At 50.2% G+C, this 57,671-nt stretch carries 52 protein-coding genes and 1 tRNA gene; 31 read left to right on the top strand and 22 right to left on the bottom strand.

Translation table 11 applies throughout. The features are described from left to right. Window positions 1–182 precede the first annotated feature (182 nt). The 3 genes from mutL (at window position 183) to BW972_RS15225 (ending at window position 3,871) form a co-directional block, all read left to right on the top strand. On the top strand, window positions 183–2,009 hold the full coding sequence (mutL, locus tag BW972_RS15235) for a DNA mismatch repair endonuclease MutL (protein WP_076422756.1): 1,827 nt from the start codon (window positions 183–185) through the stop codon (window positions 2,007–2,009). Between the two features lie 113 nt (window positions 2,010–2,122). Then, on the top strand, window positions 2,123–2,884 hold the full coding sequence (locus BW972_RS15230; protein ID WP_007653204.1) for a rhomboid family intramembrane serine protease: 762 nt from the start codon (window positions 2,123–2,125) through the stop codon (window positions 2,882–2,884). Window positions 2,885–2,953: 69 nt separating this feature from the next. After that, window positions 2,954–3,871 (top strand): rhomboid family intramembrane serine protease, encoded by a 918-nt coding sequence (locus BW972_RS15225; protein ID WP_007653206.1) that lies wholly within the window; start codon window positions 2,954–2,956, stop codon window positions 3,869–3,871. An 82-nt stretch (window positions 3,872–3,953) separates the two neighbouring features. Here BW972_RS15225 and mdh read toward each other — a convergent pair whose 3' ends face one another. Together mdh and tilS are read right to left on the bottom strand one after the other, a co-directional pair. Beyond that, window positions 3,954–4,895, bottom strand: a complete 942-nt coding sequence (mdh, locus tag BW972_RS15220; RefSeq protein ID WP_007653210.1) for a malate dehydrogenase — start codon at window positions 4,893–4,895, stop codon at window positions 3,954–3,956. Window positions 4,896–5,122: 227 nt separating this feature from the next. Then, complete coding sequence (gene tilS, locus BW972_RS15215) at window positions 5,123–6,454, bottom strand: tRNA lysidine(34) synthetase TilS (protein WP_076422755.1); 1,332 nt, start codon at window positions 6,452–6,454, stop codon at window positions 5,123–5,125. Between the two features lie 121 nt (window positions 6,455–6,575). Between tilS and BW972_RS15210 the strand changes: the two genes are divergently transcribed. From BW972_RS15210 to BW972_RS15170, 9 genes are all read left to right on the top strand, one after another. Continuing rightward, window positions 6,576–8,432 (top strand): OstA-like protein, encoded by a 1,857-nt coding sequence (locus BW972_RS15210; protein WP_076422754.1) that lies wholly within the window; start codon window positions 6,576–6,578, stop codon window positions 8,430–8,432. Between the two features lie 55 nt (window positions 8,433–8,487). Further along, on the top strand, window positions 8,488–9,312 hold the full coding sequence (locus BW972_RS15205; protein WP_234986405.1) for an outer membrane protein assembly factor BamD: 825 nt from the start codon (window positions 8,488–8,490) through the stop codon (window positions 9,310–9,312). Window positions 9,313–9,323: 11 nt separating this feature from the next. Continuing rightward, entirely contained in the window at window positions 9,324–9,650 is a 327-nt protein-coding gene (locus tag BW972_RS15200; protein ID WP_007653213.1) for a DNA-directed RNA polymerase subunit omega, read from the top strand. A gap of 68 nt (window positions 9,651–9,718) precedes the next feature. Beyond that, a complete protein-coding gene (locus BW972_RS20190) occupies window positions 9,719–10,216 on the top strand; it encodes a flavoprotein (protein ID WP_007653215.1) in 498 nt (165 codons plus the stop codon). After that, the gene (gene coaBC / locus BW972_RS20185) at window positions 10,200–10,859 is read left to right on the top strand and encodes a bifunctional phosphopantothenoylcysteine decarboxylase/phosphopantothenate--cysteine ligase CoaBC (RefSeq protein WP_076422753.1); all 660 of its coding nucleotides are present in this window, start codon (window positions 10,200–10,202) and stop codon (window positions 10,857–10,859) included. Before BW972_RS20190 ends, coaBC begins: the two co-directional genes overlap by 17 nt. Next, a complete protein-coding gene (porD, locus tag BW972_RS15185) occupies window positions 10,852–11,757 on the top strand; it encodes a type IX secretion system protein PorD (protein ID WP_076422752.1) in 906 nt (301 codons plus the stop codon). The genes coaBC and porD overlap by 8 nt, the downstream gene beginning before the upstream one ends. Before the next feature lie 68 nt (window positions 11,758–11,825). Continuing rightward, window positions 11,826–12,056 carry a hypothetical protein gene (locus BW972_RS15180; RefSeq protein WP_076422751.1) on the top strand — a complete coding sequence of 77 codons (231 nt, stop codon included), beginning with the start codon at window positions 11,826–11,828 and terminating at the stop codon, window positions 12,054–12,056. Window positions 12,057–12,131: 75 nt separating this feature from the next. After that, window positions 12,132–13,811: a DNA repair protein RecN gene (gene recN, locus BW972_RS15175; RefSeq protein WP_076422750.1), complete on the top strand. Its 1,680-nt coding sequence runs from the start codon at window positions 12,132–12,134 to the stop codon at window positions 13,809–13,811. A 201-nt stretch (window positions 13,812–14,012) separates the two neighbouring features. Further along, on the top strand, window positions 14,013–14,831 hold the full coding sequence (locus BW972_RS15170) for an enoyl-ACP reductase FabI (RefSeq protein ID WP_007653229.1): 819 nt from the start codon (window positions 14,013–14,015) through the stop codon (window positions 14,829–14,831). Between the two features lie 201 nt (window positions 14,832–15,032). On the opposite strand, the gene BW972_RS15165 is transcribed toward BW972_RS15170, so the two are convergent. Both BW972_RS15165 and BW972_RS15160 read right to left on the bottom strand, forming a co-directional pair. Further along, window positions 15,033–15,404, bottom strand: coding sequence for a cupin domain-containing protein (locus BW972_RS15165; protein WP_076422749.1), 372 nt, complete (start codon window positions 15,402–15,404; stop codon window positions 15,033–15,035). Between the two features lie 17 nt (window positions 15,405–15,421). Then, window positions 15,422–15,652, bottom strand: coding sequence for a Kazal-type serine protease inhibitor family protein (locus tag BW972_RS15160; protein WP_007653234.1), 231 nt, complete (start codon window positions 15,650–15,652; stop codon window positions 15,422–15,424). Between the two features lie 213 nt (window positions 15,653–15,865). Here BW972_RS15160 and BW972_RS15155 point away from each other — a divergent pair, with 213 nt between their 5' ends. The 3 genes from BW972_RS15155 to BW972_RS19655 all read left to right on the top strand — a co-directional run bounded on the left by BW972_RS15155 (window position 15,866) and on the right by BW972_RS19655 (window position 17,509). Beyond that, complete coding sequence (locus BW972_RS15155) at window positions 15,866–16,255, top strand: CsbD family protein (RefSeq protein ID WP_230392159.1); 390 nt, start codon at window positions 15,866–15,868, stop codon at window positions 16,253–16,255. A 180-nt stretch (window positions 16,256–16,435) separates the two neighbouring features. Beyond that, on the top strand, window positions 16,436–16,783 hold the full coding sequence (locus BW972_RS15150) for a YtxH domain-containing protein (RefSeq protein WP_007653241.1): 348 nt from the start codon (window positions 16,436–16,438) through the stop codon (window positions 16,781–16,783). Window positions 16,784–17,029: 246 nt separating this feature from the next. Continuing rightward, the gene (locus BW972_RS19655) at window positions 17,030–17,509 is read left to right on the top strand and encodes a YtxH domain-containing protein (protein ID WP_083674206.1); all 480 of its coding nucleotides are present in this window, start codon (window positions 17,030–17,032) and stop codon (window positions 17,507–17,509) included. A 75-nt stretch (window positions 17,510–17,584) separates the two neighbouring features. Here the strand turns inward: BW972_RS19655 and lysS are convergent, their stop codons facing one another. Further along, window positions 17,585–19,111: a lysine--tRNA ligase gene (gene lysS / locus BW972_RS15140; RefSeq protein ID WP_007653245.1), complete on the bottom strand. Its 1,527-nt coding sequence runs from the start codon at window positions 19,109–19,111 to the stop codon at window positions 17,585–17,587. Between the two features lie 214 nt (window positions 19,112–19,325). Next, window positions 19,326–20,354, bottom strand: coding sequence for a hypothetical protein (locus BW972_RS15135; RefSeq protein WP_076422747.1), 1,029 nt, complete (start codon window positions 20,352–20,354; stop codon window positions 19,326–19,328). A gap of 266 nt (window positions 20,355–20,620) precedes the next feature. Between BW972_RS15135 and BW972_RS15130 the strand changes: the two genes are divergently transcribed. From BW972_RS15130 to BW972_RS15120, 3 genes are all read left to right on the top strand, one after another. Then, entirely contained in the window at window positions 20,621–21,781 is a 1,161-nt protein-coding gene (locus BW972_RS15130; protein ID WP_076422746.1) for a trans-sulfuration enzyme family protein, read from the top strand. Between the two features lie 181 nt (window positions 21,782–21,962). Further along, window positions 21,963–25,367 carry a T9SS-dependent choice-of-anchor J family protein gene (locus tag BW972_RS15125; protein WP_076422745.1) on the top strand — a complete coding sequence of 1,135 codons (3,405 nt, stop codon included), beginning with the start codon at window positions 21,963–21,965 and terminating at the stop codon, window positions 25,365–25,367. Window positions 25,368–25,520: 153 nt separating this feature from the next. Further along, complete coding sequence (locus BW972_RS15120) at window positions 25,521–25,907, top strand: hypothetical protein (RefSeq protein ID WP_007653251.1); 387 nt, start codon at window positions 25,521–25,523, stop codon at window positions 25,905–25,907. A 74-nt stretch (window positions 25,908–25,981) separates the two neighbouring features. On the opposite strand, the gene ggt is transcribed toward BW972_RS15120, so the two are convergent. Continuing rightward, complete coding sequence (gene ggt, locus BW972_RS15115; RefSeq protein ID WP_083674205.1) at window positions 25,982–27,721, bottom strand: gamma-glutamyltransferase; 1,740 nt, start codon at window positions 27,719–27,721, stop codon at window positions 25,982–25,984. Window positions 27,722–27,812: 91 nt separating this feature from the next. Then, on the bottom strand, window positions 27,813–29,924 hold the full coding sequence (locus BW972_RS15110) for a carboxy terminal-processing peptidase (protein ID WP_076422744.1): 2,112 nt from the start codon (window positions 29,922–29,924) through the stop codon (window positions 27,813–27,815). A gap of 331 nt (window positions 29,925–30,255) precedes the next feature. Here BW972_RS15110 and BW972_RS15105 point away from each other — a divergent pair, with 331 nt between their 5' ends. Further along, window positions 30,256–30,819 carry an arylesterase gene (locus BW972_RS15105; protein ID WP_007653256.1) on the top strand — a complete coding sequence of 188 codons (564 nt, stop codon included), beginning with the start codon at window positions 30,256–30,258 and terminating at the stop codon, window positions 30,817–30,819. Between the two features lie 44 nt (window positions 30,820–30,863). On the opposite strand, the gene BW972_RS15100 is transcribed toward BW972_RS15105, so the two are convergent. The 5 genes from BW972_RS15100 to BW972_RS15080 form a co-directional block, all read right to left on the bottom strand. Then, window positions 30,864–31,448, bottom strand: coding sequence for a DUF4142 domain-containing protein (locus BW972_RS15100; protein WP_007653258.1), 585 nt, complete (start codon window positions 31,446–31,448; stop codon window positions 30,864–30,866). Window positions 31,449–31,655: 207 nt separating this feature from the next. After that, on the bottom strand, window positions 31,656–32,192 hold the full coding sequence (locus BW972_RS15095) for a hypothetical protein (protein WP_007653261.1): 537 nt from the start codon (window positions 32,190–32,192) through the stop codon (window positions 31,656–31,658). A gap of 207 nt (window positions 32,193–32,399) precedes the next feature. Then, the gene (locus BW972_RS15090) at window positions 32,400–32,996 is read right to left on the bottom strand and encodes a fasciclin domain-containing protein (RefSeq protein WP_040573545.1); all 597 of its coding nucleotides are present in this window, start codon (window positions 32,994–32,996) and stop codon (window positions 32,400–32,402) included. Between the two features lie 249 nt (window positions 32,997–33,245). Then, the gene (locus BW972_RS15085) at window positions 33,246–34,343 is read right to left on the bottom strand and encodes a S1 family peptidase (protein ID WP_076422743.1); all 1,098 of its coding nucleotides are present in this window, start codon (window positions 34,341–34,343) and stop codon (window positions 33,246–33,248) included. A gap of 52 nt (window positions 34,344–34,395) precedes the next feature. After that, window positions 34,396–34,968, bottom strand: coding sequence for an RNA polymerase sigma factor (locus BW972_RS15080; RefSeq protein ID WP_040573537.1), 573 nt, complete (start codon window positions 34,966–34,968; stop codon window positions 34,396–34,398). A gap of 99 nt (window positions 34,969–35,067) precedes the next feature. On the opposite strand from BW972_RS15080, the gene BW972_RS15075 reads away from it, so the two are divergent. After that, the gene (locus BW972_RS15075) at window positions 35,068–35,307 is read left to right on the top strand and encodes a hypothetical protein (RefSeq protein WP_051017693.1); all 240 of its coding nucleotides are present in this window, start codon (window positions 35,068–35,070) and stop codon (window positions 35,305–35,307) included. A gap of 168 nt (window positions 35,308–35,475) precedes the next feature. Here the strand turns inward: BW972_RS15075 and BW972_RS15070 are convergent, their stop codons facing one another. Next, entirely contained in the window at window positions 35,476–36,666 is a 1,191-nt protein-coding gene (locus tag BW972_RS15070) for a proline dehydrogenase family protein (RefSeq protein ID WP_076422742.1), read from the bottom strand. Window positions 36,667–36,839: 173 nt separating this feature from the next. Here BW972_RS15070 and BW972_RS15065 point away from each other — a divergent pair, with 173 nt between their 5' ends. The 4 genes from BW972_RS15065 (at window position 36,840) to BW972_RS15050 (ending at window position 40,844) form a co-directional block, all read left to right on the top strand. Beyond that, complete coding sequence (locus BW972_RS15065) at window positions 36,840–37,970, top strand: bifunctional 3-deoxy-7-phosphoheptulonate synthase/chorismate mutase type II (protein ID WP_076422741.1); 1,131 nt, start codon at window positions 36,840–36,842, stop codon at window positions 37,968–37,970. 71 nt (window positions 37,971–38,041) lie between these two features. Next, window positions 38,042–39,079 (top strand): 3-dehydroquinate synthase, encoded by a 1,038-nt coding sequence (aroB, locus tag BW972_RS15060; protein WP_076422740.1) that lies wholly within the window; start codon window positions 38,042–38,044, stop codon window positions 39,077–39,079. Further along, window positions 39,076–40,305 (top strand): 3-phosphoshikimate 1-carboxyvinyltransferase, encoded by a 1,230-nt coding sequence (locus BW972_RS15055; RefSeq protein WP_076422739.1) that lies wholly within the window; start codon window positions 39,076–39,078, stop codon window positions 40,303–40,305. The genes aroB and BW972_RS15055 overlap by 4 nt, the downstream gene beginning before the upstream one ends. Window positions 40,306–40,325: 20 nt before the next feature. Beyond that, window positions 40,326–40,844: a hypothetical protein gene (locus BW972_RS15050; RefSeq protein WP_076422738.1), complete on the top strand. Its 519-nt coding sequence runs from the start codon at window positions 40,326–40,328 to the stop codon at window positions 40,842–40,844. Between the two features lie 8 nt (window positions 40,845–40,852). Here BW972_RS15050 and rhuM read toward each other — a convergent pair whose 3' ends face one another. The 6 genes from rhuM to BW972_RS15020 all read right to left on the bottom strand — a co-directional run bounded on the left by rhuM (window position 40,853) and on the right by BW972_RS15020 (window position 48,973). Then, window positions 40,853–41,848 (bottom strand): virulence RhuM family protein/type II toxin-antitoxin system death-on-curing family toxin, encoded by a 996-nt coding sequence (gene rhuM / locus BW972_RS15045; protein ID WP_007655380.1) that lies wholly within the window; start codon window positions 41,846–41,848, stop codon window positions 40,853–40,855. 8 nt (window positions 41,849–41,856) lie between these two features. Beyond that, window positions 41,857–42,663 carry an ABC transporter substrate-binding protein gene (locus tag BW972_RS15040; protein ID WP_234986427.1) on the bottom strand — a complete coding sequence of 269 codons (807 nt, stop codon included), beginning with the start codon at window positions 42,661–42,663 and terminating at the stop codon, window positions 41,857–41,859. A gap of 92 nt (window positions 42,664–42,755) precedes the next feature. Further along, window positions 42,756–43,826 carry a M42 family metallopeptidase gene (locus BW972_RS15035; RefSeq protein ID WP_076422737.1) on the bottom strand — a complete coding sequence of 357 codons (1,071 nt, stop codon included), beginning with the start codon at window positions 43,824–43,826 and terminating at the stop codon, window positions 42,756–42,758. Window positions 43,827–43,925: 99 nt separating this feature from the next. Further along, the gene (locus BW972_RS15030) at window positions 43,926–45,485 is read right to left on the bottom strand and encodes an acyl-CoA carboxylase subunit beta (protein ID WP_007655386.1); all 1,560 of its coding nucleotides are present in this window, start codon (window positions 45,483–45,485) and stop codon (window positions 43,926–43,928) included. Between the two features lie 183 nt (window positions 45,486–45,668). Continuing rightward, entirely contained in the window at window positions 45,669–48,272 is a 2,604-nt protein-coding gene (locus BW972_RS15025; protein WP_076422736.1) for an ATP-dependent Clp protease ATP-binding subunit, read from the bottom strand. 116 nt (window positions 48,273–48,388) lie between these two features. Continuing rightward, entirely contained in the window at window positions 48,389–48,973 is a 585-nt protein-coding gene (locus BW972_RS15020) for a WbqC family protein (protein WP_076422735.1), read from the bottom strand. Between the two features lie 241 nt (window positions 48,974–49,214). Between BW972_RS15020 and BW972_RS15015 the strand changes: the two genes are divergently transcribed. Beyond that, window positions 49,215–50,105 carry a lysophospholipid acyltransferase family protein gene (locus BW972_RS15015; protein ID WP_234986403.1) on the top strand — a complete coding sequence of 297 codons (891 nt, stop codon included), beginning with the start codon at window positions 49,215–49,217 and terminating at the stop codon, window positions 50,103–50,105. 144 nt (window positions 50,106–50,249) lie between these two features. Here the strand turns inward: BW972_RS15015 and BW972_RS15010 are convergent, their stop codons facing one another. Further along, window positions 50,250–50,876 carry an L-threonylcarbamoyladenylate synthase gene (locus tag BW972_RS15010; RefSeq protein WP_076422733.1) on the bottom strand — a complete coding sequence of 209 codons (627 nt, stop codon included), beginning with the start codon at window positions 50,874–50,876 and terminating at the stop codon, window positions 50,250–50,252. A 209-nt stretch (window positions 50,877–51,085) separates the two neighbouring features. On the opposite strand from BW972_RS15010, the gene mltG reads away from it, so the two are divergent. The 5 genes from mltG to BW972_RS14985 all read left to right on the top strand — a co-directional run bounded on the left by mltG (window position 51,086) and on the right by BW972_RS14985 (window position 55,409). Continuing rightward, window positions 51,086–52,156 (top strand): endolytic transglycosylase MltG, encoded by a 1,071-nt coding sequence (gene mltG / locus BW972_RS15005; RefSeq protein WP_234986402.1) that lies wholly within the window; start codon window positions 51,086–51,088, stop codon window positions 52,154–52,156. Window positions 52,157–52,299: 143 nt separating this feature from the next. After that, complete coding sequence (locus BW972_RS15000; protein WP_007653357.1) at window positions 52,300–52,713, top strand: acyl-CoA thioesterase; 414 nt, start codon at window positions 52,300–52,302, stop codon at window positions 52,711–52,713. Continuing rightward, window positions 52,710–53,684 (top strand): YihY/virulence factor BrkB family protein, encoded by a 975-nt coding sequence (locus BW972_RS14995; RefSeq protein WP_076422731.1) that lies wholly within the window; start codon window positions 52,710–52,712, stop codon window positions 53,682–53,684. The genes BW972_RS15000 and BW972_RS14995 overlap by 4 nt, the downstream gene beginning before the upstream one ends. A 175-nt stretch (window positions 53,685–53,859) precedes the next feature. Further along, window positions 53,860–53,944, top strand: a tRNA-Ser gene (locus BW972_RS14990). Between the two features lie 250 nt (window positions 53,945–54,194). Beyond that, window positions 54,195–55,409 (top strand): site-specific integrase, encoded by a 1,215-nt coding sequence (locus BW972_RS14985; protein ID WP_076422730.1) that lies wholly within the window; start codon window positions 54,195–54,197, stop codon window positions 55,407–55,409. A gap of 1 nt (window position 55,410) precedes the next feature. Here BW972_RS14985 and BW972_RS14980 read toward each other — a convergent pair whose 3' ends face one another. Then, a complete protein-coding gene (locus tag BW972_RS14980) occupies window positions 55,411–55,806 on the bottom strand; it encodes a hypothetical protein (protein ID WP_076422729.1) in 396 nt (131 codons plus the stop codon). Window positions 55,807–55,921: 115 nt separating this feature from the next. Between BW972_RS14980 and BW972_RS14975 the strand changes: the two genes are divergently transcribed. After that, window positions 55,922–57,376: a tyrosine-type recombinase/integrase gene (locus BW972_RS14975; RefSeq protein ID WP_076422728.1), complete on the top strand. Its 1,455-nt coding sequence runs from the start codon at window positions 55,922–55,924 to the stop codon at window positions 57,374–57,376. The last annotated feature ends 295 nt before the right edge of the window (window positions 57,377–57,671 follow it).

Below are 57,671 nucleotides of genomic sequence, written 5' to 3'. Positions count from 1 at the left end.
ATCAGAATCCAGACTCTCTTCTAATTTTCGACCCATTTCGCAACTGGTCTGTAAATTAGTAATAAAATTTGTTCTGAATAAGTTCTGTTTTGACAAAATAGTATATTCAAAAATCCGACCGTTTTTATTAAAAACGCAAGATTTTGCCTGGAAGATACCCTAAATTGAATTAGAAATAGCGGATGTCCGATATTATACACTTATTGCCCGATTACCTGGCTAACCAGATAGCCGCTGGTGAAGTGGTGCAGCGGCCTTCATCGGTGGTAAAAGAACTGCTGGAGAACGCCATTGACGCCCGTGCCACAAGCGTGCAACTGATCGTGAAGGAAGCTGGCAAGCAGCTGGTGCAGGTAGTGGACAACGGTATCGGCATGTCGGAAACCGACGCCCGCATGTGCTTTGAGCGACATGCCACTTCTAAAATCAAGTCCACAGAAGACCTGTTCCGGATCCGGACGATGGGCTTCCGGGGAGAGGCCATGGCTTCGATCGGGGCGGTGGCGCAGGTAGAGCTCAAAACCAAGCCGCACGGTGCCGAAACGGGTACCCGCTTGCTGGTGGAAGGCTCCACGGTGGCCGCGCAGGAACCAGCCGCAATAGCTGCTGGTACTTCCATTGCTGTCAAAAACCTTTTCTATAACGTACCTGCCCGCCGCAATTTTCTGAAAACGAACGCGGTGGAAATGCGACACATACTCGACGAGTTTCAGCGGGTGGCCCTGGCTTACCCGGAAGTGGCCTTTACACTGCACCACAACGATGTGGAGATATTCAGTCTGCCGGCCGGAAAGCTGAGCCAGCGCATTGTGGGCGTGTTTGGCAACAACTACAAAGAGCAAATGGCCGGCTGCGAAGAAGAAACGCCCTTTATGAGCGTGCGCGGCTACATTGGCAAGCCAGAGTTTGCTAAGAAGACCCGTGGCGAGCAATTCTTCTTCGTAAACAACCGTTTTATCAAGAGCGGCTACCTCAATCATGCCGTGATGACGGCCTATGAGGGGCTCCTGCCGAAAGACAGCCATCCGTTTTATGTGCTCTTTATTGACATTGAGCCGGAGCGGATCGACATTAACGTGCACCCGACCAAGACCGAGATCAAGTTCGAAGACGAGAAGACAGTGTACGCCATCGTGCATGCCGCTGTCAAGAAGTCGCTGGGCACGCACAACATTGCCCCTTCGCTCGATTTCCAGAGTGACGTGAACTTTGCTCCGCTGCAGCCGATCCGGATGCCGCATGGGGGAGAGGGTTTTGAGAAGGAAGGCACCTTCCCGGGCTTTAAAGTGCCGTCCTCGCCTAAAAAGGCTAGCGTTAATGGCTGGGAGCAATTGTACGAACCGCTTCGGAACGGTCAGGCGATAGAGCAAGAAGAAGAGCGGATTACCTCGCCATCCGGTATGGGCTTGCTCGACGATACTTTTGCCGCGCCTATGACCACGTCCAGCAAAACTTTGCAGGTGCATCACAAGTACTTGTTGGTGCAGGTAAAGTCTGGTGTGATGATCATTGACCAACAGGCGGCGCAGGAGCGGATTCTATACGAAAAGTACATGGCTTCGCTGCAGAAGAAGATGGTGACCTCGCAGGCGCTTCTTTTTCCGCAGACCATCGAGCTCTCACCCACCGATTCAGCTTTGGTAAAGGAGCTCCGGGCAGAGTTTCAGGAGTTGGGCTTCCAGTTCGAGGACTTTGGCGGCAACACCATCATCCTGAACGCTATACCTGCCGATGTGCAGGCGGCCAACGAAAAAGAGCTGCTCGAGGAGCTGATTGAGCAGTACAAAAACAATTTGGCCACGCTCAAGTTGGATAAGCGGGAGAACCTGGCCCGGGCCATGGCCAAACGACTGGCTTCCAAACTGCAGCCGCGCATGTCAGACCTTGAGATGAACTCACTCGTAGACAAGCTGTTCGGCTGCGAAGTGCCCAACTATACCCCCGGCGGGCAGAAGACGCTGGTCATCATGGAGCTCGGTCAGCTGCATGAGCTTTTCCTGAAGGGGTGATTTGAATTGTTAAATTGTTGATTGTTAAACTATTGATTTTGGTTTTCGGGGCGTAGTCTCAGGTATAGCGATCAACTCGAGAAAAAGAAGATAAGATGTTCAATATAACCCCCATGGTCAGGAATCTCCTGATCATCAACGTGGTCGTATTTATACTGCAGGCAAATGGTGTGTTCGACTACCGACAGTTTGCGCTGCACCATTTTGCCTCTGATTATTTTCAGCCGGTTCAGATTTTCACTCACATGTTCCTGCATGGCGGCTGGGCACACCTGTTCAGCAACATGTTCAGCTTGTTCATATTCGGGCCCTTGCTGGAGCGTTTCTGGGGCTCACAGCGCTTCCTGGCCTTTTACCTGATCACAGGTTTGGGAGCCAGTATGCTCTATTCCGGTGTTCGGGCATACGAATTGAATACGATTGAAACCGAGGCGGTACAATACATCGAAAACCCGACCCCAACAGGCTTTTATAACTTTATGGAGTCACACTACGCAGGTGGTTACGAGAAGCGCTTTGCTATTGAGTACCAGCGCAATCCAGACAACGAGGGATATATCTCAGAAAGTAAGAAAGCTGTACGTGCCGTCTTCAATCAAACTTTCAACATGCCCATGCTAGGAGCATCTGGTGCAGTGTTTGGAATACTGATGGCATTTGGGATGCTATTCCCAAATCTGGAGCTTTTCCTGCTCTTTCTGCCCATACCTATAAAAGCCAAATATTTTGTACTCCTGTATGGGGGCTACGAGCTATATGCGGGCTTTAACCGTATACCCGGCGACAATGTGGCCCACTTTGCGCACCTCGGTGGTATGTTATTTGCGTATATTCTTATAAAAATGTGGCAACGCAACGATTATCAGGATACGTAATAGTAAAAACAATAAGTATAAGGTAGTAAGGCGCAAAAGCCTTCCCGCTCTTTTCAGCTAACAGGTATAATGAGTATTATCCAAGACATAAAAGACTCTTTCCGGCAGCCGAACAACACCCTGAAGCAGCTTATCCTCATCAACGTCATTGTTTTTGTGGTGCTGATCACGCTCCGGACGGTGTTGTTCCTGACCAGTAGCAGCTGGGCTTACAGTGGCTTGATGCGGTTTATCGCACTGCCCTCTGACCCGCTCGTTTTCATCACCCGTCCCTGGACGATCATTTCATATTTCTTCACGCACGAGGGTTTCCTGCACATCATCTTCAACATGCTCAACCTTTACTGGTTCGGGCAGTTGATCAGGGAGTATCTGGGTGAAAAAAAATTACTGAGCCTCTACATACTGGGAGGTATAGCCGGTGGTTTGCTCTACATCCTGAGTTACAACCTGATTCCATACTTTGCCGATCGTGCCGCGTATGCCGTGATGATCGGTGCCTCAGCGAGTGTACTGGCGGTGGTTGTAGCAGCTGCCACGCTGATACCGAACTATACCTTTAACCTGCTTATCATCGGTCCGGTGCGCATCAAGTACATCGCAGCCTTTCTGGTGATACTTTCTATTTCCGGAGCGATTGGCGACAATGCCGGTGGTAACATCGCCCACTTAGGCGGCGCCCTCTTTGGGTGGCTATTCATTAAGCAGTTGCAGCGCGGCCGCGACATGGGCCGTCCGTTGCATGGCACCATGGACTTTTTTACCGGTCTGTTTAAACGCCGACCGAAACTGAAAGTAACGCACCGGCAGAAAGCGACTGTGGGGAATAATGGCGCCCGTAACAACTCCGGTTACCACACTGGCTATGCCGGTAAACCCAGCCAGATGGAAATCGACCTGATCCTGGACAAAATCTCGGTTTCGGGATACGAGAGCCTTTCAAAAGAAGAGAAGCAGAAGCTGTTTCAGGCTAGTCAAAAAGATTGATTATCGCACAAAAGATACAAACAAAAAAGCGCCGCTCCTTTGCAGAAGCGGCGCTTTTTGTATGGATAAGCAGGTATAGCGATTAAGCTTTGGCTGCGTTGATGTTATCCAGCGCATCCATTACTTCTTTCACGTGACCGCGTGACGTCTCCAGCAGTTGCTTCTCGTCTTCGTTCAGTTGCAGTTCGATGATCTTCTCGATACCGTTTTTGCCCAGGATTACCGGAACACCCAGGTATACGCCGTCGATGCCGTACTCACCTTCCAACTTCACGCAAACAGGGAATACACGACGCTGGTCGCGTACGATTGCCTCCACCATCTGAGCAGCTGCTGAACCCGGTGCGTACCAGGCAGAAGTACCCATCAGTTTCACCAGTTCGCCACCACCGTTCTTGGTGCGGTCAACAATAGCGTTCAGTGTTTCTTCGTCGATCAGCTCCGTTACAGGTATACCGCCAACCGTCGTGTAGCGTGGAAGTGGAACCATGGTGTCGCCGTGGCCACCCATCAATACTGCCTGTATGTCTTTTGGAGATACGTTCAGGGCCTCAGCCAGGAATGCACGGTAACGGGCAGTGTCCAGGATACCAGCCATACCCATTACGCGGGTGCGTGGCAGCTTGGAAGTGATGTGTGCCGCATAGGTCATCACGTCAAGTGGGTTAGAAACCACGATGATGATGGCGTCAGGAGAGTGCTTTACGATGTTCTCAGTTACCGACTGCACGATGCCGGCATTGGTAGAGATCAGGTCATCGCGCGTCATGCCCGGCTTGCGCGGCAGACCAGAAGTGATCACTACCACGTCAGAACCAGCAGTCTTGCTGTAATCGTTGGTTACGCCAACAGTGCGCGTGTCGTACAGGTTGATGGGGGCTTTCTGCCAGATATCAAGCGCTTTGCCCTCAGCAAAACCTTCTTTAATATCCACTAAAACTACTTCGTTCGCGATTTCGCGGTAAGCCAATACATCGGCGCACGTTGCACCCACGTTACCAGCTCCAACTACGGTTACTTTCATTGTAGGATATACTTTAATTATGGTTTGAGATTCGGTTTACTTCCGTAAAATTAGAAAAATCTATTATTAAAAGCGTGTTTAGTAGCAAGTATCACGCAACACATTGCACGATTTTTCATATTCAAGGCTTCAGACAAAAAGAAAGTGACTGTCTTCCTGAAACAGTGACCTGCTAGGAGGCGCCTCACTCTAAACGTCTACACCAAAATTCTGCTACTTGATACGTGCTACGATGTACGTTTCAAAGAAATCTCCAGCACCTGCTCTGTCTTCTCCGTCACTTTAAAGCGGTTGTCAAGTCGGTGGCCGGCTATCCAGACGATAGACTGGTCAGATACCAATACCAGCGTTTTTGCTTTAAGGTTGGCTGGAATCTTCTTGTCGATCAGAAAATCACTGATTTTTTTCTTGCCGTTCATACCCAGCGGCACAAACCAGTCGCCTTCCTGCCATGAGCGCAGTTTCAGCGGGAATTTAAGCAAGCCGGCATCCAGGGCAGCTACATGCGGTTTGGTGTTGAGCTTATACGCACTGGCAGGTACGTAGCGCAATGTCATTTGCACGTGTTCCTCATCCACTTCCGTCTGGCCTTCTGCAATCGTCACACTCCCAAAGCGGCTCAGGTTACGCGGGGTGATCACAAGCTGTTCGCGGTCCTTTATCAAGGTATGGCTAGGCGAGTCGAACTGTTTACCGGATAGGCCTTCCAATGCCTTTACCAGCTCCAGCACCACAGTATAGCTGAAGTTGAAGGGGCGAAGCAACTCATGTAGCACTACTGGCAGACCGGTTGCGTTCTGTAGGGGGACCAGCGACAGGTATACGGCGTCTTCGGCCTCCTTTATACTTTGCTGGCGCAGGTTGTCAATGTAAGTGTGTACGATGGCTTCGGCCTGGCTCACCCGCTCGGCTGTGTGCTGCATGGTTTCCTCGAGGTTTGGGTTGATTTCCTTGAGCACCGGAATTACCTCATGCCTGATTTTGTTGCGCTGGTACTTGGTCGTCTCGTTTGAGGTGTCTTCGCGCCAGATCAGCCGTTGCTCCGTCACGAAATCGAAGATATCGTCTTTGGTAACGGTAAGCATTGGCCGGATGATATGCCCGTTTTTGGCAGGTATGCCATGCAGGCCGGCTATACCTGTGCCCTTGGTCAGGTGGAGCAATATGGTCTCTGTCAGGTCGTTGCTATGGTGGGCCGTGGCGATGTAGTCGTAACCTTCCTGCTGGCGAACCTGTTCAAACCAGGTATAGCGCAGGGTGCGGGCCGCCATCTGGATCGAGAGTTTCTCCTGCGTGGCGAAGGCGCGGGTGTCGAAATTTTCGGTAAAGAAAGGCACATCGTACTTTTTGGCCAGCTTTTTGGCGAAAAGCTGGTCAGCCTCAGCATCTTCGTCGCGAAGGCCAAAGTTGCAGTGCGCAATGGCAAAGGTATATTTGAGCTGGTGCAGTACTTCGCAAAGCACAATTGAATCGATGCCGCTGCTGACAGCCGCCAGTATTTTGCTGTCGGGCTCGCAAAGGTTGTGTGATTGTATGAAACCGGAAACTTTCTGTAGCATAAGGCAGCGGCTGGTATATTTTTTATAATTTTGAAGTTAAGAACAGGCAAAGGCCGCAGGTATATGAAACGTTGAAACGAAACGTCATACTTAGCAGGCCATCGTCTTTTGTCCATAAAGCATGAACATCACAAAATTAGTTTATTCTATTCTGTTTACGCTATTGTCGCTGACAGTTTTGGCGCAGGAGCAACAGCAGCAGAAACCACCGGTGACTGTGCGGCAGGCTACGCAGCAGGTAAAGCCGCCACAGCCGCCCAAAATTGTGCCGCAGCAACAGCCACCGCAGCCGCGCATGAATCAGCCACAGCAGGCCCCTTCACAGCCCCGCATGAACCAGCAGCCGGAGTCCGCACGTCCGGGGCAGACGCCGGCCCAGCAGGGTCCTCAACAGCAGGGCCAGCAGGATCGTGTGCAACTGGAGAGTGCTGATGACCTGATTGGTACTACGATCAATGGGAGACGCGTGAATAAGCTGATTGGGAATGTGATCTTTAAGCAAAAGGAGACGTTTCTTTATGCCGACTCTGTGTACCAATACCGTGACAGTGAGATACTGGAGGCATTCGGCAACGTGCGTATCAACCAGGCAGATACTGTTACCATGACCGGTACGAAAGCCATCTACGATGGTGCAAAACGCACTGCCAGAATGAGTGGGGGTGTGACCATGCAGGATCCGCGTATGACACTGACCACGCCTACGCTTGATTATAACCTGGAAAACCGCACGGCAGTCTATACCGAGGGCGGAACCATTGTAGACCCCGAGAACCGCTTGCAGAGCCAGCGCGGTACTTACGATACCAATACCAAAGTCTTTACCTTTCAGCAGAACGTGAAAGTGTTTTCAGCTGACTACGAGATCACAGCGCAGAACATGCGCTACAACACAGAGAGTAAAGTGGTGTACTTCCAGGGACCAACCTTCATCAAAGGTCAGAATGGCGACCTGTACGCAGAGCAGGGTACTTATAATACTATTACCAAAGTATCCCGTTTCGGACGTAATGCCTATATCGTAACGCCGGAATACCGCTTGGGGGGAGATGATCTGTATTATGACGAAGCCCGCGGCTATGGAGAGGCGAAGGTGAACATGACCATGCGCTCGCTCAAAGACGACGTGACCATACGTGGGCAAGTCGGCCGCTACTGGCGAGATCAGGGGGTAGCCAAGGTATGGGGCAGTCCGGTGATGGAGTCAATCATGGATGGTGACACGCTATACATGGCCGCCGATTCACTTATCTCCCGCGAGGCTAAGGCAGATGGACAGCCAAGTATGCTGTTTGCTTTCAATAACGTCAAGATCTTCAAATCAGACCTGCAGGGCACCTGCGACTCTCTCAGCTACAACCGTACCGACTCGCTGATGTACATGCACCGCAACCCGACCCTGTGGAGTGAGCAGAGCCAGATCGTGGGCGATACCATCCGCATCCACATGCGAAACAAGACCATCGACAAGATGTACATTTTCAGTAACTCCTTTATCACTTCTGAAGACTCACTCCGGAATTACAACCAGGTGAAGGGCCGTAACATGGTGGCGCACTTCCAGGACGGGCGTATGCGACGTGTAAATGTGAACGGCAATGGAGAGAGTATTTACTTTGCCTTGGAAGGTGATTCGGTGCTAACAGGTATGAACCGGGCTGTGTGTAGCGACATGGTTTTGAACTTTGCGGAAAATAAACTGAAATCTATTTCGTTTCTTGTAAATCCGGACGCAAAGTTCATACCGCCGCACGAACTGCAGGCTAGTGACCGAAGGCTTGAAGGATTTGCCTGGCTCGAAGAACTCAGGCCTGATAAAAAAGAGGTACTGGCTCCGCGCGAACCGGTGAAAGCGCCGGATGTGCCTACTAAAGCCGCTGCTCCTGCCAAAGGCAAAGCAGCTGGCAACAAGTCAGGCCAGACGCCAGCTAAAAAGCCTGCTGCAGGAGCTGCCAAGCAGTCGCCGGCCCGCAAGTAAACACGCTATATTCACGCTTGTAAATCACAGGGATATTGTATAATTTTGCCCGTTCATGAACAGAGGAATCCTGCATACCGTCGTATTGTTGTGCCTGTTGGTTTTTACAACCAGCTGCAGCAACTTCCAAAAGCTGTTAAAAAGCAACGACGTTGATCTGAAATACAAAGCCGCACTCGAGTACTACGAGAAAGGGGACTACTACCGTGCAAACCAACTGCTTGAGCAGGTGATGCCTTTGATGACAGGTAGAGAAGAGGCTGAGAGAGCCCGTTTCTACTACGCCAACACGCACTACCAGCAGCGGGAGTACATGCTGAGTGCCTTCCAGTTCCGTACCTTCTACGAAACCTACCCGCGTAGTGAGATGGCTGAGGAGGCTATGTTCCTGCAGGCTAAGTCACTTTACAACGACTCACCGGACTTCGAGCAGGATCAGACTAGCACCATCACGGCTATGGAGTCGATCCAGGAATTCCTGGTACGCTACCCAAGCAGCCAGTTCTCAGCAGAGGCCAATAAGATGTTCGATGATCTGAGCGCTAAGCTGGATCTGAAAGCTTTTGAAAGTGCCCGCTTATACTACAAGCTGCGCTATTACAAGTCTGCCGTAGTGGCATTTACGAACTTTTTGCGCGAAAACCCGTCTTCGCCCTACAGTGAGCAGGCAGCTTACCTGAGAGTGGATGCACAATACCGCTTTGCGCTGGAAAGCGTGCCGGACAAGCAGCAGGAGCGTTTCATGGAAGCTATTGATTTTTACCAGGCCTTCATCGACCAGTATCCCGACAGCAGTTACCTGCGTAGTGCTGAGCAGGTATACGCCAACGCGCAATCTGAGCTCGAGAAAATAAAGAAAAACAACCCAAGCAATTCATAAAGCAAGTATATATGGCAATCGTTCCATCATCAATCGTTACCCGTAACATGGCCGACTTTGCAGAGCAGACCGGCAATGTGTATAAGTCTGTTTCGGTTATCTCTAAAAGAGCCAACCAGATCTCTGTGAAGCTGAAAGAAGAGTTGAACTCTAAGCTGGCCGAGTTTGCCACCACAGTGGACAACCTGGAGGAGGTGTTTGAGAACCGTGAGCAGATCGAAATTTCTAAATACTACGAGCGCCTGCCAAAGCCTACCAGCCTTGCTATTGAGGAATTCCTGGAAGGTAAAGTATACGTGCGCACACCAGACGAAGAGACTGACGAAATATCGCTGTAAGGCGCATGCTCCGGAATCGGAAAATAGTATTGGGGGTCTGCGGAAGTATAGCTGCGTATAAGGCAGCCATGCTAGTTCGCTTACTCGTAAAAGCAGAAGCAGAAGTGCAGGTCATCCTGACCACTTCTGCTTCTGCCTTTATAACCCCGCTCACTTTAGCTACCCTCTCCAAGCGGCCTGTGCTCACTGAATTCGTGCTCAATGAGCAGGGTGTCTGGAACAACCATGTGGAGCTGGGCCTCTGGGCCGATGCCATGGTGGTAGCACCTGCCAGTGCCAACACAGTGGCCAAGTTTGCCAACGGTTTTTGCGATAATCTCTTGTCGGCTACCTACCTGTCAGCACGCTGCCCGGTGTTTGTGGCACCGGCTATGGACCTGGATATGTACCAGCACCCTGCGGTGCAGGCTAACTTTACCAGGCTGCGCGGCTATGGCAACTTCATCATTGAGGCCGGATATGGCGAACTTGCCAGTGGACTGGTGGGGCAGGGGCGTATGGCAGAGCCAGAGGAAATTATTCGCGTACTAGAAAATCACTTCACAGGCATTGGAAAAACTGTTTAAGGGCAAAACCGTCGTCCTGACTGCCGGCCCGACATACGAACCAATTGATCCGGTGCGTTTTATTGGCAACCACTCAACAGGTAAAATGGGCTATGCGCTGGCCGAGTGCTTTGCCAGCCGCGGTGCTCAGGTGCAGCTGGTAGCAGGGCCAACAAACCTGCAGGCGCAGCATGATGCCATCAAGGTTATACCCGTTACTACTGCCGATGAAATGTATGCGGCTGTAAAGCAGCAGGCTCCTGCGGCTGATATCTGGGTATTTGCCGCTGCCGTTGCCGATTACAAACCCAAAGTAGTAGCAGACCGAAAAATAAAAAAAGCCGGTGCCGAACTGACAATCGAACTCGTTAAGAACGTTGATATAGCAGCGGCACTCGGCAAAGAAAAGCGGCAAGATCAGTTTGCCGTGGGATTTGCCCTGGAGACGGATAATGAAGACAGCAATGCCCGCGAGAAGCTGCAAAAGAAGAACCTGAACATGATTGTGCTGAACTCCCTCAATGATCCGGGCGCTGGTTTTAAGCACGATACAAATAAAATCACTATTATTGAGAAAGATACGACCACGGCTTTTGAACTGAAGCATAAAAGCGAAGTGGCACAGGATATCGTGAACCTGATTTGGGAGAGACTCTATGCTTAAGCGACTGTTTGTTTTGCTGTGTGTGATGGGAGTAGCCTTGGGAGCCCGTGCCCAGGAGTTGCAGTGCGATGTGGTGGTCAACAGCGAACAGGTAGCTTTTGCCAACCGGCAACTGTTCACCGAAATGCAAAACCGCATTTTTGAGTTTATGAACAACCGCCGCTGGACTAATCAGTCTTACCGGGTGGATGAACGCATCAAATGCCGTATGCTCATCAACCTGACTGAAATGCCCGAGGTAGGTACTTTCCGCGCCAATGTACAGATCGTATCCGTACGGCCAGCTTATGGCACCGGCTACGAGTCCACGCTTTTCTCTTTTATCGACCGTGACTGGCTTTTCCAGTTTAACGAGGCCCAACCGCTCGACTTTGCCGAAAACAATTTTACCGGCAACCTGTCAGCCATGCTGGCATACTATGCCTATATGATCATCGGGATGGATAACGACAGCTTTGCCAGATTAGGCGGCTCACCTTCCTTTGATCGGGCACGTGGCATCCTGAACCTGGCAGCTTCGCAGAACTCTATTTTCCCGGGCTGGCGTCCGTTTGAAGGCAATCGCAACCGCTACTGGATGATCGACAACATACAGGATCCGGTGTTTATACCTTTTCGTGAGGGCATCTATACCATGCACCGCCAGGGGATGGACCTGATGGCACAGGACCCTGAGAAAGCCCGCAAGGCGACACTCGAAGTGCTGCGGAACATCCAGAAGATATCGCAGCAGAAGCCCGGCGCTGCTCTGATCCGCTCATTCTTTGAGGCCAAGTCAGATGAACTGGTGAATATTTTCAAATCGGCCGCTCCGGCTGATAAGCAAGCCGCCTATACCTTACTCACGCAGGTGGATCCTACCAACAACACCAAGTACGAAGTGCTGCTCCAACGCTAAGCCTTTTCCAAATTTCACAGAAAGCGCGTATCTTCACGGGGCGGAGGAATATACCTGCGCAATCACCTATGGGCAAACGCCAGATCAGAATCTATCGAAACCAATTGGCCGATCACCTGCCTGATCTTCTGCAACAGCTGACGGTGCAAGTGGTGTTGAGAAACCGTGTGGTTGTGCAGGGGGTACTGCAGCATGTGTCAGTCCAGGAGTTGGAGTTGCTCGATGGTCGCAGGCACAAACATACCATACCTGTGCCCGAGGTGGAGGAAGTGATTTACGACATCGAAGCACCTTATTAAAATACACCCAAATTATCGAACTAAGTCCGGGTATTAAATCTTATACCTTGTGACTAGCATCTTGCATCCTTATATATGCTGATTGATCTTAAAATAAAAAACTACGCACTGATAGAGCAGTTGGAAATGAACCCATCGCCAGTGCTCAATATTATAACAGGTGAAACCGGTGCCGGTAAGTCCATTATGCTGGGCGCGATAGGTTTGCTGCTCGGTAACCGCGCCGACTCTAAACTGCTCTTCAACCAGGAGCAGAAGTGCGTGATTGAGGGGGTATTTGATATTTCGCAGTACAACCTCAAAGAGGTGTTTTTAGCTGAGGACTTAGACTTTGACGAACACTGCATCCTGCGTCGTGAGATCAGCCCAAGCGGAAAGTCACGCGCCTTTGTGAACGACACCCCGGTAACGCTGGACGTGCTGCGCAAGATAGGCGAGAACCTGATGGACATCCACTCGCAGCACGACACACTGCAGTTGGGCGACACCAGCTTCCAACTCAATATCCTCGACATTTATGCCGGCAACACTTCGCTGGATATCTATGCAGGCAACCTGTCATACCTGAAAGATTATAACGAGACGTACCGCAAGTATAAGAAGCTCGAAAGCGATTATAAGAAACTGAACGACCAGCTTGCGCAGGCGCAGAAGGAACTGGACTACAACACTTTCCTGCTCAATGAACTGGAGGAGATCAACCTGCAGGAAGATGAACAGGAGCAGCTGGAGACAGAGCTTAAGGAACTGGAGAACGCCGAAGACATCAAGCTGAAGCTGACGCAGGCGGTGCAGTACCTGACAGAGTCAGAGTTTAACATCACCTCCGCCCTGAAGGACACAGTACAACTGATCGGGCAATTGGCGGCTTTCTCACCGAAGTATGAAGAGTTGCGCACCCGCACCGAAAGCTGCATGATTGAGCTTAATGACGTGGCAGGTGAACTCGAAGATGCTGAGCGCCGCACCGAAGCCGATCCGGCCCGCACTACGGAGGTACAGGAGCGGCTTAACACCATCTATACCTTGCAGCGCAAGCACCAGGTACAAACTATTGCCGAACTGCTCGAGATTCAGCGTGAGCTGGAAGGCAAAGTAGGCAGCGTACTAAACTTGGATAATGCTCTTTCCAGCACCGAGAAAGCCATGAAAGAAGCGGAGAAGGAAATGCTGGAGAAAGCTGCCGTGCTTTCAGAACGCCGCAAGGCTTCGTTTGGGCAGTTCGAGCAGGAACTCTATACCTTGCTGGCCGAACTTGGTATGCCAAACGCCCGCATCGTCATTCAGCACAAAGCCGCTGCGCCAACTGCAACAGGTACTGACGAGATCAGTATTTTGTTCAGTGCAAACAAAGGTGCGCAGCCCCAGTCATTGGTAAAAGCTGCCTCAGGCGGTGAATTCTCCCGATTGATGCTCAGCATCAAGTACATGCTGGCCGATAAAACTGCCCTGCCAACCATCGTATTCGACGAGATCGACACAGGCATATCCGGGGAGGTAGCCGTGAAAGTGGGCAGGATGATGCAGCAGATGGCGCAGAAGCACCAGATTATTGCCATTTCGCACTTGCCGCAGATTGCAGCGCAGGGTAACTCCCATTACTTCGTGTACAAGCATGATACCGAAGACCGAACGATCAGCCGTGTGAAGAAACTGAGCGACAAAGAGCGTGTAGATGAAATAGCGCACATGATAGCAGGTGCCAACCCTAGTGCAAGTGCTTACAAGAGTGCCAAAGAGTTGCTTTCGCTGTAATATACACTCAATGTCGCTTCTTTGCTCAGGGCCGCATACCTAAAATAGGAGAGGGGGCTAACGGAGAAATGGGCTTGTGTGAATGATGGCCGATCTTAACTTGAGTTATACCTAGTTATTGCTATATTGCTGCCTGATTTCTGCTGGCTATACCTGGCTGGCAGAAATCCTGAAAATGTGAAACATTAACCTGACAAATACATGTCTTACAATCTGCTTAAAGGAAAGAAAGGAATCATTTTCGGAGCGCTTGACGAGAAGTCTATCGCCTGGAAAGTTGCGATGCGTGCCCATGAAGAGGGTGCTGAGTTTGTGCTGACAAATGCCCCGATCGCAATGCGTATGGGTGAGATCAACAAGCTGGCTGAAGCTTGCAACGCTCAGGTTATACCTGCCGACGCTACTTCTGTTGAGGATCTGGAAAACCTGTTTACAAAAGCTCAGGAAATTTTAGGCGGTAAGATCGACTTCGTGCTGCACTCAATCGGCTCAAGCCCGAACATCCGTAAAGGCAAGTCTTACGGCGACCTGAACTACGACTGGTTCCTGAAGACGCTGGACATCTCAGCCATTTCTTTCCACAAGGTGATGCACGTAGCTGAGAAGCAGAACGCCATGAATGAGTGGGGTTCTATCGTAGCGCTTTCGTATATCGCGGCGCAGCGTGTGTTCCCTGATTATACTGACATGTCACATGCAAAGGCTGTGCTTGAGTCTATTGCGCGTAACTATGGCTACCGCCTGGGCAAGCTGAATAAGGTACGTGTGAACACAGTGTCGCAGTCACCGACCAAGACGACCGCTGGTACAGGTGTAGGAGGTTTCGACGCTTTCTATGACTATGCTGACAAGATGTCTCCACTAGGCAACGCCTCTGCTGAGTCTTGCGCAGACTACTGTATCACCCTGTTCTCTGACCTGACCCGTATGGTGACCATGCAGAACCTGATGCACGACGGCGGCTTCTCTGCCATGGGCATCTCTGAAGATGTGGTGGAGATGATTAATAAGCAGTCTTAATTCCAGATTTGAAGATCTGGAGATTTAAAATAGATCTGACATGCTCTGAAATATGAAGAGCCCCTGGTACTAAGTGTGCCAGGGGCTTTTTTGATATACTTTTCTGAACGATCTGAAGTGAGGTAAGAGATAGTTTAGATCGTCAGGTGGCAGGGTTATACTCGTGGAGCTCCTAAGGCGCCCCATCGCCACACCTCGGCATTATGCATCCTCGCGATTCACTTTGGTAAAGTCAAACGCAGGTACGCATACAGACCAGTATTCAGTCTCCTCATCGTAAGGATTGGAGTAACGAATGCGGGCACCTGCTTTGATCAGGATGGACTCACCGGCTTCCACTACCACTTCCTCCCCGTCAATCTCAATCAGCTTGCGGCCGCGTAGCACGATCGTGATCTCGTCGAACTCCGGCGTCTGATGCGGCTCCCCCCAGTGCGGCGGGGCTACCATATGCGCGACGCTGAAGGCGCTGGTATGGGTAGAGGCTTTGCCGAAATGCTCTTCTATCAGCTTACCGTCGGTGGTAGGTACCCGAAAAGGCTTGGTTTGTTTGAAGTATTTTTTCTCAGACATAGGCTGGCAGGTATAGCTTAGGATTTGTCAGGGCACTCGCCTTTGGTGTAAGAAGTCACGCCGGCACGATCAGCCTCACAGGCATTGCCGTAAGTTTTGCCGTCGCAGCCGCACACGGGGTCATATTGCATAGTGCACATCTGGTCAGGGTTGATCTTGGATTGGTCAATACAGGCTATTTCGCTGTTTTTGCAGGAGTAAAGGGTTCCCATAGCCAGGAAGGCTAATGCCAGGGCTGTCTTTTTCATAAGGTTTTATTTTATTGTTGTTTTATACGTGCTACTGAATAGAAAGAGAATAGAAACACTAGTATGCAAAGATAAGGGCTTGCAAACTAAGTATGCAGCAACCCGTATGTATTGGAACGTAAATTAAACGAGATACAGGTATAAGGACCATGCTTTCTATTCTGAAGGAGCTACGCCTTATCAAATAAACAGTACCTGAAAATGATAAACAACATGAACGACGAAAAAGGAAAAATTCTGCTGGCCACACTGGCCGGTATTGGAGCCGGTGTAGTAGCCGGTGTACTACTTGCCCCAAACAATGGCCTGGACACACGCGATAGCCTGAAAAAAACGCTCACCAAAGTAAGCGATGACGTGGAGCGTACTGTCAAGAACTTTATGGATAAGCTGGAACGCAACAAGGTGACCGATGATGGGAGCAGCCTGATTATGCGCGGATCCTGGGATGATGTAAAGGGGCAGTTGAAGAAAAACTACGCTGACCTGACCGATGATGACCTGACTTATGTGGAAGGGCAGGAAGACGAATTGTTTGGACGTTTGCAGCAGAAACTGGGCAAAACCAAAAATGAGATCATGAAGGTGATCAGAGACTTGTAAGAGAATACGGAACATAATTTAAAGCTCAGCAAAGTGTTTTGCTGAGCTTTTTTTCGTTATTTAGATGCACTACAACATAAAACTGTAGTATAGTTATAACTTAATACATAGCTTCGTCGTTATTAGGGCAATAGCTAATATTAAAGAAACCAAATCCAACAATTTATAATAAACAGAACTATGAAAGATAATAGCGGAAAGATCATGCTTGCACTGTTGGCAGGCGCTAGCGCTGGTGTAATTGCAGGCTTATTGATGGCTCCAGACACAGGTGAACACACCAGAACCGGTATCAAGAAGTGGGCTAACAAACTAAGCAAAGATCTTGAGAAGAACCTGCAGACTGGCCTTGACGAAATCAAAAACATGAGCAACGAGGCCATGAGCAAAATGGGCAGCGCCAATAAAGAAGGCGGTAACACTGGTGGCAGTTCGTCTTCATCAGCTGGTTCAACCGGCTCAACCGGCTCTACTACTGGTACATCTGGCAGCACAAATGCTGGTGGCTCTACTGTAACAAACGTATAACCTGCCACACCGGGCATAGCCCATTCAAAACGTATACTTAAACTTGGCTTGTTCCTGGGGCACGTGTGCCCGCTGAGGTGGAAACAAGCTTTGTGAAGGCGAAAGGCCTGTTCCATACCGGAACAGGCCTTTGTTTTTGGATGCTACTGATTTGATCAGCGCTAACCTTAGGACTTTACTCCCGTTATTATTTTAAAGAGTATAATATTTCGCGCAATAGAATTCACAATAAAACCAAAGCAAACTATGAGAACGAAAATGGATTACAGCAGCCTGGGAGAGGCAAAAAGTACATACAGCAACAACCCAAGATCATCGTCTACCAATAGTCATGTGGGTAGAGAAACGAGCGGAAATGTAACGCACTCCTCTGTGCGGGAGCCGAAGCACCAGCCGAAAATGCAGCAACGTACAGCGTATAGCAGCGGTAGTCGCAGGTCATCGTCTTCCAGCTCGCATGATGAGAGCAGCGGGACCTTGGGGGTCGCCATGGGCTTGCTCGCCGGCGCCAGCGTAGGAGTGCTGGCAGGTATACTCATGGCACCCGACAGTGGCCGCATTACCCGTCGCCGCCTGTCAGACTCCGCCGCCTGGGTAGGCCGCGGCATCAACGAGAAGTTAGGTGCTGGTAAGACCAAAATTGACTCCTGGGTCGGAAAAGAAGAAAGCCTGAAAGATGCCACGGACAAAGTGAAGGATAGAATTTCAGGCGAGGAAAAGCTATAGAAAGAAGATAAGCATAAAACAGAAATGGCCCGCTAAGGTATAGCGGGCCATTTCTGTTTTATGGAAAATTAACTTTTATTCTTCTCTTCTCTCTGGCTTCATTTGTGGGAAGAACAGCACATCCTGAATGGAGTTAGAGTTTGTCATGATCATGGTCAGGCGATCTATACCTACACCCAAGCCAGCGGTTGGTGGCATACCGTATTCCAGGGCACGCAGGAAGTCTTCGTCCAGGGCCATGGCCTCCACGTCACCGCGTTTTGCCAGTTCCAGCTGCTCCTCAAAGCGGGCACGCTGATCAACCGGGTCATTCAGCTCCGAGAAGGCATTACAGATTTCTTTGCCATTACAGATGGCCTCGAAACGCTCCACCAAACCTGGCTTGTCGCGGTGCTTCTTGGCAAGCGGGCTCATCTCCACAGGGTAATCTGTGATGAAAGTCGGCTGTATCAGGTTAGGCTCTGCCGTCTCCCCGAATATCTCATCAATGATTTTGGCTTTGCCCATGGTTGGGTCCACATGAATGCCCAATTGCTGCGCCGCCTGGCGAAGCTCCGGTTCTTCCATGTTCGAGATGTCGATCTTCGTGAAGTGCTCAATGGCTTCGTACATGGTGTAGCGCTTCCATGGACGGGCAAAGTTGATCAGGTTTTCGCCAACCTGTACTTCTGTTTTACCGTGCAGAGCAAGGGCCACTTTTTCTACCATCTCCTCTACCAGATCCATCATCCAGTTGTAGTCCTTGTAGGTAACGTACAGCTCCATCACCGTAAACTCCGGGTTGTGGAAACGGCTCATACCCTCATTACGGAAGTCCTTGGCAAACTCAAACACACCGTCGAATCCACCTACGATGAGGCGCTTCAGGTATAGCTCATTGGCAATGCGCAGGTATAGCGTCATATCCAGTGTGTTGTGGTGCGTCTTGAACGGACGAGCCGCAGCACCGCCGTGTATAGGCTGCAGAATCGGCGTTTCTACTTCCAGGTAACCTTTTTCAGCAAGGAAGTTACGCATGGTGCTCACCAGCTGTGTACGCTTCTTAAAAGTCTCACGCACATGCGGGTTCACGATCAGGTCCACGTAACGCTGACGGTAACGCAGCTCCGGATCCGTAAAACCGTCGTGCACGATCTCGTTGCCGTTCTCGTCGATCTCACGCTTCACAATAGGCAATGGGCGAAGTGACTTCGTCAGTACTTTCAATTCCGTCACGTGTACCGAGATCTCGCCTACCTGCGTGACAAAAGCGTATCCTTTGATGCCGATGAAGTCACCGATGTCGAGCATCTTCTTGAACACGGTGTTGTACATGTCCTTGTTCTCGCCTGGTGCAATGTCATCGCGTGATACATAGATCTGGATGCGACCCGTGCTGTCCATCAGCTCAGCAAACGAGGCTTTGCCCATCACGCGGCGACTCATCAAACGACCAGCCAGGGTTACTTCCTGGTAGTTGTTCTTCTCCTTATCGAAATTCTCCTTTATCTCTTTGGCCGTGGCCGTCACTTCAAATGTTTCGGATGGATATGGGTTGATGCCCATTTTCTCCAGCTCTTCGCGCTCGTGGCGTCTGCGTAGTTCCTGTTCGCTGAGTTGCATGCGATTTTAGTACTAAATGTGACTGTTATATATAAACTGCAAAATTGCTAAATAATCGGCAGCTTTTAAAAGGTTAATTACTGATTGTTAAAGGTTAGTTACCAAAGACAGCTCAATCCTGTATATCCTTCCGGACGCTGAAAATCCTGATAAAAAAAGCCCCGGCAAGCAAAACCTGCCGGGGCTCCCATATATGTAGTAGAACAAATCGGACTTACGCAGCTGTGCGGAGTTGCTGCTCGTCGTCCTGTAAAAGCGGTTTTACTTTGTCCTGCAGCCTGGCTGCCACAAAGGAGTTTTGCAGATAGGCTGGCAGTTCCTGCACAAAGGCCTCATACTGCTGCAGACTCATGGCCTGCGCCACATAGCACTCATGTATGCCATTAAGGTAGCTCACTATATCGAGCAACGACTCGTGGAACAGCCTGAAATCGATCTCGGCCTGCACGAAGCGCTCTATTTCGCGATGTGAGTTGGAGATGCGCAGTCTGGCCAGCAGGTCAAACAGGGTGGTATAACCCATGCGCCAGGTCAGTTGCTGCCAATGCTGCGGACCGAATTTCTGAAGCACTTCGCCCGTGCGATTGCTGCGAATAGCCGTTGATGCATTGCCCTGTACCTGTTGCCGTACCGCTTTAGCCTTCATGCGACGAGTTGTGCGCAGAAACTGACCGATTTGCGACTGTGCCTCAAGCTCTTTGCCGGCAATCTGCAAGCCCGGCTTGTAGTGTGCCAGTGGCAAACGGTTAATTCGGAAGTCATCGTAGTGCCCGGATGCGTAGAAGCTCATCGCCTGCGGATAGGCATTCTTCACGATCAGGCGACCTGCTTCGCGCATTACCAGGGTCTCGTTGCTGGTCTTGATCTGGCGAGTATGCAGGAATGCCTGCAAGCTCGCAAACACGGTATAGTAAGCCTGTGGGAAAGTCCAGTGCAGGGCATTTCGGATATAGCTCTCGTCACCCAGCTCTGCCGTAGTACGCAAAGCATACTCTGTATTCCAGCTGTTCAGCAAAAGTTTTTTGACTGCTTCCACATCTTCTTCGGAGAGCTCGGCAGGTACTTCCCTAAAGAAAGCCAACTGCTGCAGCCCCATACCTTCGTAGTGGTTCAGGTGGTAATTGATCGCGAAAAAATAGTTCAGAAACACCTGCGCCGGAATAGATTTATACCATTCCTTGTCGAGCTGTTTCTGCTCTTCCGGATACATAGATATGATGTTTTCTTCTTCTTTCTCTTTCATGTATTTACAACATTTCTGACCTGCTAACAGTTGCAATTTTTGTTTATAAATACAAGGTTTTTGTGAATTTATTTAATTGATTATCAATGACTTATGCGGTGGTTGTGAAAAATATTTTCTTCGCTTATCATGTTGCTGTAAAAGCACCATTTTCAGGTATAATATAGCTTAAGGTAAGCCTTTTAAATTCAGGAATTTGTGAGAGGTCGCAGCAATAACCCGGAGCTCAAAATAAGAGTACAAGAGGGGGACCAAATCTTTGTACCATGGAGCTATCTTATATCCTGAACGAATTGGGGGAAGACCGGGAATTGTATTACAATGCAGTGGCGCCACCCATCCTGCAGACAAGCAATTTTGCCAGCAAAACGGTTGATGATATGCGACGCATGCTCCTGAACGAGGCAGAGTCTTACCTCTATACCCGTGGCAACAACCCCACTGTGACCATGTTCGAGAAAAAGATGGCGGCACTGGAAGGAGCGGAGCATGCCATTGCGTTTGGGAGTGGAATAGCGGCCGTTTCAGCTGCGGTGCTCTCCCAACTCAAGGCAGGTGACCATGTGGTGTGCATCGAGAAACCCTACGGCTGGACCAACGTGCTGATGAACCGTTTTTTGCCTCGTTTTGGGGTAGAGGTGACCATGGTGGATGGCACAGACACAGAGAACTACCGAAAGGCGATGCGTCCCAACACGAGGCTGCTGTATTTGGAAAGTCCCAACTCCTTCACCTTTGAGCTGCAGGATATAGCGGCTGTTGCAGCACTTGCCAAAGCGCATGGCTGCAGCACCATTATCGATAATAGCTTTGCCTCGCCGCTCAATCAAAATCCGCTTGCTATGGGAGTGGATCTGGTCGTACACTCCTGCACCAAGTATATCGGGGGGCACTCCGACACTATGGGAGGCGTGATCTGCGGCAGCCGTGGCATGATCAACAAGATATTTGAGCGGGAGTTTATGACGCTGGGAGCCATACTTTCACCGCACGATGCCTGGCTGCTTTTGCGCGGCCTGCGGACGCTTCCTGTGCGTATGGAGCGGGTCGCCGAAACTACACGAAAAGTGGTAGCCTGGATTGGAAAGCAGGAGCAGGTCGAAAAGATCTATTATCCTTTCCACCCATCGAATCCGCAGTATGAGTTGGCCAAAAAGCAGTTGCGCAATAACACAGGTCAGTTTACAATTGCGCTTAAAACAAATGATATTGGGAAGGTTGAAAACTTCTGCAACAGCTTGAAGCATTTCCTCATGGCTGCTTCCTGGGGCGGACACGAGTCCCTGATTTACCCGGCAGCTGCTTACTATGATAAAGGCTCGAATTACAAAGGCAAGCTCGACTTTAACCTGGTGCGCTTTTATATTGGACTGGAAGATGCCGACTACCTGATCAAGGATATTGAACAGGCTTTAATCAAGGTATAGCCAAGTTATAATATACACTTGAAATAATATTGATGATTTGGTAACATTGGATTGAAAACGTCTGCTTACCTTTGCAATCGATGGATTTTCAAGCGCCTCTCTGTGCCCGTATCCCATTGCATGACAGTGCACTAAACTTTCGTGCGCCTCACACGTCACCAATCAAATCTCTCTTATATCTATGTTTAAACATTTACACAAGGCGTCTGCTTTTGTGCTGGCCTGCTGTGCCTTTTTGGCTGGCGGCGAAGCATTAGCGCAGACCAATCCGCAGCCACAGTCGCTGCCTTACTCGCAGGACTTCTCCAGCCTGGAGCATGCGTCCACTGCTTATCCTGACGGATGGCAGGGATGGTTATTGTCTACTAGTCCTGGCGCGAACTTCAGAACGACTCCGGCAACTGCAGACAGAGCGATGCTGGGAGGTAGCACATCCACTACTACCAACGGCGCCGTTCATAACTACAATGGCAAAATAGGCTTTCTGAACAGTGGGTCGGTTGACCTAAGCCTGGCGTTCGCCATCAGCACCCAGCAAAAACAGGCCGTGAAAGTGTCGTTTGAGATGATGACGCTACGCAATCCGTATGATGGCGGTAGCAACACGCGTATCAACGAAGTGGTGCTGCAGTACCGCGTTGGTACAAGCGGCGATTTTATCAACCTGGACGGCACTGCGTACCAGAACAACACAGAAAAGTGGACTACGAGTGGTAACACAGCGCCACAAAAATTAGAGACTTTTACTATAACCCTACCAGAGGCGGCTGAAAACCAGGAAGTGGTGCAGCTGCGCTGGGCATCCCGCCAAATAAGCGGCGGCGGTTCCAGACCGAGCTTTGCCGTAGACAATATCGAAGTGAGCAGCCTGAGCGACAGCAAGAACCCCATCGTGCTGGCTCCGGCATCACTGGCTTTTGGCGATGTGGTGTTGAACCAGCCAAACGTTTCTTCCTATACCTTGGCCAGCGCCAACATCACCGGCAACGTACAACTATCGGCTACTGGTGGCTTTATGGTCTCCAAGCAAGCTACATCTGGTTTCGCTGCCAGCATCTCTTTCTCTGCTGAGGAGATGGCTGCCAACCCAACCGTGTTTGTACGCGTGACGCCAACTATTTTAGGAGCCTTGACTGGCACAATTGCGCATAGCGGTACAGGTATAGCCACGGCTGTAACTGAGCTGTCAGCCAATGCGGTTAGCCCGTATGTACAGAACTTCAACAACTGCGGTACCGCACTGCCAGGTGGCTGGAAGGCCTACAGCGTAACCGGCGACCAGGTATGGGGCTGCACGACTTTCGGTAGAGAAACTGAAACCAGCGGACGCAACAACGGTGTGCAGATTAACGGCTTTGCCGGCAGTGCCCGCGACAACGAGGACTGGCTGATTTCGCCTGCACTGGATTTGTCTGCCTTTAACATTGCCGCCCTTTCCTTCTGGACCAGAACCGCCTTCCAGGGCCCTGGTCTGAAACTGATGGTGTCGACAAACTACGATGGCACCAGCGCACCAGCCACTGCCACCTGGACCGAGCTGAATGGCGACTTCCCGGCTGCCGCTTCTGACGTTTGGAAACAATCCATCGTGAACCTGACGGCCTACAAAGGCACTGCGGTGCATGTAGCCTTCGTCTATACCTCCGGTGTGGACCTGAATGCCGCTCGTTGGACGCTGGACGACTTTGCCGTTGAGAACGTAGACCAACTGCTGGTAGCCAACGAGTTCAGCGTTGATTTCGGTCTGGTGGAAGTACCGAACGCATCAGCTCCCTATACCTTCAATTTCTCAGCACTGGGCTACCCGGCAGGCATGACCCTGTCTGTAGGAACCGATTTCGAGCTTTCCAAGAACGGCCAGACCTACGCTTCCTCTCTCTTTTACACTGCTGCTGAGACAGGCGCCACGAATCAAGTGTACGTACGCTACAAGCCAGGCAGCACCAAGCTGCGCTCCACTGGCCAGCTGACTTACTCGAGCGGCGACTTCACCGTAGTGAAAGGAGTCCTGACTGGCACCTCCCTGCCAAAGAGCAGCACGCTGGATATCGTGTCCTGGAACCTGGAGTGGTTTGGCGCTGACAAAGACGACAGAGGCCAAGAACTTGGTCCGGATAACGAGGAACTACAGTTCGCCAATGCTAAAAAAGCCCTTCAAACACTGGACGCTGACATCATTGCCTTCCAGGAAATTGCGAACGATGCTGCCATGGTTAGCCTGATGGCAGAACTCCCTGCTTATGATTTTGTTCGCTCTGATGTGCATTCCTACTCCTGGGACCCAAGCCGCAATCTGGTGCCACAGAAGCTTTATGTCGCTTACAAGAAAGATGTAGTAAAAGTGAAGAGCCAGAAAGTGCTGCTCCACAAACTGTATCAGGACGTGCTAGCTGGTACAGCTACGTTACCTGACTACCCTGCAGCGCAGACCAGCTTCTGGGCCAGTGGTCGCCTGCCATTGCTGGTAGAACTGGAAGCCACCGTAAACGGCGTGACACAGCAGATCTACGTGGTGAACCTCCATACCCGTGCCAACTCCGGCACCAACGTGACGCCTTACAACCAGCGCAAGTACGACGTGCAGGTATTGAAGGACAGCCTGGCAGCACAGTACCCGAACGTGAACCTGGTGATGCTGGGCGACATGAACGAGGATGTGGATGTGTCTGTAGTGAACAACCTGCCTTCTTCCCTGAACTCGTTTGTGCTCGACAGCAACTATAAAGCCCTGACCTACGACCTGAGCGTAGCCGGTGGTTACACCTATGCCTCGGGCTCTTTCCAGAGCTTCCTGGACCACATCATCGTATCGAAGTCTTTGGTGGATGAATACATTGAGGAGTCGATTGCGATTGAGAACCAGCTGCTGAGCCTGATTCCGAACTACAGAAATACTACGTCGGACCACGTGCCGGTTTCAGCCCGCTTCAGCTTCGGGGCTACGCCAGCGGTTGCTTTCTCAGCACCAACCCTGACTGCCACAGAGGGCGATGCACCTGTCACTGTGACCATGAACATCTCGGCCGCGCAGCCAAAGGCTCATACCGTATACCTGACGGTGAAAGACGGCGCAACCGCCACTGCCGTTGATTACACGACCGCCCCGGTGGCCGCCAGCAACGTAATCGCCGTGGAGGTGCCTGCCTACGCTTCAACTGCTTCGTTCGAGGTAAGCATAGCAGACGACAAGCTGACAGAGCCAACCGAGCAGGTGTCGTTCTACATCAACAATGTGACAACGGACCTGGGTATGGCAGCCGCCGCCCGCAGCTTCACGCTCGCCATCCGCGACAACGACTTCCCGGTAGGTATAGCCAATGGCCAGGAGCTGGCCTTCCGTCTGTATCCGAACCCGACACAGGGCGCTGTGGTGAACATCTCGTTGCCGGCCGAAGTATCGGTGCTGGAAGAGATGACGCTGGAGCTGCGCTCTGCCAACGGCACCAAAATGTACGAACTGGGCGGTAACCTGAGCAGCGTGCAGCAGCAGCTGAACGAGAAGGTAGCCGGCCTGCGCAATGGTATGTACTATGTGCAGGTGTTGGTACAAGGCAAGGTATACCAGGCCAAACTGGTGAGAAACTAAGCGAATTTACTTTACTAGGAAGCGGCCTACCGTCATGCGGCAGGCCGCTTTTTTGTGTGCAGATATAGCAGTTCTACAGGTGAAGTCGTTCATACAGGTATAACCCAGCCGTGAAGCAATCGGTATGAAGTAGACGAACCAAAAGAAATGACTATGACAGACAAACCGCAAATTATAAACAATGTGCATGCTGCTACCCTTATTGGCTCTGGCCTGAGTAGCTATTTTATGAACGAGAAACGTCCAAAGACAGCACTTATACCTGCAATAGCCGGAAGCGGACTGCTGCTGCTGAGCAAAAACCTGGAGAAAGGTGACCAAAAAATGGCGCACGTAGCAGTGGGGATTACCGGTCTCTTGCTGGTCCAAACGCTGCGTTCGTTCCTGCAAGCTGCCGTGCCGGATGTGGAGACAGAAACGAAATTTGACCCTGCCACCTTAAATCGACGCAAACTGATCTTTGGGCTCATGAGTACCACAGGTATAGCCGCAATGGCCACCTACATTGGGGGCTTCATCGAGAAGCGCAAGAATAGCTAAGGTATACCTTGTATGAAAAGAAAGAGCCCGCAGATGCTATATCTGCGGGCTCTTTTTGTATGATGCTATGCCTGTTAAAAACCAACGGCTGTGTCGTCACCACGAGGGTCGGCACCACCTTCCAACTTGCCGTTTGGCAGCACTAGTATACCTTCCACGGCGCCGTACTTGCCTCTTTGCTTCAGCTTATAGCCCTTGCTCTCAAGCACAGCCCTTACCTCAGGAGAGATGGCATCCGGTTCATGTTGTATCTCGTCAGGCAGCCACTGATGATGGAAGCGGGGAGCAGCCACGGCTTCCTGCATGGTCATACCGTGCTCCACTACGTTCAGGATCGTTTGGAAAACAGAGGTGATGATGGTTGAGCCACCCGGAGTGCCTACGACCATGAAGAGTTTGCCGTCTTTTTCCAGTATGGTCGGTGTCATGGCACTAAGCATACGTTTGCCGGGTTGCACAGAGTTTGCTTCACCTCCGATCAGGCCAAACATATTCGGGACACCAGGTTTTGCGCTGAAGTCGTCCATTTCGTTGTTGAGCAGGAAACCAGCACCTTCTACCACCACCATGGATCCATAGCCACCGTTGATGGTTGTAGTTATGGAAGCGGCGTTGCCAAACTGATCGACAATGCTGAAATGGGTAGTTTGATCTGATTCATAAACCGGTAAGTCGCCAGCTTTCACCTCTGACGAAGGTGTGGCACGCTCCATACTCACGTTCTGCATGCGCTCCTGCAGGTAGCTACGATCTAACAGGCCGCTGCTGGGCACTTTATAAAAATCCGGATCGCCAAGATAGGTGGCACGGTCTGCGTATACCCGACGCTTGGCTTCGGTCATCACCTGTATGGTCTGAGGCTGCTGCCAGCCGTAATCTTTCAGGTCGTAAGGCTCTACCATGGTCAGCAGCTGCATAAGGGCTATACCTCCGCTCGAAGGGGGCGACATGGAAGTGACTTTCAGGTTCTTGTACTGCCCTGTAATAGGCGTACGCCATACGGCATTATAGTCACGCAGGTCTTGGTGTGAAACCAGTCCGCCGCCGCGCTGCATTTCTTTTACGATCAGGTCAGCCGTTTCACCAGCGTAGAAGCCCTCACGACCTTTGTCACGGATGCGCTCCAGGGTGCGGGCCAGGTCGAGGTGAAAGAGGGTGTCACCGGCCTGCCAGGCCTGTGCACGGGTGAGGTAGGGAGTGTGCTTGTTATACCTGATCATCCGCTCCCGGGCATTGTTCAGCATGCGTGCCTCACGTTCAGTGAGCACCACGCCGCGACGAGCCAGGTCAATCGAAGGCTGCACCAGTTCGGCAAATGACATCGAACCAAGCTTTTCGTGCAGCTTGATCATGCCATCTACAGAGCCAGGTACACCTGCTGCCAGGTGGCCCATCAAGCTCAGGTCAGGTATCACATTGCCCAGTGAGTCCAGGTACATATCGCGGTGAGCAGCTGCGGGAGCTTTCTCCCTGAAGTCGAGTGCTCCGGTTTCGCCAGTATGATGGCGGTATACCAGAAAGCCACCTCCACCGATGTTGCCGGCAACCGGATAGCAAACGGCCAGGGCAAACTGTGTGGCGATGGCTGCGTCATAGGCATTGCCGCCTTTGCGCAGTATCTCTAAACCGATGTTAGAGGCGTCCGGGTGAGCGGAAACCACCATGGCTTTGTCAGCAACTACGCCTTGCTTAGCGGCCTCAGACTGAGTTTGAGGACGGGGCGCGCAAGCCGAAAAGGAGAGGAGGACTGCTGTAAAACATGTAAGGGTGTAACGCTTCGTTCGGAAGCCTTGAAGCAGGTTGAGGTGTTTCATGAATATTGTTCTAGTTGAGGCGAAGATGCAAAATAAAAAAAAGCCGGCTATCTGCATAGCCGGCTTTCTCCTTATTACCAATTGAAGGCAATTACTTCAAGTCATTTTTAATGATCGCTACGGATTCTTCTACATACACGTCCTTCTGCAGCGACTTCAGGAAGTCTTTGTTACGGGCCATCTTGGCAGTGTCACCTGAGATAGCCTGCAGATCTGTTTTCAAACGTGACACGTTCAGCACCGGAACATTTTTCTGAGCTTCTTCTAACTGTTTGTTTGCAGCTTCGCTCTTTTTCTCTTCTTCCATGTACTTCTTCATGCTCAGTGACCGGGTTGTGATATCAGACTGTTTTTTCAGTCTTTCGCCGCTCTGCTGAATTACTTTGAAGCTCTCGTTTCCTGCAACACGGCTCTTGCTGTTCGACTGTATGGCCGGTATGTTTAGCTTAGTGCGGGTCCATGGCTTATAACGTGCCGGAGAAATTTCGTCAAACGGAAGCGCATAATCCTGCTCTTTCTCACCAAACTCAAGGTAGCTGTAAGCGTCTGGCAGAATAACGTCAGGCGTTACACCACGCAGCTGCGTAGTACCACCGTTGATGCGGTAGAACTTCTGGATCGTCAGCTTCAGCGCACCGAAAGGCTTGTACGGGTCAAACTGTGATGGCAGGGCTTCGTCAATTTCCACGAACTGCTGTACAGTACCTTTACCAAAAGTAGGTGTACCTACGATAACAGCACGCTTGTAGTCCTGCATGGCTGCTGCCAGAATTTCAGAAGCCGAAGCACTGTTAGAGTTCACCATGATCACCAGCGGACCAGTATACTGTACTTCCGGGTCACGGTCATCCAGTACGACAGTCTTGCCAGAAGAGGTACGAACCTGTACGATCGGGCCCTGCTCAATGAACAAGCCTGCCATCTCAACGGCATCTGCCAGGGAGCCACCACCGTTGTTACGCAGGTCCAGTACGAGGCCTTGCATACCTGCTGCTTTCAATTTCTCGATTTCAGCCTTCACGTCGGCACCACTGTTACGGCCACCATTACGCTCAAAGTCAGCATAGAAGCCAGGAAGCTTGATATAGCCAATCTTCTGCTTGTCATCGATCATAGCACTCTGCGCATAAGTCTCTTCAAACACGATCACGTCACGCACAATTGGGATAATACGTGTGCTACCATCCGGCTTGCGTACGGTCAGGCGTACTTCAGTTCCTTTCTTACCACGGATCAACTGGATCGCGTCGTCCAGGCGCATACCTTCTACCAATACCGGATCACCGCTGCCTTGCGCTACTTTCTGGATAGCGTCGCCCGGCTTCAGATCGCCTTGCATGTAAGAAGGGCTTCCCGGTACGATTTCAAGTACTTTTATCTGACCGTCTTTTTCTTGCAAAGAGGCGCCTATACCTTCCAGTCGGCCGGTAAACTCAATATCAAAATCTTTTTTAGCTTTCGGAGGGAAGTAGCCTGTATGCGGATCGTATACGTTGGCCACCGCATTGATATAAGTGGAGCGGCGATCGTCGCGCGTAACCTGCGCCAATCGTTTGTAAAGCTCGTTGTAAGCTGTCATCACTTTGTCTCGGGCTTCAGCTTCCAATTGCTCCGGCGTTTTGCGGGTTTCTTTGCTGTCAGTGCTAGCCGTGGCTTTTTCCTGTTGCTTCTGCATTTCAGCCAGGCGCACTAGTGTCTGGTACTTCAGCTGCTTTCTCCAGGCTTCTTTCAGCTCGTTTTTGTCTTTGGCATATTTTAGCTTTTTACCATCCAGTTCAATGCTCTCCTCCTTTGAAAAGTCAAATGGCTTGGCCAGAATCTCTTTGTAGAAGGCCTCAGACTCTTTGGTGCGCTTCTCGATCAGGTCAGCCGAAATATCAAAGAACTCAAAAGAGCCGGCACGCAACTGGTCATCCAACTGGGTTTCGTACTGGCGCAGCATAGCCACATCTGACTCGAGCAGGAACTTCTTGTTGAAGTCCAGACGATCCAGGTATAGCTTAAAGGCTTTTTTAGAAAAATTATCGTCTACCTTCTTCGGCTTATAGTGCATGGTGCTCAAACCCTGCATCAGGGCTTTGATCAGAATTTCGTTTTTACCGGCAGGTGTACTGTTTTTGCTGTACAGGATAAAAGAACCCGTGAGTAAGATCACGGCCAGTACAGAAAGAAATATTTTTAATCTGGTTGTCAAGGATAGCATCTAATTTAGTTTGTTGGACCACATATTCTCTACGCAAAAGTAGTGCCGTAGATGAGGCCACGAGCAATTCTTTAAGGCGAGTCCTAATGTAGTATAAATATAGCTTTATCGCAAAGCAGCGCTTCAGCTTATGATAAAACAAGGAGACCACCTTCTTGTTTTACGGAAAGCCTCACTTCTTTATATAACTGTTATCTCTTTTTTTTCGTTTCCGGAGCATGCCCAGGCCCGGAAAATTGTATCTGGAACGTAAGGGTTGCAGTCGCATTCATACGGCCTTGATAACCAGGGGAGCACGTGCTGATGCAGGTATAGCCAAGATTAAATGACTATGAAGACAATTCTTTTTTTCGGAGACAGCCTGACAGCGGGATACGGGTTGCCCACGGCACAGGCCTACCCGTCTCTGATACAGGAAAAGCTGAAAGAAGAAGGGTATGATGACTATACAGTGATCAATGCGGGCATCAGCGGCGACACCACTTCCAGTGGCCTGTACCGGCTCGATCGCTGGCTGGCTGCTCCAATCGATATTTTTGTGCTGGCTCTTGGTGCCAATGACGGACTGCGGGGTATACCTGCCCGGGAAACCTCTCAAAATTTGCAGCAGATCATTGACAAGGTAAAGCACAAACATCCGGATGCGCAGATTATTTTGTCAGGTATGGAGTTTCCTGACATTGTGCCAGGGCGCTACGCAGCTGAGTTCAGAAAGCTTTTCAGAGAATTGGCTATCAGGAATAATGTGACCTTTGTCCCTTTCTTACTGGAAGGCGTGGCCGGTATGCGGCATCTTAATCTGCCGGATGGCGTGCATCCCAATGCAGAGGGCCAAAAAATACTGGCCCGCCATACCTGGACAGTACTGGAGGGTATCATTAAGCAAAATATTTAAACAAAACAGGCGATGCATGCTGCACCGCCTGTCTCTCTGTTAACTTAGTTTTTGTAATCCTGCCTGAAACGCATGGCATTTTCCATCTGTGCCCGGATCTCTTTTGTGGTATTGCGGGCCCACAGGTTGAAGGTTGTATTGTCCGTTTCCTCAATGTCTTTCACATTATCTTCAAATTCACTGAGGGCATCTTTATGCGCGTCCACCACGGTATCCCAGTAGGACTGATCAAACTCATCGGTGTTTTTGTCACGCAGCTCCTGCACACGTCCTGCATGGTCTTCTTCCATTTGCTGAGGCGGTGTTGTGCTGTACTGCCTGGACATATCCTGTAACTCTTCCAGTTTCTTAGAATAGAGGTCTACCATTTGCTGCCCATACTCACGCACCTGCGTAGTCACACCTCTTTCAGCTGCCAGTTTGCCCAGCTCCACCTGTTGTGTGCTGATGCTGTGTGCCTTGCTCATAAACTCCCTCTTGTCTTCGTTCAGGGTGGTGTCGGCTGCGGCAGTTGTATTCAGTTCCGTGTCTACGTTTGCGGTGGTGTCTGTTTCCTGTGTGTCAGAGCTACAGGATGCAAAGGCGAGCGCGCCCAATGTGAGGGTGGCTGCCATCCATAGGTTTTTCATAGTCTTATTTTTGCTTTTTGTTATTTCTACATGTTTTTAAGGGCATACGGAAAAACAGTGCGTGTATGTTCGGATTATTCCGCAGCAAGGCATTTGCAGGCGAAAGTGCATAGCAGGAAAAGGTATAGAAAAACAAAGGCTCGACTTCGCCACAAGGGAAAAGCCAAGCCTTTGTTTTATGTAATGTTTTATGTAAGGTATAAAACCTTAGTAATAAATATGCTCTCCGCGGTTCTTCTGGAAGTGATCCTCGAAGTAGCGTGCGTCTTCTGGCGAACGTGGGTTAAAGCCCAACACGATATTACCTTCCTTCACGCCTTCTTCATATACCTTGGCGCGTTCTTCAGGTATACCGGCGCCTACCAGCGCACCCAGCAGGCCACCTGTCAGACCGCCCGCTCCGGCACCGGCCAGACCAGCCGCCAACGGACCAGCCACAACCAGACCCAGGCCAGGTATAGCCACTGAAGTACCAATGGCTGCCACAGCACCTACAATAGCACCAAGTGTACCACCGATTGCTGATCCGGCTCCGGCGCCCTCCAGTGATTTATTTCCCAGTTCGGTGTCTCCATCACGGTCCACGTCATCACTGAAGTGACGCTTACGACCCTCGTCCGACATCACCACATTGATATCATCCTTGTCATAACCGCGTGCGCGTAGTTCTTCATAAGCGCGTTCTGCGCTGTCACGGTCCCGGAACATAGCTGTCATCATGTTCGCGTTGTCTTGTCTGTTCATAGCTTATTTTATTTAGTTTATATTAGTATGATAATGAATGCCTGCTCTTTTTGCAGACTAGTTTATAGTAACGGCTGCTCAACTCTATGGTTACGGAATAGGGCCATGCTTCACGTAGATAAGTATAATTGAGATAATTTTAAGTGCTTACAAATAAGAAAGCCTTCCGTGTTGGAAGGCTTTCTTATTTGTATATTATAGTGTTAATTATTCTTCTGATACACGGTCAGCAGTTACAAGTACACGGTCAACTACGTGAATCACACCGTTGTTTGCTTCAATGTTAGACTCTACGATGTTGGCTCCGCCAATGGTAAAGGCATTCGGGTTGGCACCGGCTGTACCTATCTCGATGTAGTCGTCCTGGCCTACCTGAATACGTTGGTTTGTTTCCAGTTGAGCGGTAGTTACCTTACCCGCAATAATGTGGGCCTGCAGAATCTGGATCAATTCATTTCTGTTCTCAGGTTTTTTCAGGTACTCTAACTGACCTGCAGGGAGTTGTTCAAATGCTTCGTTGTTCGGAGCGAAGATGGTGAACTCACCTTCCTGCTCAAAAGCTCTTGAAATATTGGCAGACTGTACCAGTTCCATAAATGTAGAAATGTCGCTTCTGGTTCTGGCTGCATCAAGTATAGCCATCGAGCTGGTTTCGGCATTGGCATCCATAGTAGCGGAGGCCTCCATGTTTGTAGTACCGGTAGTGGCATCAGTAGTTACTTCTGTATCCATGGTGGCATCATTACCGGCCATGGTTGTAGTTTCGCTCATGGTTGTTGTCTCGTCCATGGCGGTTGTGTCCATTGTATCATTACTGCTGGCGCAGCTAAATAAAAAGCCTGTCGCAAAAACAGCAGCAAAAGGTTTTAGCATTCGCATTTTCATAGTTATTTTTTTATAGTTCACGATTTAACAAATTGTACCCCTTTGGTCGGGCTGTACATTGTTTATTTAACTGTATCTTTTTAAAAAAGTTATAAAAAAGAAGGACTATCTGCGTGTGAGTTGCAGATAGTCCTTCTTGGTATTGTAATAAAACAATACTAATGTGTCTTAATTATAAACTTTTACGACGAAGATATAGTCCTGAAGTTTCTTGAGTTGCTGTGTGCGGGAAGTGCCATTCAGGTTATTTTGCTGTGGTAGACTAACTGCCAGGCCGGCTTCACGCTCTTTCATTTCGTTCACCATCTGAAGCAGGTAGGATGATTTGACAGCGAAAGCGGCACCTTCCTGACCTGCCTGCTTGCCATTGATCACTCCAATGATGTTGCCTTTGTCATCGAGCAGCGGTCCGCCACTGTTACCTGGGTTGAGCGGTATAGAGATCTGATAGGAAGTGGTATCGCCCTCGAAGCCGGAGGCTGAGCTCAGCGAACCCTCGCCAAACACAATGTCTTCACGCGGGAAGCCAAGCGTATAGACGCGCTCACCCAAATCAGAAGAAGCTGTTTTGAAGGTATAAGGTAGCTTGCTGAAACCAGCAAAGGCCGGATCCTCTACTTTCAGAATCGACAGGTCATAATCTGTGTTGCGGTGCACTTCGGTTACCTTAAACTTAAGGCCAGCCTTGTTCTCGATCAGGATAGAGTCAGCACCCTGGATAACGTGTGAGCTGGTAACGATATATCCATCCGGGCTGATAGCGAAACCAGTGCCACTGAAGCGGGCTGTACGTGGGGCTGGAGTTGTCGCGTCCGCGCTGGCAATACCATTGATGATGGCACGCTGTTCTTTTTTGATCTTCTCTACTTCACGACGAAGTTCAATGTAGCGGGCGGTCTGCTGCTGTACAGGTTCTTTTATTTGCTGTACACTCCAAAGCGTACCAAATACTGACAACAGAGAAACGCTGGCGGCAACCGCCATGGTCTGGGCATGCTTCTTAAAGAAAACTTTCCAGGCAGTGAGTTCACTGGTAATGCCCTGCTCAGCAGCTTCCATATCTGTGTGAATGGTGCTAAGCTTATGGCGCAATTGCTGGCGCTGGCCGTACTGCTGCATTGCCTGCAATACTTGTCGGTGCTCCTGTACCTGGTCGGCAAGCCGCAGGTCGGAGAGCAACAGCGCCTCAAAGGCAGCTTTCTCCTCAGCAGGCATGGTGCCGGCCAGGTAGCGCTCTATTTGCTCGTATATGCGGTAGTCAAACATGGTTTTATAAAAATACCTTCTTATAAGGTGCTAAAATTCATTCTGGTCTATCCTATGCCTCTGGTTTATAGGAGGTAAAAAATAGTTTTTTAAGGCGTTGCAAGCACTTGTACTTCTGGTTTTTGGCTGTATCGGTGTTCGTATAGCCAAACTTCTCCACGATATCCTGCATGCCCTGTGACCGGATGTAAAAGTCCTCCAGTAAGGTGCGGCAAGGCTCACCGAGCTGCTCCAACGCCTCGGCCATCATACTGAACTGTCGCTCATTCTCTTCGTGCTGCGGCACATCCTCTTCCAGGCTCAGGTAATTCTCAGAGTCCTCAATCCGGTTGGCGTAGCGGCCCTTTTCGGCCAGGCGCTTCAGCCACAGCCTGCGGCACACGGAGTAGAGGTAGGTCTTGATCTGGCAGCTAAGCTCCAGGCTGTTTCCCTTTATCTTCTCGTAGAAGACAATTACGCCTTCCTGGTAAATGTCTTTTGCCTCATCATCAGTTCCACTGTTACTAATGATGAAGTGCGATATCATCGGGAAGTGCAGCTTATAAAGATGTGCGAGTGCGCGGTCATCGTCATTCCGAATCCCCTCCATGATCGCCTCATCCGTCTCGTACAAACTCTTCCTCATGCCGTTCTATTTTTAATACGCCAGGCCGCTTTTTGTAACCCAACAAAAAAATATTTTAAAAAAATAAAAAATACCGGGTTACCTATCCGGGTTTCCGGTATGAAGTTCAAATTCGAAACCAAAACACTTAATCACAAACACAAAATGAAAAATTTGTTCAAATTCGCTTTCGTAGCGTTCGCCCTGGTAGCTTTCACAGCATGCAACACTGAAGAAACTGCAACTGAAACTGAAGCTGTAGAAACTGAGGTTGTTGAGACTGAAGAAGTTGTTACTGAAGAAGTTGAAGCTGACACTACTGTTGAAGTTGAAGCTGACACTACTGTAACTGTACAGTAATTAATAGCAGAACTACAGAGTATACCTTATAGTTCTAAACACATAAGAAGGCCCTGCAGCAATGCAGGGCCTTCTTATTTTTATGGCTGTTCAGACTCAACACAGTTCGGGGTATGGCAATATACCATTTATAAGCCGACCACTTCGAGCAAAAGCACCCGGACTGGCCTAGAAACGCTTCACCGTTTTGCGGCGCTCCATTTCTTTGCTGATCAGGCCGAACTCACGGCTGCTCTGGCCGGCAATGGCTGTGTTCTCGTTAGCGCGACGCAGCAGGTAAGGCATTACCGACTCTACCGGACCGTAAGGCACATACTTGGCTACGTTGTAGCCCGCATTGGCCAAATTGTACGACAGGTTATCGCTCATACCGAAAAGCTGGGCAAAGAACACACGCTCATCATTCGGGGCTATACCTTTATCATCCATCAGCTCCATGAGCAGGTAGCAGCTGTCTTCGTTGTGCGTACCGGCGCAAAGCGAAATGCGGTCGATGTGGTCAATGCAGAAGCGAAGACCGTCGTTGTATAATTTGTCAGAAGCCTCTTTAGTCGGGTTGATTGGGCTCGGGTATCCTTGCTCTTCGGCACGCTTACGCTCTTTTTCCATGTAGGCTCCACGCACAGGCTTTGCACCCAGTATATAGTCTTTGGCTACGGCGTTTTCGTAATCGCGTACCAGTGCGTCGAGGCGATCGTGACGGTAAAGTTGGTAGGTATTGTAAACGATAGCCTTCTTCTTGTTATAGAGTTCCATCATTTCATAGGCCAGGTTGTCGATCGTTTCCTGGAACCAGCTTTCCTCAGCGTCCACAAACACACGCACATCCGCTTCGTAGCAACGCTTGCAGATATCATTTACACGCTGGCGGCCACGCTCAAAAGCCGCTTGCTCATCAGCCGTCATCTTTTCGCCTGCCTGCACTTTCTCTAATAGGTCGGTACGCATCAGGCCGGTTACTTTAAAAACCGAGAATGGGATGTGCTTATTGCCCCGTGCCCGCTCTACCGTGCGCAGGATCTCATCGCGTGTTTCATCAAAACTTCTGTCTACGCCTTCACCCTCTACCGAATAGTCCAGGATGGTACCGATATTATATTTGGCCAGCTCGCGGATGGCGCGCTCCGATTCCTCTATCGTTTCGCCACCGCAGAAGTGATTGAAAATAGTCGGTTTGATGATAAACTTAACCGGCAAGTGTAGCTTAATAGCCGTGTTCAGCAGATTGCCACCCAGTTTAACAAATTTGTTGCTGTTCATGGACTTGAACAGCAGGTACATTTTATAAAGTTCAGCGTCAGACTTGGATGAAAAAGCGACAGCTGTATCGTCGAAAGAAACGTTGGTAACCGGGTTCATGTAATAGCATGTTAATCGGCGCAAAGATAGTGTATGCGTTATAGTTATACACTATGGACACCTGGTACTTAAGGGATATTTTTGTACTGTTTTTCAGTGCAAGTACACCCTTAAACTAGATCCGCTGCATAACTGTTGTAATTGTCGTACCTTTGTATGGACAATTGACACACATGAACTTCAAGAATAAAGACACATATTTCTCAGATTTGCTGGCCGGGCGGGGCAGACCGCTGGTCATTGCCGGACCTTGCAGCGCTGAGAGTGAACAGCAGGTGATGGAAACGGCGGAGGCTCTGAAAAAGCTGAATGTGCACCTGTTCCGGGCCGGTATCTGGAAGCCGCGTTCCCGGCCCAACACATTTGAAGGTATAGGCCTGCTGGGACTGGAGTGGCTGGGTCGCGTGAAGCGTGAACTGGGTATGCGCGTAACGACTGAGGTGGCTACTGGTCGGCACGTGGAGGAGGCACTGAAGCAAGGTATAGACGTACTCTGGATCGGTGCCCGCACCACTGTAAACCCCTTTGCCGTGCAGGAAATAGCCGATGCGCTGAGGGGCGTGCAAGTGCCTGTGATGGTGAAAAACCCCGTGAACCCGGACCTGGCATTGTGGATCGGTGCGATTGAGCGCATTTACCAGTCAGGTATAACGGATCTGGCCGCCATTCACCGTGGCTTCTCTTCTTACCAGCCCTCTAAGTACCGCAACTTGCCGGTATGGCAGATCCCCATCGAGCTGAAGGCACATTTTCAGGGTCTACCTGTGATCGTGGACCCGAGTCACATTGGTGGCACCCGCGAACTGATACACCCATTGTCGCAAAGAGCACTCGACATGGGCTATGACGGCGTGATGATTGAAACTCACCCCAATCCGGCAGAAGCCCTAAGCGACCCGGAGCAGCAGGTAACACCAGCAGCCCTGGCCGAAATTCTGGACAAGCTGCAGGTGCGCAAAACCAATTATGATGATGCCGAACTGGTGAGCCGGGCGGAGGAATTGCGCCTGCAGATTGATGCCGCAGACCATGATATTATCACTGCCCTGGCTAAGCGTATGGCCTTGGTAGAACAGATAGGGGAGTATAAAAAACAGAACAACGTGCAGGTGCTGCAGCTAGAGCGTTGGAAGGAGATTTTTCGGACCCGTGCCGACTGGGCAACCGAAGCAGGTATAAACCCAATTTTTGTGGAGGAGCTTTACAAGCTGATTCATGTAGAGTCCATCCGGAAACAAACCATTATCATGCAGACCGGAAATCCGGAATTGCAACCTGATACCAAGCCGGAACAGGCTTCGTAAGCGTATACCTGAACGTCGGTCCGGTTCCGATGCTTTTTCTTAAACTTATACCTGTCTAAAACCTAATCCGCGTGACTGAAAGCATATACATTGGGCGAGACGTGCTGCCAAAGCTTCAAACGGTGCTGCAGAATCTTGCCTTCTCGAAAGTAGCCGTACTGGTAGACGAGAACACCCTGCACCATTGTTATCCACAGGTAAAGCCCTACCTTCCCGAACATGATATCATCCAGATAAAGAGCGGTGAGGAAAACAAAACCCTGCAGACCTGCGAACACATCTGGCAGCGCATGACGGAGCTCCATCTGGACCGGTGGTCGGTGTTGGTGAATCTGGGTGGCGGTGTGATCGGGGATATGGGTGGTTTCTGTGCTGCTACTTTTAAACGCGGAATGTACTTTGTGCAGGTGCCTACTACGTTACTTGCCCAGGTCGACGCCAGCGTGGGCGGCAAAACAGGTATAGACTTTCACGGACTTAAAAACCATATCGGGGTATACAAAGAGCCTAGAGCCGTTTTTATCGATCCCTCTTTTCTGAACACGCTTCCGCAGCGCCAGCTCAAGTCAGGCTATGCCGAGATCATCAAACACTGGCTGATCGCCGACGCGGCCGCTTTTGAAGAACAGCGCCATATCGGGCTATTTACTGAAAATTGGGATGATCTGATCCGTCATTCTATAGGTATAAAGTCAGCCGTGGTGGAGGCCGATTCTTTGGAAGGCGGCTACCGCAAAGTGCTCAACTTTGGCCACACGGTGGGCCACGCCGTAGAAAGTTACCTGATGGAGCAGGCCGGTCGTGAACTGTTGCATGGAGAGGCCATTGCGATAGGGATGCTGTGCGAGGCTTACTTGTCCTTGAAGAAAGACTTGATCACAAAGCGGGAACTGGATCAGATCGAGACTTTTCTGGTGTCGATCTATGAAAAGGTAAAACTCACCGAAGAAGATGTTCAGGCGATGTCCAAACTGGCCTTGCAGGACAAGAAAAATACTCACTCCACTATCAACTGTACGCTATTGCAAGGTATAGGCAAGGCTGTTTGGGACCAGCCTGTGACTGTGGCAGAGATACAGGAAGCATTGCGCTATTACCAGCTACTATGACAAAAACCGTTACTCTTTCGCACCCTACAGGTATACTGAAGGGTCGTGTACAATTACCTGCCTCCAAAAGCGAGGCAAACCGTGCTTTAATTATCGCAGCCTTGGCTGGGGGAAAATCCGAATTGCAGAACCTCTCCGAAGCCAACGACACCCAACTCCTGCAAAGACTCCTGAACAGCGACTCGGATACCATAGACGCCGAAGATGCGGGGACAGTGATGCGCTTTTTAACGGCCTATTACGCCGTGACAGGGCAGCAAAAAACACTTACCGGAACCGATCGCATGTGCCAGCGCCCGATCAAGGTGTTGGTAGAGGCCTTGCAGGAACTGGGCGCAGGTATAGCATACCTGGGCGAAGAAGGTTATCCGCCCCTTCAGATCAGCGGCTTTAAAGGCAGCGGCAAAAAGCACTTGAAAGTGCGCAGCGACATCAGCAGCCAGTACATTTCCGCTTTGATCATGGTAGCACCTTTGTTACCCGATGGGCTGGAACTGGAGCTGGACGGTAAGATCAGCTCACGGCCTTACATCGAAATGACCTTAGCTTTGATGAAGCACTTCGGGGTAGAGGCAAGCTTTGAGGGTAACACGATCACCGTGCCACATCAAAAATATCAACCCGCTACTTTCGCGGTAGAGTCGGACTGGTCAGCGGCAAGCTACTGGTATAGCATGGTGGCCCTGGCCAAAGAGGCGGATGTGACCTTGCTGGGTTTGCGTGAAGATTCCCATCAGGGCGATAAAGCCATTGTGGACATCATGCGACGTTTGGGTGTACATACCGAGTTCAAGCAAGAAGGAGTGCGTCTCACAAAAAAGCATGCGGAGAAAAGAGTAACCTTCGATTTTAGCAATTGCCCCGATCTGGCACAGACTATTGTGGCGCTGTGTGCAGCCTTAGGTATAGCCGTAGAGATGACCGGATTGGAGAGCCTTCGCATCAAAGAAACAGACCGCATTCAGGCGTTGCAGATTGAGGTGCTGAGTATGGGTGCCTCACTGGAAGAAAGGACCCCCGGGATCTTTCAAATGAACCCGACCTTGTTGACCAATCGGGAGTTGAATTTCAGAACCTACGAAGATCATCGTATGGCCATGGCCTTTGTTCCGATCGCCTTGTTGCAGCCTATCCAGATACAGGAGCCGCATGTGGTGCGCAAGTCCTACCCTCGGTTTTGGGAAGATCTGGAGAAAATGGGCTTTGAAGTAACAGCGAATGAATAGTGATTATTGAGTAATAACTAATGGGAAAGCGCTATTTGTACGGAGATGCTGGCCTGATCGAGGTTTTGCTACCGCAGTTCGAGCTGATGGAGACTGCCGAAGGTGGGTATGCTGCAGTTTACAAAGACCCGCTCACCAATTCCTTTTGGCTGAAGTACTATGCCACTGCGGCCAAGCAGGGCGGAGGCTACCTTACTCTGATGCGCCTCCCCGCACCCTCTACTGAGAAGCTTATCGATATTGCCATCGGCACAATCTTCGAAGACGAGGCTGTGGCTGCCGTGTTGCGCTTGCTGGATGAAGAGGCGATCGAAAAAAAGGATTTCAGGCAATTGCTGATCGGGAAACTGGAACAGGCGGTGGAAGGAGCCGCCATACAGGCAGAGCGGGTTTTTAAGATCATCAGGTTCGCCAATCTGACTGACCCAATGAACAAGCGAGAAGTTTTAGGGAAATCGGCAGCGCAAGTGCAGGAAGACGCTGCTTATTTTCAAGGTATAGCTGAGCGGGCCGAAAGGTTGTTGGAGCGGTACTCATAAAACAACTTCTAATTGCTTTGGTTGATCAAGTTAACTACTACTTTGATCATCATGTCTTTTTCTGTGGGATCGCTCTCAGCAATCAATAAAGTAAGAGCTACCAATGCATTGTCTGCAATGCGCTTTTGTCCGTATGCAGTGTATAGGAGCTGGTTCTTCTCCATGAACCACACAAACAAGAATGCCGCAATCCTTTTGTTGCCATCAGAAAACGAGTGATTTTTTACCACAAAATAAAGCAGGTTAGCCGCTTTCTCTTCCATGGATGGGTATAGTTCTTCGTTACCGAATGTCTGATAAATGGTATTGACAGAGCTTTGGAAACTCTCATCCTTTTCACGACCGAATAAATCAGAACCGCCAAATTTCTCTTTTAAAGTGCGTATGGCAGCAATCGCGCTATCATATGTAATCCTGAAATACTCTGTTTTATGTGTGCCCTGTATGGCTAAGCGTTGATGGTCGTAGTCATCAAGTATGTCAAGCGCATATGTGTAATCGCTTATAATTTGAAGTAAACCTGTACTCTCATCCGTTGAAAGCTCTTTCCGCTGAATAACATTCTGTAGCAGCTTAACTGTTTGTTTGAGGTCGTTGTACTTCTGGGCTTGTTCTTTTAACCGTTTTTCGTTCAAGGTATAGCCCTCAACCAAATGTTTGCGCAATATGTTGGTTGCCCAAATCCTGAATTGTGTGCCTCGTTTGGACTTAACTCGGTAGCCAACAGAGATAATCACGTCAAGATTATAATAAGTAGTTAGGTAGCTTTTGCCATCTTCGGCAGTATGTCGGAATTTCCGACATACTTGTTTCTCGTCCAACTCCCCCTCATTAAATACATTTCTGATGTGCTCCGTGATAGTGGCACGTCCTTTCTCAAAAAGTCTTGCCATTTCTTTCTGAGTAAGCCACACCGTTTCTTGCTGTAATTTTACATCAATCGTAGATTGTCCGCTCTCAGTTTCATAAATGAAAATTTCTCCTATACCTGGTATCTCGTTCATTGTCTTTGCTAATTTGATTCCTCGCCTACTTCCTTAATTACACCTTGCAAATACTCTGGAGCTTTCAGCAACCTGCTTCCATACCAGCTGAACATTTCGCCATCCACTACTTTAATCTTCGCCTCCGGGCAGATCTCCTGAAACTCCGCGAAGTGCTTTTCCTGGAAAGGGTAGGGCTCAGATGAAAGAAGGATCAGCTTGGGAGCCGCAGCCTGCAGTTGCTCCGGCGACACCTCCGGGTAGCGGGACTGGTCAGCGAAAATGTTGGAAAAGCCGCAGCGCTGCAGCATGTGGTCAATGAAATTGTCACTGCCCACCGCCATGTAGGGCCCTCGCCAGATAAAGTAAGCCGTAGGTATAGTAGTCTGAAAAGGCTGCAGCTGCCCGAAGCCAGCGGCTATACCTTGCGTCAATTCTTCGGCCTTCGCCTCTGTTCCGGTTAGCTGCCCTATCTGGTTGATCATCTGCAGAGAGTCCTCTAAGGTATAGATGTCGCTCATCCACACCGGATACTTTCCCTGCAGTTGAGCTATACCTTCTTCGTAGTTTTCTTCCTTGTTTCCGATGATCAGGTCGGGCTGCAATTCATCGATCACCTCTTTCTTGAAGTTCTTAGTGCCACCGATGATAGTCTTTTGTTTTACCTTCTCTTTTGGATGAATGCAGAACTTGGTCAGGCCCACGATGCGGTCTTCCAACCCCAGATCAAAAAGAAGCTCTGTTTGGGAAGGCACCAAAGACACAATTCGCTGCGGTAGTTGCGGCAGCGTGATGCTGTGGCCCATTTGGTCGGTGAAGGTATAAGGGAAGCGCATGTTCAAAAGTAAGCAATTTGGGATGGCGGTAAAACAAAAAACCACACAAGCCAGTCAGGCGCTGTGTGGTTCTCTAGGGCTAAAAGCGATTTCTATTTCAGGTATCGGAAATCCTGATTGTCCTCAATCTTTAGCAATGTCTCATAAATCAGTTTCGTTACGTTCTCTACGTCGTCTTTGTGTACCGTCTCCACTGTCGTGTGCATGTACTTCAATGGCAGGGAGATCAGAGCCGAAGCAACACCGGCGTTAGAGTATGCAAACGCATCCGTGTCGGTTCCGGTTGCACGTGAAACGGCGGAGCGCTGGAACGGTATCTCTTTCTCCTGTGCGGTATTGATGATCAGGTCGCGCAGGTTGTTCTGCACCGCAGGGCCATAGGCAATCACAGGGCCTTTGCCGCAGTGGATGTCGCCACTGTTCTTCTTGTCGTACATCGGCGACTGCGTATCATGGGTCACGTCGGTGATAATGGCCACATCCGGCTTGATGCGGTGCGCAATCATCTCAGCGCCACGCAAGCCAATCTCTTCCTGCACCGCATTCACGATGTACAAACCGAAAGGCAGCTTGTGCTTGCGCTCGTGGATCATGCGGGCTACCTCAGCGATCATAAAACCACCCACGCGGTTGTCTAAGGCGCGGCCTACGTAGAACTTGTCGTTCATCACTGTAAACTCGTCCTCAAAGGTAGCTACGCAGCCTACGTGTATACCCATTTTCTCCACCTCTTCTCGGTTGCTGGCACCACAGTCCAGGAACACGGTCTCGATGGTAGGGGCCTTGTCGTTCTCCACCTTGCGCACGTGTATAGCTGGCCATCCGAAAACTGCCTTGACGATGCCTTTGGAGGTATAGATGTTCACGCGTTTGGAAGGAGCTATCAGCGCATCGGAACCGCCGTTGCGCTTCAGGTAGATGTAACCCTCCGGTGTGATGTAGTTCACAAACCAGGATATCTCATCGGCATGCGCCTCGATCACAACTTTGTATTCCGCCTCTGGGTTGATCACACCTACCACGGTGCCGTAGGTATCCACAAAGTAATCTTCAATGTACGGCTTCACATACTCCAGCCACAGTTTCTGTCCTTCAGACTCGAAGCCGGTAGGAGAGGAGTTGTTCAGATATTTCTCAAGGAACTCGAATGATTCTTTTCTCATCAGTGTCGTTTTCAGTAATGTATAGACAATGGTTGTTAAACATAACGAGCATGTACAGCCAGATGTTCTGTGACTGTACATGCTCGTTATTCAATGCAGTTAAAGCGGGATGTTGCCGTGCTTCTTGCGAGGCAGGCTCACAGCCTTGTTCTCCAACATTTTAAAGGCCTTGATCAGCTTAGCGCGTGTCTCGCTTGGCATGATTACTTCGTCGATGAAGCCACGGTGTGCAGCACGGTATGGCGTGGCAAACTTATCCTTATACTCCTGTACCTTCTCAGCCAGTTTCGCAGCTGGATCTTCCGCCTCAGCAATCTCGCGCTTGAAGATGATCTCGGCAGCACCCTGCGCACCCATTACTGCGATCTCTGCAGTTGGCCAGGCATAGTTCATATCCGCGCCGATGTGCTTGGAGTTCATTACATCGTAAGCACCGCCGTAGGCCTTGCGGGTAATTACCGTAATGCGCGGTACAGTCGCTTCGCAGAAAGCGTAAAGCAACTTGGCACCGTTGGTGATGATGCCGCGCCACTCCTGATCCGTGCCCGGCAGGAAGCCTGGCACGTCTTCTAGTACCAGCAATGGCACGTTGAAGCTGTCGCAGAAGCGCACGAAGCGGGCGGCCTTGGTGCTGGCGTTGATGTCGAGTACGCCGGCGAGTACGGCAGGCTGATTGCCCACGATACCGATGCTGCGGCCACCCAGACGGGCAAAGCCCACTACGATGTTCTCGCCAAAGTTTTTGTGCACCTCAAAGAAAGAATCCGCGTCGATGATACCCTCGATCACCTCACGCATGTCGTACGGCTGGTTCGGGTTTTCAGGTATAATCGTGTCAAGCACCGAGCGGGTTTCGTCAGCAGCTTCCTCGTAAGGGAGCGACGGTGGCAACTCTTCGCAGTTCTGCGGCACGTAGCTCAGCAGGGTTTTGATGTAGTTGATACACTCCACTTCGTTGGCGCAGGAGAAATGTGTTACGCCGCTCTTAGTGCTGTGCGTGCTCGCACCGCCCAGTTCTTCAGAAGTTACGTTCTCGTGCGTTACCGTTTTTACCACGTTAGGGCCGGTCACGAACATATAAGACGTGTCTTCCACCATCATGATAAAGTCGGTGATGGCAGGGGAGTATACCGCGCCACCGGCGCATGGTCCCATGATAGCCGAGATCTGAGGGATTACACCAGAAGCCAGTGTGTTGCGGTAAAAGATGTCAGCATAGCCACCCAGCGAAACCACACCCTCTTGGATACGGGCTCCACCGGAGTCGTTCAGGCCAATCACCGGTGCACCGTTCTTCATGGCCAGCTCCATGATCTTCACGATCTTCTCAGCATGGGTTTCAGAAAGCGAACCACCCAATACCGTGAAGTCCTGTGAGAACACGTAGACCAGACGTCCGTTGATGGTGCCGTAGCCGGTCACCACACCATCGCCGAGGAAGTACTGCTTGTCCAGACCGAAGTCCTTGGAACGGTGCATCACAAACTTGCCGATCTCCTCGAAAGAGTTCTCATCCATCAAAAGGTGAATGCGCTCACGGGCCGTCAGTTTGCCTTTTTTGTGCTGTGCTTCTATTCTGTCCTGTCCGCCGCCTAGTAAGGCTTCGGCGTTTTTGCGCTCCAGCGTTTCTATCTGGCTCTGTCTGATGTCTCCTGCCATGAAATAGGGTATATCTGTTTTATGGAATATCGATTGAATAATTGTCAAATTTAAAAACTATCAGCCGAAATCAGCTATACTAAAAGCAAAATTTGGCTCCTGATCAGTGTATATCTTTCAGATAAAGTCAAAAAATAAGGGCTGCCCCGTTAGGAACAGCCCTTATATAATAGGTCTTAAACCTTATTTGTCAGATTTCTCACCGTCACCAGACGACTTGGTTGGCTCTGTTTCTTCCTCTTCTCCGTCATTGGCTATACCTTTCGGCTTCTTGCCATTGCTCTTTTTAGAAGCAAAAGTCAATTTCTCTTCGCCTTCCTTGAAGTCTACCATCATGGTGTCACCTTGTGCGATCTCGGCTTTCAGTATCTCCTCCGCAATTGGGTCTTCGATATACTTCTGAATAGCACGGTTCAGCGGACGGGCACCATACTTCGGATCGTAGCCTTTCTCGGCCACAAAATCCTTGGCTTTGTCGGTAAGCTCGATCTTGTAACCCAAGGCCTCGATACGCTTGAACAGTTTGCCAAGCGACAGCTCGATGATCTTGTGCATGTCTTCACGACCCAGTGAGTTGAACACGATCACATCATCCAGACGGTTCAGGAACTCAGGCGAGAACGTCTTCTTCAAAGCACTCGCAATAGTGCCCTTCATGATGTCGTCCACGTTCTCCTGCTTGCTCTTCGACATGAAACCGATACCGGCTCCGAAGTCCTGCAGGTCGCGTGCACCGATGTTCGATGTCATGATGATGATCGTGTTACGGAAGTCTACCTTACGGCCAAGACCATCCGTCAGGATACCATCATCCAATACCTGCAAGAGCAGGTTGTACACGTCCGGGTGAGCTTTTTCGATCTCGTCGAGCAGTACCACAGAGTATGGCTTGCGGCGGATTTTCTCCGTCAGCTGACCGCCTTCTTCGTAACCCACATAGCCCGGAGGCGCTCCCACCAGGCGAGATACACTGAATTTCTCCATGTACTCACTCATGTCGATACGCACCAGTGCGTCGTCTTTGTCGAACAGGTATGTTGCCAGCACTTTGGCAAGCTCCGTTTTACCTACACCAGTCGGACCCAGGAATACAAATGAACCGATAGGCTTCTTCGGGTCTTTCAGACCCACGCGCGTGCGCTGAATGGCTTTCACTAACTGACCAATCGCTTTGTCCTGACCAATCACTTTGCCCTTGAGCTCTTCGCCCATGTTCAATAGTTTTACGCCTTCGTTCTGCGCGATACGCTTCACTGGTATACCTGTCATCATGGCAATAACCTCTGCCACATTTTCCTCTTTTACCGTGTAGCGCTTCTTCTTGGTCTCCTCTTCCCAGCTCTTTTTAGCTGATTCGAGTTGGTCAATCAGTTTTTTCTCTTTGTCGCGCAGCTGAGCAGCCTCTTCGTACTTCTGGCTCTTTACCACGCGGTTTTTCTCTACCTTGATGTTCTCGATCTGCTCTTCGAGCTTCAGGATATCCTCAGGCACCACAATGTTGTTGATGTGCACACGCGCACCAGCCTCATCCAGGATATCGATGGCCTTGTCCGGAAGGAAGCGGTCGCTCATATAGCGGTCCGAAAGCTTCACGCAGGCCTCAATTGCCTTGTCAGTGTAGTTCACGTGGTGGTGGTCCTGGTACTTGTCTTTGATGTTGTGCAGGATCTCCATGGTCTCCTCCGGCGTGGTAGGGTCTACCATCACAATCTGGAAACGACGGGCCAAGGCACCATCTTTCTCGATGTACTGACGGTACTCGTCAAGCGTAGTCGCGCCAATGCATTGGATCTCGCCACGGGCCAGGGCCGGCTTAAACATGTTGGAGGCATCCAGCGAACCGGAGGCGCCACCGGCACCTACAATCGTGTGCAGCTCGTCAATGAACAGGATCACGTCCGGAGACTTCTCCAGCTCGTTCATCACGGCTTTCATGCGCTCCTCGAACTGACCGCGGTACTTCGTGCCCGCCACCAGAGAGGCAAGGTCAAGGGTTACCACACGCTTGTTAAAGAGCACGCGGCTTACCTTTTTCTGCACGATGCGCAGCGCAAGTCCTTCAGCAATAGCTGTTTTACCAACGCCCGGCTCACCGATCAGGATCGGGTTGTTCTTCTTGCGGCGGCTCAGTACCTGGGCCACACGTTCGATTTCTTTTTCACGACCTACAATCGGGTCGAGCTTATCGTCTTCTGCCAGTTTGGTCAGGTCGCGGCCAAAGTTGTCGAGCACCGGGGTGCGCGATTTTTCACCAGGCTTCTTGCTAGAGCTGCTGCCAGCGCGTGAAGAAGAGCCAAACAACTTGTCAGAATCATCAGAATCGTCTGTGTCAGACGACGCGAGTGGATTATTGCTGTGATAATCCAGGGAGTCTCTTATTGCTTCGTAGTTCACGTTGAATTTCGCTAAGATTTGAGAAGAAATGTTGTCTTCATCCCGGAGGATGGATAATAAGAGGTGTTCAGTACCTATTATATCACTTTTGAAGATTTTGGCCTCCAGATAAGTAATCTTAAGCACCTTCTCAGTTTGCTTGGTCAGCGGGATACTGCCTGTAATGTTGCTGTTCTGAGATGCGGTGTTTCGTGTAGCCTGCTCTAAAGCGTACTTCAGTTCATCTATCGAAACGCCCAGCTTCTTCAGTAAGGCGATGGCAGTACCTTCTCCTTCCCGGATCATGCCCAGCACCAGGTGTTCGGTGCCAATATAGTCATGCCCAAGGCGGATAGCTTCCTCGCGGCTGAGTGAGATAACCTCTTTCACTCTGTTTGAGAATTTAGCTTCCATGTATACTCTATAAAAAAATGTAAAGGTCTAAAAATGTTGTAACTCGTTGAGGCTAACAGGAAAAGCCCCTGATTTAAACAAGCCCAACTCCACAAAGGTTTAGTTTTGCCGGGGCATTATTGTAAGTAGGAAAGCGACTTCGGACCCTGTGTAAACAACAAGTCAATTATACTAAGGTCTTGTACAAATTGTTTGCCAAATACTTGTGTATAGGGTTGTACGTACAAGTTGTCAGGAATGATTTTAGGATGTATCCTATTTCTGAGGTCGAGCACCCCCTCCGGTTGCTCTGTCTGATAGCTGTCTGTGAACCCGATTCGTCGATCCAGTTTCAGAAATTTAAGATAAAGCCGCAATAAATCAACGTTCAGGTCAAATAAATATTTCGGCTGTCGCTCATATACCTCCCGAATGTAGTCACTGTAAAATTCAAAATAGGGAGCACGGCCATATGCTGCCTGTATGGTGCGCCAATGTACGTTGTACCATTTCTGGCTGTAGTCAATCTCGATCTCGGTGATCAGCGTCTTGTCCTTGCTGTTGCCCCGCAGTACCGGCACGCTCAGCGGCACCATATCTTGCGACGTCAGCACATGGCAGCGATTGCGGTAGCTCTGCTTTATGTAGTTCTCGTGTTTTTCTAGCAGCAAACCATCAGACTTAAGCAGTGCAGCAAAAAACTGAATGGGCGGGTGGTACATTATTTCGGTTAGGAGAAGCAAGGGAGTTAGAAAGTTAAAAAGTTAGAGAGTTAAAGGCTGTAAGCTCTAAGTCGAGAGTTTTGAGTCTGAAGTTGGAATATAATTCTAATGTCTGCCATCTGTCATCTTATACCTGCAGTCCCAGGTCTTACATCTTGTGTCCTTTTCCTGCGAAATAAGCATGATTTCTTTAATTTCATAATGCAAGTATAGGTCGTACCTTTGCAGCCGATCTATACCTGTGAAGAAATCTCCAAACATACCTGCGTTATATTACCCGCTCTGGTGGTTGCTCAAAGGCCTGTCTTTGCTGCCGCTGCCCATGCTATACCTGCTAGCCGACTTTTTGTTTGTGCTCGTGTATTACGTGGTCGGCTACCGCAAAAAAGTGGTGCTCCAGAACCTGCGCAACTCCTTTCCGGAAAAATCTGAACAGGAGATACAGGGTATAGCCAGGGCCTTTTACCGGCAGTTCCCGGACCTGATCGTGGAGATCCTGAAGCTGGCCTCGATGGATGAAGCTGAAATGCGCCGCCGCATTGTGTTTTCTAACCAGGAGGTGCTCGATAATTTTGTGCAGCAAGGTAAGACAGTCATCACCATGGGCTCTCACTCCGGCAACTGGGAATGGATTCTCTCGGCAGGAGCGGTGCAGTTAGGCTTTCCGGCTGAAGGGGTATACAAGCGGATCAAGAATCCCTTCTTTGAGGAGTTCATGCTATACCTGCGCGGGAGGCTCGGTGCTCGCCTGATTGAAATGAAAGACACCATGCGTGACTTTGTGCGAAACAGAAAAACACCGCGTGTGGTAGCTATGCTCTCAGATCAGACGCCCCCTTACGGAGAGATTCAGTTCTGGACCACTTTCCTCAATCAGGATACACCTTTCTTTGTCGGTGCCGAAAAGCTGGCGCAGACCTTTGGATGCCCGGTGCTGTTCCTGGATGTGGCGCGAGTCAAACGTGGTCATTACTGTCTGACTTTTGATGTGCTGTCCGACGGCACCACCAAGCCCGAAGAAGGCACCTTTCCAATCACCGAAGCTTTCGCTCGTAAACTGGAAGCTTCCATCCGTCGAAACCCCGCCAACTACCTCTGGACGCACAAAAGGTGGAAACATAAGCGAGTTTAAGAGTTGGGGAGTTTGAGCGTTTAAAAGTGATTTAAGTGAATTCAAATTCTCTTTGCTTCTTTACCACAAGATTTCAATTCACCCCGTCAATCAAAATTCAATAACCCATACCTCTCAAACTCCTAAACTCCCCAACTCCTAAACTTATAAGAATTCCTCAATATCACCCGCGCCTTCCCGCAGCACTTCGAAATTGTTGGCAGCGTCGACTACGGTAGAGGCTACGTTGTTGCCAGGGCCACCGTCTATTACACCATCTACCAGGTTGCGGTATTTTTCATAGATCAACTCTGGGTCGGTGCTGTACTCAATCACTTCGTCTTCGTCGCGGATGGAGGTGGATAGGATCGGGTTGCCAAGCTCCTGCACCAGTGCCAGGGCTATTTTATTGTCGGGCACGCGTATACCTACCGTTTTCTTTTTGCTGCCGGCATAGCGCGGCACGCGGCTGCTGGCGTCGAGCACAAAGGTAAAGGGACCGGGCAGCGCCTTTTTCATCACCTTGTAAGTGGGCGTGTCGATCTTGGCGTAGTCGGAAATGTGGGTCAGGTCGGAGCAGATGAAAGAAAGGTTTACCTTGTCGGGTTTTACATTTTTGATCTGGCAGACACGCTCCACCGCCCTGGTATTGTGAATGTCGCAGCCAAGGCCGTAAATGGTGTCGGTCGGATAGATGATAATGCCGCCGTTGCGAAGGATCTCGACGGCTTCCTGTATTTTTTTTGGCTGTGGATTGTCCGGGTGTATCTGGAGGAAAACAGCGTTGGCCATAGTTTGGGTTTGCTTGTTAGTGCATAAAGTAAGGCATACTGCATAAAAGCCGTCTGCGTTGCAGGTATAGCCCTTGAGGTTGGTAAATAGAGACTTTAGGACAGATGCCAGCTCAAAATTAGTCAGATAAGCAAGATTAGTGTTATTTTTGTAGCCTAAACTAAACGAGCCCGGAACCTACATCCTTATCCGGGACTATTAATTACATTATGGCTAACGAAGTCACTCCACGCAGACGCGTCAAGAAAGAGAAAAGCATGTGGATACCCGGCATCATTGTGCTGCTGCTATTCCTGTTTGTGAGCTTTTCCTACTATGCCTACCAGATCGTGTATACCGCTAACGTAGACACCAAAGGGCAGGACACCTATGTATATATCCCAACCGGCGCTGACTACAAGCAGGCCCTCGACTCCGTAGAGGCAACCGGCGTGATCATCGACCGCCTGTCGCTGCGCTTCATGGCCAAGCTCATGGACTACGACGAACTGGTGAAGCCGGGCAGGTACAAGATCGAGAACGGCTGGGGCAATCGCCAACTTATCGGCGTATTGCGACTGGGAGAGCAGTCTCCGCTAAAGCTCACCTTCAACAACATCCGGCTACGAAGTCAGCTGGCCGAGAAACTGGCCACATCCGTAGAGCCATCGGCTGCCGAAATAGACAGCCTGCTCAATGACCAGGAGTACCTGCAAACGCTCGGTTTCGACACCACCACCGTGGTGAGCATGTTCATCCCAAATACATACGAGGTATACTGGACCATCACGGCACCGGAACTTATGCAGCGCATGAAGACTGAGTACGACCGCTTCTGGACGGATGAGCGCAAAGCCAAGGCTGAGAAGATGGGGCTCTCTCCAAAAGAGGTTTCCACGTTGGCTTCTATTGTGCAGGCTGAGACGATCAAGAATGACGAAAAGCCACGTGTGGCCGGCGTATACCTGAACCGACTGCAGAAAGGCATGAAACTGGAGGCCGACCCGACTGTGGTTTATGCGGTGCGTGACTTCTCGATCCGCCGCGTGCTCAACGTGCACCTGCAGCACGACTCACCTTACAACACCTACCGATATGCAGGCTTGCCTCCGGGCCCGATCAACGTGCCGGATATCTCCAGCATTGACGCGGTGCTAAACCCGGAACAGCATAAGTACATTTACTTCTGCGCCAAGGAAGACTTCTCCGGCTACCACAGCTTTGCCGTGACGCATGCCGAGCACATCGCCAATGCTCGCCGCTATCAGCGAGCACTGACGCAGCGGAATATTTTGAAATAATTGTTGATCGTTAATTGCTGATTGTTGTTCGCTAAACTTGAGCAGGTATAGCATTTCTGAAACACGAGCTAGTTAACCACGCTATACTCTCCGCAATCATCTTCCATCAATTAACAATCAACAACCAACAATTAACAATCAACATGTTCGAATCAGAAGTACAGATACGCGTACGCTACGCCGAAACCGACCAGATGGGCTATGTCTACTATGGCAACTATGCGGCCTACTATGAAGTGGCCCGCACGGAGGTGTTCAGAAGGCTGGGGATACACTACAAGGAGATGGAAGCGACCGGCACTATGATGCCTGTGCTGGAACTCAAGTGCAAGTATATCCGCCCGGCCAAGTACGACGATCTGCTGACGATTAAGCTCTTTCTTAAGCACAAGCCGCATGGCTCGCGTATAAAGTTTGAGTACGAGGTGTATAACGAGGAACAGACACTGCTGAATGTGGGAGAGACCACGATGGTGTTTGTCGACATGAAATCAGGGCGCCCGACGGCTATACCTGCGCTCATACACCAGAAGTTGGACGGATACTATAGCGAATGAGGCTGAACCAGCAATATCTGAAGCGCCGCAGAGCGTATCGCAAATTCATCGTGTTCCTGAAGAGGTGGCGCTTTAACAACGGCCAGTCTTCGGTATACGATGTGGCCGATGTGTTGCTGGGCGAGCTCAGGCTGGATTCCATTACCAAGCGTGCCTCATACATGGCCTTTAACTTCACGCTGGCCATCTTCCCGACCATCATCTTTCTGTTCACGCTCATACCTTACATGCCCAGTATTCTGTCGCTGGACCTGGGTGAGAGCATTCTTAACTTTCTGGCTGACTTTCTGCCCGAGGAGATGTACACCGTGGCCTACGGCACCATCGATGATATTGTGAACAAGCCACGTGGGGGACTGCTCTCTTTCGGTTTTCTCTTTGCCCTGATTCTGTCCACCAATGGCATCATGTCGCTGATGGATGCCTTCGACAAAAAATACCATACCTTCTATAAGCGGCCATACCTGAAAAAGCGGGTGATTGCCACGGTCCTCACCGTAGCGCTTTCATCTATCCTGTTTCTGGCAGTGGCGGCGATCTTCTTTGGGCAGTGGATCTTAGATGTGTTAGTTTTTTACGAGGTCGTGACCGAGAGCTATACCTATACTCTGATCGTGATGCTGAAGTACGTGGCGATCATACTGCTCTTTCTGCTGGCAACCTCGCTCATCTACTACTACGTACCAGCCATACAGGACAAGTGGCCTTTCTTCTCGGCAGGCGCTGTGGTAGCAACCATCCTTATTTTTGTGGTATCGATGATCTTCTCGCTTTACATTAGTGCTTTCGATACCTACAACAAATTTTACGGCTCCATCGGGGCCCTCATCGGTTTGATGATCTGGCTTGACTTTGTGTCCATGATCCTGATCCTGGGTTTTGAGATCAATGTGAGCATTGATACGGTGACGAAGCGACTTACCCGCAAGACAGCCCAAACTGCTGAGAAAGCCACTTCGGCAGCGGCATAGTGTAAAATCAAGGTATAGATTCTTGGGGAGCGCCTTCGGCTAACGTGTATTCTTGAAAAATTTTCAGCTTATAAATCAGCCGCTTATGCCTTTGTGGCACGAACAAGCGAAAAATAATTGCGTATAGTTTTGAAAATTCGGCTCAGCACTATACTTTTGTGCTCGATTCAATTACAGAGAGTTGGCGGAGTGGTCGAACGCGGCGGTCTTGAAAACCGTTGACTGTAACAGGTCCGGGGGTTCGAATCCCTCACTCTCTGCTGGTAGCGATACCAAAAACACCTAAAAGCCTGCAAATCAAGTATTTGCAGGCTTTTTTGTTTTGGCGCATATAGCAATTTATTCACTTTTTCGCATTATCGTGGTGAGTAAAGTGGTGAGTGCGTCAGAGCAAACTATCTACTCACCAAATTTTGTGTAACTGACTGATATTCAAGATGTACGATTGATGTACATCTTGATTCGGGTTGACTGCAGGGCTACATTTGTTTAACCTTAAAAGTCATTGCCATGAACATCAAATTCAGTATTCTCTTCTACCTTAAGAAACCAAAAAGCTATCTGTCAGGGCCTGTTCCTATTTATCTGCGTGTGACTGTCGCGGGAAAACGCGCAGAGCTGATGACTGGTAGAACCATAGAGCCGGATAAATGGAGTTCTGTTGCAGGTCGCGGCATAGGCGTAAAGGAAGTGATTAGATCACTGAATGCCTATCTGGATAGCTTGCAAGCCAAGCTCTACGAGGCGCATCGCCAGCTGATAGATGCCGATGCGCCGGTGACGGCAGAAAGCTTAAAGAACAAGTTTCTGGGGAGGGAAGAAAAGGGAAAGATGCTTGTTAAGGTGTTCGAGGACCATAACAAGAAAATTGCGGACCTGGTGGGGGAAGAGTTCTCCCCAGGCACACTGGAGCGTTATACCACTTCCCTAAAGCACACGCAGGACTTTCTTTTCTGGAAATTTGGGGTGAGGGATATCGATATTCGAAAAATAGACCATGCCTTCATTACAGATTATGAGCATTACCTGAGAAGTGTTCGCAAGTGCTCCAATAACACGGCGGTCAAATACATCAAGAACTTCGGTAAGATCATCCGCATCTGCCTGGCTAATGGTTGGCTTTCGTCCAGTCCGTTCATGAACTACAAGTCCAAGATCAGGACCGTGGAGCGGGTATTTCTCTCAGAGGAGGAGTTGCAACGGATGGCTGAAAAAGAGTTCGCCTCAGAGCGCCTGGCTCAGGTAAGGGATATTTTCCTCTTCAGCTGCTTTACGGGACTGGCCTATGTGGATGTGCAGAAACTGCGTTATACTGACATACAAAAAGGCATAGATGGGGAGCAGTGGGTCTATAAGAACAGGCAGAAAACAGATACGCCCTCTCGTATTCCATTGCTGCCAACCGCTCTCAGGATCATTAACAAATACAGGCAGCACCTGCAGTGTATCCATGAAGGGAGGGTCCTGCCTGTGCCGAGTAACCAGAAGATGAATGCCTACCTCAAGGAGATTGCCGATCTGTGCGGCATCAATAAGCAATTGACATTCCATGCCGCCCGTCACACCTTTGCTACGACAATAACGCTATTGAATGGCGTGCCGATGGAGAGTGTGTCGAAGATGCTGGGGCACACTAACCTCAGAACCACCCAGCACTACGCCAAAATACTGGATGTGAAGGTGGGGGAGGACATGCAAAGGCTTCGGGAGCGGCTGAAGCTGTGATTCACTTATTCATGGAAGAGTTACTTTGCTCCATGTAGGGCTGCCAGTTCACGATGAGCACCTTCTCTTCGGGCAGTAAAAAATAGCCGTAGTCGTAGCAGAAGTAATAAGTGTTGCCCTGCTTTGTACGGTAGAGGTGGGTATGGTGGCGAAAATCGAAGCCGGCCAACTGGAGCACCTGTTTATGAGTGGTAGTTTTCCCCTGCGGACTTGCCTGCTTGAGAATGGTGCGGTTGCGACGCAAGATGGAGTTGATGTTTAAGATTAGCTGCTCTCCGCTGTTTTGCCGCCTGCCGGCGTTGTGGGCATTGGCCCGGCACTGGTTGGAGCAGAAGCGCTTGTCCATTCTCCCGGTCATCTTGCTGCCGCACTGCTGACACTGTTTTTCATCTGTCATCAGAACATCCGTTTTATGAAACGTATAGTTGCGTTTATATACGCACTTATGCGTTTCAAAAAACGGCTGAGTCAGAGGCTGGGTTTACTTTTGAGTGAAATTCACTTCAAATGTTATGCAGCAGACATACAATTCAGCCCCCGTCCTTTACCTCAATTCACTTGAGCACCAGGGCAAGCAGTTCATACGCCTGTGGTACAAGCCGGACCACCGCATCACTAAGCTGCTCAAGGACAGCGATGTGGCCAAATACAGCAAGACCTATAAATGCTACGTGACGCACAAAACGCCTGAGGCGATTGAGCTGCTGCACAGGCACTTTCAGGGGGTGGCGCTGGTAGATGCGCGTTATCTGAACAGGCCCAAACGGATTCGACCGGCCATGGGCGCAGTGGTCACGTCGGGCAGTCTGCAGTCGGAGCCGCTGGCCAAGCTGCCCGATCTACCCATTATTAGACTGCAGCCGCTCGAGCACGAGGGTAAGACACTGATTCAGCTGTCCTTCCCCTTCAACGAGCTGATCTATAAGACTCTCAAGTGCAGCTCCTGCTGCCAGTGGCTTCCCGAGCCCAGGTGCTTTGCCGTGGGCACCGATGCTTCCAGCCTGCACCAGCTGCTGGACGATGTGCAGGGCACGGCGCAGGTGTGGCTGGCGGGCACCATGCATATCAGGGACATGGGTATTCTGCGAAGGCTTTGGGAACAGACCTACAGCAAAGGATCGAACTACATTACCTGCCCGCTGCCTTACCTGGAGAAGCTCTACCTCCTAAACTATTCACTTAGCACCATCCGCACTTACCACTCGCTGCTGCTGCGCTTCTTCAACGGGCACAGCACACATAGACTTGAGAAAATAAATGCTTTTTCAGTGGCTGAAATCAACACTTATCATCGGCAGATGGTACAGAGCCAGCAGTATTCCTACTCCTTTGTGAACCAAAGTATTAATGCCGTCAAGTTCTATTTCCACCGGGTGCTGGGCCGACACACCATGGACCTGAGCCAGGTGGAGCGGCCCGAGAAGGCCGACCGACTGCCCACCGTGCTCAGCAAGCAGGAGGTGCAGCGTATCCTCTTGGCCACCGCCAACCTCAAGCACCGCTGCCTGCTACAGCTGCTCTATGCCGGGGGCCTCCGTATAGGGGAGGTGATCAACCTGAAGATCACGGACGTTCAGTCAGACAGGAACCTGCTGCTCATACGTGGGGGCAAAGGTAAGAAGGACCGTACCACGCTACTCTCTCAGAAACTGCTCGAGAGCCTCAGGGCCTACTATAAGGAGTACAGGCCGAAGGTGTGGCTCTTTGAGGGGCAGTACGGGGGACAGTACACCACGGACAGCATCCGCAACGTTTTCCGGGACTGCGTGAAGAAGGCCTGTTTGCAGAAGAAGGTAACGCCCCACTCGCTACGCCACTCCTTTGCCACGCACCTGCTGGAGCAGGGCACGAATCTGCGCTATATCCAGTCACTGCTGGGGCACAGGAGCAGCAAGACCACCGAGATCTACACCCACATCACCAGCCACGGGCTGGAAAATATCATCAGCCCGCTTGATAATCTGTAGGAATGTTATATATTGGCTATAGAATGTTTAAAGGATGAAGCTAAAACCCGGATGGAAGTATGAAAACCTCAAAAAAGCAGGATTCACGCACTCCAGCTAAAGGACCAATAACCGGAACTCCTCCTTATACACTATAGTTAAATCCGTCATTGGGATTATTTTCAAATTTTAAAATGGCGAAGCTTTCAGGCTTTACCGGTGGGGAGGAATCACAGGCTATAAAAAAGGGAATGCCTGCAGAAGAGCCAAAGGCATAAATGGAGTTTAGGCCGGCAAGTCTTGCGGCGGCGTTGCC

Origin of the sequence: Pontibacter lucknowensis, assembly GCF_900156415.1 — a bacterium.
In the GTDB taxonomy this organism is placed as follows: Bacteria; Bacteroidota; Bacteroidia; order Cytophagales; family Hymenobacteraceae; genus Pontibacter; species Pontibacter lucknowensis.
The sequence above is the reverse complement of the archived record's forward strand: the minus strand, read 5'-3'. Positions and strand labels throughout refer to the sequence as shown.

What these genes read in the sequence shown, in the direction of transcription:
- mutL (WP_076422756.1), top strand. Translation starts at nt 183, where the DNA reads ATGTCCGATATTATACACTTATTGCCCGATTACCTGGCTAACCAGATA.
- BW972_RS15230 (WP_007653204.1), top strand. Translation starts at nt 2,123, where the DNA reads ATGGTCAGGAATCTCCTGATCATCAACGTGGTCGTATTTATACTGCAG.
- BW972_RS15225 (WP_007653206.1), top strand. Translation starts at nt 2,954, where the DNA reads ATGAGTATTATCCAAGACATAAAAGACTCTTTCCGGCAGCCGAACAAC.
- mdh (WP_007653210.1), bottom strand. Translation starts at nt 4,895, where the DNA reads ATGAAAGTAACCGTAGTTGGAGCTGGTAACGTGGGTGCAACGTGCGCC.
- tilS (WP_076422755.1), bottom strand. Translation starts at nt 6,454, where the DNA reads ATGCTACAGAAAGTTTCCGGTTTCATACAATCACACAACCTTTGCGAG.
- BW972_RS15210 (WP_076422754.1), top strand. Translation starts at nt 6,576, where the DNA reads ATGAACATCACAAAATTAGTTTATTCTATTCTGTTTACGCTATTGTCG.
- BW972_RS15205 (WP_234986405.1), top strand. Translation starts at nt 8,488, where the DNA reads ATGAACAGAGGAATCCTGCATACCGTCGTATTGTTGTGCCTGTTGGTT.
- BW972_RS15200 (WP_007653213.1), top strand. Translation starts at nt 9,324, where the DNA reads ATGGCAATCGTTCCATCATCAATCGTTACCCGTAACATGGCCGACTTT.
- BW972_RS20190 (WP_007653215.1), top strand. Translation starts at nt 9,719, where the DNA reads ATGCTAGTTCGCTTACTCGTAAAAGCAGAAGCAGAAGTGCAGGTCATC.
- porD (WP_076422752.1), top strand. Translation starts at nt 10,852, where the DNA reads ATGCTTAAGCGACTGTTTGTTTTGCTGTGTGTGATGGGAGTAGCCTTG.
- BW972_RS15180 (WP_076422751.1), top strand. Translation starts at nt 11,826, where the DNA reads ATGGGCAAACGCCAGATCAGAATCTATCGAAACCAATTGGCCGATCAC.
- recN (WP_076422750.1), top strand. Translation starts at nt 12,132, where the DNA reads ATGCTGATTGATCTTAAAATAAAAAACTACGCACTGATAGAGCAGTTG.
- BW972_RS15170 (WP_007653229.1), top strand. Translation starts at nt 14,013, where the DNA reads ATGTCTTACAATCTGCTTAAAGGAAAGAAAGGAATCATTTTCGGAGCG.
- BW972_RS15165 (WP_076422749.1), bottom strand. Translation starts at nt 15,404, where the DNA reads ATGTCTGAGAAAAAATACTTCAAACAAACCAAGCCTTTTCGGGTACCT.
- BW972_RS15160 (WP_007653234.1), bottom strand. Translation starts at nt 15,652, where the DNA reads ATGAAAAAGACAGCCCTGGCATTAGCCTTCCTGGCTATGGGAACCCTT.
- BW972_RS15155 (WP_230392159.1), top strand. Translation starts at nt 15,866, where the DNA reads ATGAACGACGAAAAAGGAAAAATTCTGCTGGCCACACTGGCCGGTATT.
- BW972_RS15150 (WP_007653241.1), top strand. Translation starts at nt 16,436, where the DNA reads ATGAAAGATAATAGCGGAAAGATCATGCTTGCACTGTTGGCAGGCGCT.
- BW972_RS19655 (WP_083674206.1), top strand. Translation starts at nt 17,030, where the DNA reads ATGAGAACGAAAATGGATTACAGCAGCCTGGGAGAGGCAAAAAGTACA.
- lysS (WP_007653245.1), bottom strand. Translation starts at nt 19,111, where the DNA reads ATGCAACTCAGCGAACAGGAACTACGCAGACGCCACGAGCGCGAAGAG.
- BW972_RS15135 (WP_076422747.1), bottom strand. Translation starts at nt 20,354, where the DNA reads ATGAAAGAGAAAGAAGAAGAAAACATCATATCTATGTATCCGGAAGAG.
- BW972_RS15130 (WP_076422746.1), top strand. Translation starts at nt 20,621, where the DNA reads ATGGAGCTATCTTATATCCTGAACGAATTGGGGGAAGACCGGGAATTG.
- BW972_RS15125 (WP_076422745.1), top strand. Translation starts at nt 21,963, where the DNA reads ATGTTTAAACATTTACACAAGGCGTCTGCTTTTGTGCTGGCCTGCTGT.
- BW972_RS15120 (WP_007653251.1), top strand. Translation starts at nt 25,521, where the DNA reads ATGACAGACAAACCGCAAATTATAAACAATGTGCATGCTGCTACCCTT.
- ggt (WP_083674205.1), bottom strand. Translation starts at nt 27,721, where the DNA reads ATGAAACACCTCAACCTGCTTCAAGGCTTCCGAACGAAGCGTTACACC.
- BW972_RS15110 (WP_076422744.1), bottom strand. Translation starts at nt 29,924, where the DNA reads ATGCTATCCTTGACAACCAGATTAAAAATATTTCTTTCTGTACTGGCC.
- BW972_RS15105 (WP_007653256.1), top strand. Translation starts at nt 30,256, where the DNA reads ATGAAGACAATTCTTTTTTTCGGAGACAGCCTGACAGCGGGATACGGG.
- BW972_RS15100 (WP_007653258.1), bottom strand. Translation starts at nt 31,448, where the DNA reads ATGAAAAACCTATGGATGGCAGCCACCCTCACATTGGGCGCGCTCGCC.
- BW972_RS15095 (WP_007653261.1), bottom strand. Translation starts at nt 32,192, where the DNA reads ATGAACAGACAAGACAACGCGAACATGATGACAGCTATGTTCCGGGAC.
- BW972_RS15090 (WP_040573545.1), bottom strand. Translation starts at nt 32,996, where the DNA reads ATGGACACAACCGCCATGGACGAGACAACAACCATGAGCGAAACTACA.
- BW972_RS15085 (WP_076422743.1), bottom strand. Translation starts at nt 34,343, where the DNA reads ATGTTTGACTACCGCATATACGAGCAAATAGAGCGCTACCTGGCCGGC.
- BW972_RS15080 (WP_040573537.1), bottom strand. Translation starts at nt 34,968, where the DNA reads ATGAGGAAGAGTTTGTACGAGACGGATGAGGCGATCATGGAGGGGATT.
- BW972_RS15075 (WP_051017693.1), top strand. Translation starts at nt 35,068, where the DNA reads ATGAAGTTCAAATTCGAAACCAAAACACTTAATCACAAACACAAAATG.
- BW972_RS15070 (WP_076422742.1), bottom strand. Translation starts at nt 36,666, where the DNA reads ATGAACCCGGTTACCAACGTTTCTTTCGACGATACAGCTGTCGCTTTT.
- BW972_RS15065 (WP_076422741.1), top strand. Translation starts at nt 36,840, where the DNA reads ATGAACTTCAAGAATAAAGACACATATTTCTCAGATTTGCTGGCCGGG.
- BW972_RS15055 (WP_076422739.1), top strand. Translation starts at nt 39,076, where the DNA reads ATGACAAAAACCGTTACTCTTTCGCACCCTACAGGTATACTGAAGGGT.
- BW972_RS15050 (WP_076422738.1), top strand. Translation starts at nt 40,326, where the DNA reads ATGGGAAAGCGCTATTTGTACGGAGATGCTGGCCTGATCGAGGTTTTG.
- rhuM (WP_007655380.1), bottom strand. Translation starts at nt 41,848, where the DNA reads ATGAACGAGATACCAGGTATAGGAGAAATTTTCATTTATGAAACTGAG.
- BW972_RS15040 (WP_234986427.1), bottom strand. Translation starts at nt 42,663, where the DNA reads ATGCGCTTCCCTTATACCTTCACCGACCAAATGGGCCACAGCATCACG.
- BW972_RS15035 (WP_076422737.1), bottom strand. Translation starts at nt 43,826, where the DNA reads ATGAGAAAAGAATCATTCGAGTTCCTTGAGAAATATCTGAACAACTCC.
- BW972_RS15030 (WP_007655386.1), bottom strand. Translation starts at nt 45,485, where the DNA reads ATGGCAGGAGACATCAGACAGAGCCAGATAGAAACGCTGGAGCGCAAA.
- BW972_RS15025 (WP_076422736.1), bottom strand. Translation starts at nt 48,272, where the DNA reads ATGGAAGCTAAATTCTCAAACAGAGTGAAAGAGGTTATCTCACTCAGC.
- BW972_RS15020 (WP_076422735.1), bottom strand. Translation starts at nt 48,973, where the DNA reads ATGTACCACCCGCCCATTCAGTTTTTTGCTGCACTGCTTAAGTCTGAT.
- BW972_RS15010 (WP_076422733.1), bottom strand. Translation starts at nt 50,876, where the DNA reads ATGGCCAACGCTGTTTTCCTCCAGATACACCCGGACAATCCACAGCCA.
- mltG (WP_234986402.1), top strand. Translation starts at nt 51,086, where the DNA reads ATGGCTAACGAAGTCACTCCACGCAGACGCGTCAAGAAAGAGAAAAGC.
- BW972_RS15000 (WP_007653357.1), top strand. Translation starts at nt 52,300, where the DNA reads ATGTTCGAATCAGAAGTACAGATACGCGTACGCTACGCCGAAACCGAC.
- BW972_RS14995 (WP_076422731.1), top strand. Translation starts at nt 52,710, where the DNA reads ATGAGGCTGAACCAGCAATATCTGAAGCGCCGCAGAGCGTATCGCAAA.
- BW972_RS14985 (WP_076422730.1), top strand. Translation starts at nt 54,195, where the DNA reads ATGAACATCAAATTCAGTATTCTCTTCTACCTTAAGAAACCAAAAAGC.
- BW972_RS14980 (WP_076422729.1), bottom strand. Translation starts at nt 55,806, where the DNA reads ATGACAGATGAAAAACAGTGTCAGCAGTGCGGCAGCAAGATGACCGGG.
- BW972_RS14975 (WP_076422728.1), top strand. Translation starts at nt 55,922, where the DNA reads ATGCAGCAGACATACAATTCAGCCCCCGTCCTTTACCTCAATTCACTT.